The sequence below is a fragment of the Mesorhizobium kowhaii genome, from assembly GCF_042431665.1.
GTDB lineage: Bacteria > Pseudomonadota > Alphaproteobacteria > Rhizobiales > Rhizobiaceae > Mesorhizobium > Mesorhizobium kowhaii.
Genome location: NZ_JBHLYT010000176.1, coordinates 167880 through 224201 on the forward strand (window position 1 = coordinate 167880; position 56322 = coordinate 224201).

Annotated in this window: 52 protein-coding genes and 1 pseudogene (2 of these 53 running past the window's edge); 32 read left to right on the top strand and 21 right to left on the bottom strand. The window is 63.8% G+C overall.

Annotated elements, in window-relative coordinates:
• Positions 1–179: the final stretch of an NAD(P)/FAD-dependent oxidoreductase gene (locus tag ACFFNA_RS37815; RefSeq protein ID WP_378925229.1), read on the top strand. The gene continues 1072 nt to the left of window position 1, outside the view; 179 of the gene's 1251 nt are visible here — the last part of the coding sequence; its start codon lies beyond the left edge, outside the window; the stop codon is at positions 177–179.
• Positions 180–191: 12 nt separating this feature from the next.
• Here ACFFNA_RS37815 and ACFFNA_RS37820 read toward each other — a convergent pair.
• Positions 192–428 (bottom strand): annotated as a pseudogene (locus ACFFNA_RS37820) (VOC family protein); the annotation flags it as partial.
• Between the two features lie 76 nt (positions 429–504).
• Here ACFFNA_RS37820 and ACFFNA_RS37825 point away from each other — a divergent pair.
• The 6 genes from ACFFNA_RS37825 to lpxK all read left to right on the top strand — a co-directional run bounded on the left by ACFFNA_RS37825 (position 505) and on the right by lpxK (position 6109).
• A complete protein-coding gene (locus ACFFNA_RS37825; protein WP_111545862.1) occupies positions 505–1848 on the top strand; it encodes a TldD/PmbA family protein in 1344 nt (447 codons plus the stop codon).
• Entirely contained in the window at positions 1835–2650 is an 816-nt protein-coding gene (locus tag ACFFNA_RS37830) for a 3'(2'),5'-bisphosphate nucleotidase CysQ (protein ID WP_378925232.1), read from the top strand. The genes ACFFNA_RS37825 and ACFFNA_RS37830 overlap by 14 nt, the downstream gene beginning before the upstream one ends.
• A 76-nt stretch (positions 2651–2726) precedes the next feature.
• On the top strand, positions 2727–2972 hold the full coding sequence (locus tag ACFFNA_RS37835; RefSeq protein ID WP_378925234.1) for a DUF4170 domain-containing protein: 246 nt from the start codon (positions 2727–2729) through the stop codon (positions 2970–2972).
• Positions 2973–2977: 5 nt separating this feature from the next.
• On the top strand, positions 2978–3769 hold the full coding sequence (locus ACFFNA_RS37840; protein ID WP_378925236.1) for a lysophospholipid acyltransferase family protein: 792 nt from the start codon (positions 2978–2980) through the stop codon (positions 3767–3769).
• Complete coding sequence (waaA, locus tag ACFFNA_RS37845) at positions 3766–5082, top strand: lipid IV(A) 3-deoxy-D-manno-octulosonic acid transferase (RefSeq protein WP_378925238.1); 1317 nt, start codon at positions 3766–3768, stop codon at positions 5080–5082. The genes ACFFNA_RS37840 and waaA overlap by 4 nt, the downstream gene beginning before the upstream one ends.
• Before the next feature lies 1 nt (position 5083).
• Positions 5084–6109 (top strand): tetraacyldisaccharide 4'-kinase, encoded by a 1026-nt coding sequence (gene lpxK, locus ACFFNA_RS37850; RefSeq protein WP_378925239.1) that lies wholly within the window; start codon positions 5084–5086, stop codon positions 6107–6109.
• A 58-nt stretch (positions 6110–6167) separates the two neighbouring features.
• Here lpxK and ACFFNA_RS37855 read toward each other — a convergent pair whose 3' ends face one another.
• The gene (locus ACFFNA_RS37855; protein ID WP_111545857.1) at positions 6168–6401 is read right to left on the bottom strand and encodes a DUF2093 domain-containing protein; all 234 of its coding nucleotides are present in this window, start codon (positions 6399–6401) and stop codon (positions 6168–6170) included.
• Between the two features lie 125 nt (positions 6402–6526).
• On the opposite strand from ACFFNA_RS37855, the gene ACFFNA_RS37860 reads away from it, so the two are divergent.
• The gene (locus ACFFNA_RS37860) at positions 6527–7126 is read left to right on the top strand and encodes a hypothetical protein (protein ID WP_378925242.1); all 600 of its coding nucleotides are present in this window, start codon (positions 6527–6529) and stop codon (positions 7124–7126) included.
• On the opposite strand, the gene ACFFNA_RS37865 is transcribed toward ACFFNA_RS37860, so the two are convergent.
• Entirely contained in the window at positions 7123–8049 is a 927-nt protein-coding gene (locus ACFFNA_RS37865; protein WP_111545854.1) for a LysR family transcriptional regulator, read from the bottom strand. The genes ACFFNA_RS37860 and ACFFNA_RS37865 overlap by 4 nt on opposite strands.
• A gap of 91 nt (positions 8050–8140) precedes the next feature.
• Between ACFFNA_RS37865 and ACFFNA_RS37870 the strand changes: the two genes are divergently transcribed.
• A complete protein-coding gene (locus tag ACFFNA_RS37870; RefSeq protein ID WP_378925244.1) occupies positions 8141–9034 on the top strand; it encodes a DMT family transporter in 894 nt (297 codons plus the stop codon).
• A 185-nt stretch (positions 9035–9219) separates the two neighbouring features.
• On the opposite strand, the gene mutL is transcribed toward ACFFNA_RS37870, so the two are convergent.
• Positions 9220–11088 (bottom strand): DNA mismatch repair endonuclease MutL, encoded by a 1869-nt coding sequence (gene mutL / locus ACFFNA_RS37875; RefSeq protein ID WP_378925246.1) that lies wholly within the window; start codon positions 11086–11088, stop codon positions 9220–9222.
• A 65-nt stretch (positions 11089–11153) separates the two neighbouring features.
• Positions 11154–12056, bottom strand: coding sequence for a LysR substrate-binding domain-containing protein (locus ACFFNA_RS37880; protein ID WP_111545851.1), 903 nt, complete (start codon positions 12054–12056; stop codon positions 11154–11156).
• A 92-nt stretch (positions 12057–12148) separates the two neighbouring features.
• On the opposite strand from ACFFNA_RS37880, the gene ACFFNA_RS37885 reads away from it, so the two are divergent.
• Genes ACFFNA_RS37885 through ACFFNA_RS37900 form a run of 4 tightly spaced genes read left to right on the top strand, consistent with a single transcriptional unit; the run spans position 12149 to position 16035 of the window.
• Positions 12149–13717: a trimethylamine methyltransferase family protein gene (locus tag ACFFNA_RS37885; RefSeq protein ID WP_378925248.1), complete on the top strand. Its 1569-nt coding sequence runs from the start codon at positions 12149–12151 to the stop codon at positions 13715–13717.
• Positions 13718–13750: 33 nt separating this feature from the next.
• Positions 13751–14230, top strand: a complete 480-nt coding sequence (locus tag ACFFNA_RS37890) for a DUF3828 domain-containing protein (RefSeq protein ID WP_378925250.1) — start codon at positions 13751–13753, stop codon at positions 14228–14230.
• Between the two features lie 4 nt (positions 14231–14234).
• Positions 14235–14843 (top strand): hypothetical protein, encoded by a 609-nt coding sequence (locus tag ACFFNA_RS37895; protein ID WP_378925252.1) that lies wholly within the window; start codon positions 14235–14237, stop codon positions 14841–14843.
• 7 nt (positions 14844–14850) lie between these two features.
• Positions 14851–16035, top strand: coding sequence for a mandelate racemase/muconate lactonizing enzyme family protein (locus tag ACFFNA_RS37900; protein WP_378925253.1), 1185 nt, complete (start codon positions 14851–14853; stop codon positions 16033–16035).
• 29 nt (positions 16036–16064) lie between these two features.
• Here ACFFNA_RS37900 and queF read toward each other — a convergent pair whose 3' ends face one another.
• Positions 16065–16526, bottom strand: coding sequence for a preQ(1) synthase (queF, locus tag ACFFNA_RS37905; RefSeq protein WP_095086672.1), 462 nt, complete (start codon positions 16524–16526; stop codon positions 16065–16067).
• Between the two features lie 194 nt (positions 16527–16720).
• Here queF and ACFFNA_RS37910 point away from each other — a divergent pair, with 194 nt between their 5' ends.
• On the top strand, positions 16721–18766 hold the full coding sequence (locus tag ACFFNA_RS37910; protein ID WP_111545846.1) for an oxidoreductase: 2046 nt from the start codon (positions 16721–16723) through the stop codon (positions 18764–18766).
• A 132-nt stretch (positions 18767–18898) separates the two neighbouring features.
• Here ACFFNA_RS37910 and ACFFNA_RS37915 read toward each other — a convergent pair whose 3' ends face one another.
• Positions 18899–19306, bottom strand: coding sequence for a hypothetical protein (locus tag ACFFNA_RS37915; protein ID WP_378925255.1), 408 nt, complete (start codon positions 19304–19306; stop codon positions 18899–18901).
• A gap of 116 nt (positions 19307–19422) precedes the next feature.
• On the opposite strand from ACFFNA_RS37915, the gene ACFFNA_RS37920 reads away from it, so the two are divergent.
• Entirely contained in the window at positions 19423–19851 is a 429-nt protein-coding gene (locus tag ACFFNA_RS37920) for a MarR family winged helix-turn-helix transcriptional regulator (RefSeq protein ID WP_378925257.1), read from the top strand.
• A 67-nt stretch (positions 19852–19918) separates the two neighbouring features.
• Here ACFFNA_RS37920 and ACFFNA_RS37925 read toward each other — a convergent pair whose 3' ends face one another.
• Together ACFFNA_RS37925 and ACFFNA_RS37930 are read right to left on the bottom strand one after the other, a co-directional pair.
• Positions 19919–20662: a polysaccharide deacetylase family protein gene (locus ACFFNA_RS37925; RefSeq protein ID WP_378925258.1), complete on the bottom strand. Its 744-nt coding sequence runs from the start codon at positions 20660–20662 to the stop codon at positions 19919–19921.
• 62 nt (positions 20663–20724) lie between these two features.
• The gene (locus tag ACFFNA_RS37930) at positions 20725–22794 is read right to left on the bottom strand and encodes a putative bifunctional diguanylate cyclase/phosphodiesterase (protein WP_378925260.1); all 2070 of its coding nucleotides are present in this window, start codon (positions 22792–22794) and stop codon (positions 20725–20727) included.
• Positions 22795–23103: 309 nt separating this feature from the next.
• Here ACFFNA_RS37930 and ACFFNA_RS37935 point away from each other — a divergent pair, with 309 nt between their 5' ends.
• The 3 genes from ACFFNA_RS37935 to ACFFNA_RS37945 are packed head-to-tail and all read left to right on the top strand — an operon-like array spanning position 23104 to position 26029.
• Positions 23104–24291: a glycine C-acetyltransferase gene (locus ACFFNA_RS37935; protein WP_378925262.1), complete on the top strand. Its 1188-nt coding sequence runs from the start codon at positions 23104–23106 to the stop codon at positions 24289–24291.
• Positions 24292–24343: 52 nt separating this feature from the next.
• Positions 24344–25378, top strand: coding sequence for an L-threonine 3-dehydrogenase (gene tdh / locus ACFFNA_RS37940; protein WP_111545843.1), 1035 nt, complete (start codon positions 24344–24346; stop codon positions 25376–25378).
• 33 nt (positions 25379–25411) lie between these two features.
• Positions 25412–26029, top strand: a complete 618-nt coding sequence (locus ACFFNA_RS37945) for a DUF4304 domain-containing protein (protein ID WP_111545842.1) — start codon at positions 25412–25414, stop codon at positions 26027–26029.
• 8 nt (positions 26030–26037) lie between these two features.
• Here the strand turns inward: ACFFNA_RS37945 and ACFFNA_RS37950 are convergent, their stop codons facing one another.
• Entirely contained in the window at positions 26038–26475 is a 438-nt protein-coding gene (locus ACFFNA_RS37950) for a MarR family winged helix-turn-helix transcriptional regulator (RefSeq protein ID WP_378925264.1), read from the bottom strand.
• 100 nt (positions 26476–26575) lie between these two features.
• On the opposite strand from ACFFNA_RS37950, the gene hmgA reads away from it, so the two are divergent.
• From hmgA to ACFFNA_RS37975, 5 genes are all read left to right on the top strand, one after another.
• The gene (gene hmgA, locus ACFFNA_RS37955; protein ID WP_378925266.1) at positions 26576–27889 is read left to right on the top strand and encodes a homogentisate 1,2-dioxygenase; all 1314 of its coding nucleotides are present in this window, start codon (positions 26576–26578) and stop codon (positions 27887–27889) included.
• Positions 27890–27900: 11 nt separating this feature from the next.
• Complete coding sequence (locus ACFFNA_RS37960; RefSeq protein WP_378925570.1) at positions 27901–28755, top strand: MBL fold metallo-hydrolase; 855 nt, start codon at positions 27901–27903, stop codon at positions 28753–28755.
• 91 nt (positions 28756–28846) lie between these two features.
• Positions 28847–29857 carry a fumarylacetoacetate hydrolase family protein gene (locus ACFFNA_RS37965; RefSeq protein ID WP_378925268.1) on the top strand — a complete coding sequence of 337 codons (1011 nt, stop codon included), beginning with the start codon at positions 28847–28849 and terminating at the stop codon, positions 29855–29857.
• A gap of 4 nt (positions 29858–29861) precedes the next feature.
• The gene (locus tag ACFFNA_RS37970) at positions 29862–30155 is read left to right on the top strand and encodes a hypothetical protein (protein ID WP_378925269.1); all 294 of its coding nucleotides are present in this window, start codon (positions 29862–29864) and stop codon (positions 30153–30155) included.
• Positions 30156–30159: 4 nt separating this feature from the next.
• Positions 30160–30696, top strand: coding sequence for a DinB family protein (locus ACFFNA_RS37975; RefSeq protein ID WP_378925271.1), 537 nt, complete (start codon positions 30160–30162; stop codon positions 30694–30696).
• Between the two features lie 19 nt (positions 30697–30715).
• On the opposite strand, the gene ACFFNA_RS37980 is transcribed toward ACFFNA_RS37975, so the two are convergent.
• The 3 genes from ACFFNA_RS37980 to hppD form a co-directional block, all read right to left on the bottom strand.
• Positions 30716–31093 (bottom strand): type II toxin-antitoxin system VapC family toxin, encoded by a 378-nt coding sequence (locus ACFFNA_RS37980; protein ID WP_378925273.1) that lies wholly within the window; start codon positions 31091–31093, stop codon positions 30716–30718.
• Positions 31090–31314, bottom strand: a complete 225-nt coding sequence (locus ACFFNA_RS37985; RefSeq protein ID WP_023780515.1) for a type II toxin-antitoxin system Phd/YefM family antitoxin — start codon at positions 31312–31314, stop codon at positions 31090–31092. The genes ACFFNA_RS37980 and ACFFNA_RS37985 overlap by 4 nt, the downstream gene beginning before the upstream one ends.
• Positions 31315–31384: 70 nt before the next feature.
• Positions 31385–32497, bottom strand: a complete 1113-nt coding sequence (gene hppD, locus ACFFNA_RS37990) for a 4-hydroxyphenylpyruvate dioxygenase (protein WP_378925275.1) — start codon at positions 32495–32497, stop codon at positions 31385–31387.
• Positions 32498–32634: 137 nt separating this feature from the next.
• Between hppD and ACFFNA_RS37995 the strand changes: the two genes are divergently transcribed.
• Positions 32635–33102: an Lrp/AsnC family transcriptional regulator gene (locus ACFFNA_RS37995; protein ID WP_095085868.1), complete on the top strand. Its 468-nt coding sequence runs from the start codon at positions 32635–32637 to the stop codon at positions 33100–33102.
• A 238-nt stretch (positions 33103–33340) separates the two neighbouring features.
• Here the strand turns inward: ACFFNA_RS37995 and ACFFNA_RS38000 are convergent, their stop codons facing one another.
• From ACFFNA_RS38000 to aztA, 6 genes are all read right to left on the bottom strand, one after another.
• The gene (locus ACFFNA_RS38000) at positions 33341–33679 is read right to left on the bottom strand and encodes a protein tyrosine phosphatase family protein (protein WP_111545834.1); all 339 of its coding nucleotides are present in this window, start codon (positions 33677–33679) and stop codon (positions 33341–33343) included.
• A gap of 67 nt (positions 33680–33746) precedes the next feature.
• Positions 33747–34184: a DUF6691 family protein gene (locus ACFFNA_RS38005; protein ID WP_378925278.1), complete on the bottom strand. Its 438-nt coding sequence runs from the start codon at positions 34182–34184 to the stop codon at positions 33747–33749.
• Between the two features lie 4 nt (positions 34185–34188).
• Positions 34189–34611 carry a YeeE/YedE family protein gene (locus tag ACFFNA_RS38010; protein WP_111545832.1) on the bottom strand — a complete coding sequence of 141 codons (423 nt, stop codon included), beginning with the start codon at positions 34609–34611 and terminating at the stop codon, positions 34189–34191.
• Positions 34612–34764: 153 nt separating this feature from the next.
• Positions 34765–35706: a zinc ABC transporter substrate-binding protein AztC gene (gene aztC, locus ACFFNA_RS38015; RefSeq protein WP_378925280.1), complete on the bottom strand. Its 942-nt coding sequence runs from the start codon at positions 35704–35706 to the stop codon at positions 34765–34767.
• 42 nt (positions 35707–35748) lie between these two features.
• Positions 35749–36624: a zinc ABC transporter permease AztB gene (gene aztB, locus ACFFNA_RS38020; RefSeq protein ID WP_111545830.1), complete on the bottom strand. Its 876-nt coding sequence runs from the start codon at positions 36622–36624 to the stop codon at positions 35749–35751.
• Positions 36624–37436: a zinc ABC transporter ATP-binding protein AztA gene (aztA, locus tag ACFFNA_RS38025; RefSeq protein ID WP_378925283.1), complete on the bottom strand. Its 813-nt coding sequence runs from the start codon at positions 37434–37436 to the stop codon at positions 36624–36626. The genes aztB and aztA overlap by 1 nt, the downstream gene beginning before the upstream one ends.
• A 226-nt stretch (positions 37437–37662) precedes the next feature.
• Between aztA and ACFFNA_RS38030 the strand changes: the two genes are divergently transcribed.
• A complete protein-coding gene (locus ACFFNA_RS38030; protein ID WP_111545828.1) occupies positions 37663–38007 on the top strand; it encodes a RidA family protein in 345 nt (114 codons plus the stop codon).
• Positions 38008–38215: 208 nt separating this feature from the next.
• Here the strand turns inward: ACFFNA_RS38030 and hutC are convergent, their stop codons facing one another.
• Together hutC and ACFFNA_RS38040 are read right to left on the bottom strand one after the other, a co-directional pair.
• Positions 38216–38956 carry a histidine utilization transcriptional repressor HutC gene (gene hutC, locus ACFFNA_RS38035; RefSeq protein ID WP_378925285.1) on the bottom strand — a complete coding sequence of 247 codons (741 nt, stop codon included), beginning with the start codon at positions 38954–38956 and terminating at the stop codon, positions 38216–38218.
• A complete protein-coding gene (locus tag ACFFNA_RS38040) occupies positions 38953–40305 on the bottom strand; it encodes a formimidoylglutamate deiminase (RefSeq protein ID WP_378925287.1) in 1353 nt (450 codons plus the stop codon). Before ACFFNA_RS38040 ends, hutC begins: the two co-directional genes overlap by 4 nt.
• A 98-nt stretch (positions 40306–40403) precedes the next feature.
• Between ACFFNA_RS38040 and hutI the strand changes: the two genes are divergently transcribed.
• The 7 genes from hutI to ACFFNA_RS38075 form a co-directional block, all read left to right on the top strand.
• Entirely contained in the window at positions 40404–41639 is a 1236-nt protein-coding gene (gene hutI / locus ACFFNA_RS38045) for an imidazolonepropionase (protein ID WP_378925289.1), read from the top strand.
• Positions 41636–43177 (top strand): histidine ammonia-lyase, encoded by a 1542-nt coding sequence (hutH, locus tag ACFFNA_RS38050; protein ID WP_378925291.1) that lies wholly within the window; start codon positions 41636–41638, stop codon positions 43175–43177. Before hutI ends, hutH begins: the two co-directional genes overlap by 4 nt.
• The gene (gene hutG / locus ACFFNA_RS38055) at positions 43177–43995 is read left to right on the top strand and encodes an N-formylglutamate deformylase (RefSeq protein WP_378925293.1); all 819 of its coding nucleotides are present in this window, start codon (positions 43177–43179) and stop codon (positions 43993–43995) included. Before hutH ends, hutG begins: the two co-directional genes overlap by 1 nt.
• 27 nt (positions 43996–44022) lie before the next feature.
• A complete protein-coding gene (hutU, locus tag ACFFNA_RS38060) occupies positions 44023–45693 on the top strand; it encodes a urocanate hydratase (protein WP_378925295.1) in 1671 nt (556 codons plus the stop codon).
• An 11-nt stretch (positions 45694–45704) separates the two neighbouring features.
• Positions 45705–46292, top strand: coding sequence for a HutD/Ves family protein (locus ACFFNA_RS38065; protein WP_378925297.1), 588 nt, complete (start codon positions 45705–45707; stop codon positions 46290–46292).
• A gap of 266 nt (positions 46293–46558) precedes the next feature.
• Complete coding sequence (locus tag ACFFNA_RS38070; protein WP_378925299.1) at positions 46559–55147, top strand: glycoside hydrolase family 94 protein; 8589 nt, start codon at positions 46559–46561, stop codon at positions 55145–55147.
• A gap of 515 nt (positions 55148–55662) precedes the next feature.
• Positions 55663–56322: the beginning of a glucan ABC transporter ATP-binding protein/ permease gene (locus tag ACFFNA_RS38075; RefSeq protein WP_378925301.1), read on the top strand. It continues 1122 nt past the right edge of the window; the window shows 660 of its 1782 coding nt (coding positions 1–660); it begins with the start codon at positions 55663–55665; its stop codon lies off the right edge, out of view.

Here is a 56322-nt window from a genome sequence, read left to right on the forward strand (position 1 = left end):
ATTCCCGGCCGGTCATCGGCCCTTCGCACGGCAGCCCACGCGTGATCCATGCTTTCGGCCATGGCCATCTCGGCCTGACGCTCGCCCCGATCACGGCGCGTCTGGTCGCCGAGTTGATCGGCGGACGCGGCGACCCGGCGCGCCTCGCACCCTTTGCGGCGGGTCGTTTCGGTCGTTGATCGACCGGATCAGAAATGCGGGATCGGCACGAAAATGCCGTCGCCCCTGACGTCGCTGGCGGCTGGCGCGGCCTGTGGCCGCAGATGAGCCGACATCTGATGGCCGAACAGGTCGAAATCGACCCCGGTCGCCGATGAGCGGCCGATCGCGCAGCCCAGCACCTCGCCATAGAAAACGCGGGTTTCATCGAGATCACGGACCGGGAAGGCGAGATGGAAAGGCGCCGATGCATTTTGATTGAAGCCTATGCCATTGCACAAGCCGGACCGGAACAATAGATGGGTGGCAGCGGCCAAAGCTCGCCGCGCCAGCAGGATCACGCGCATGACCGATATATCAGATGCAGCAAAATTGACCGATCGCGTCGCGGCTTTGGTCGAAGCTGCCAAGAAGGCTGGCGCCGACGCCGCCGACGCGGTGGCCGTGCGCAGCCGCTCGACCGGTGTGTCGGTGCGGCTCGGCAAGGTCGAGGGCACCGAATCGGCCGAGAGCGAGGATGTCTCGCTTCGCGTTTTCGTCGATGGGCGGGTCGCCAGCGTCTCGGCAACCGCCGCGTCCGATCCGGCAGCCCTGGCCGAGCGTGCCGTGGCTATGGCGAAAGTGTCGCCGCAGGACCCCTATCAGGGGCTGGCCGACCCGGCATTGCTTGTGAAACAGACGCGCGATCTCGACCTGTTCGACGCCACCGAGGTGTCGGCTGATCAATTGAAGGAAGCAGCACTTGCGGCGGAAGCGGCGGCACTTGCGGTCAAGGGCGTGACCAATTCGGCCGGCGCCAGCGCCGGTGCCGGCCTCGGCGGCCTGGTGCTGGCCACCTCGCACGGCTTCCTCGGCCACTATGTCGGCTCGCGTTTCTCGCGCTCGGCCAGCGTCATTGCCGGCGAGGGCACCGGCATGGAGCGCGACTATGAATTCTCGTCACGCCAGCATTTTGCCGATCTCGATGCGCCTGAAGACATCGGCCGCAAGGCCGGCGAACGCGTCGTGCGCCGCATCGGCGCGCGCAAGGCGGCGACCGGGCCGATCGACGTGGTGTTCGACCCGCGCGTCGCGCGCGGCATCGCCGGCCATCTTGCCGGCGCCATCAATGGTGCCTCTGTCGCACGCAAGACGTCGTTCCTGCGCGACATGATGGGCAAGCAGGTGGCCGCATCCGCGATCACCGTCACCGACGAGCCGCTCAGGCAGCGCGGCCAGGCCTCGCGCCCGTTCGACGGCGAAGGCATCGAGGGCGAAAAGCTGTTGATGGTCGAAAAAGGCGTGCTCAACCACTGGTTCCTGTCGACATCGGCCGCGCGCGAGCTGGGCCTCGTCACCAATGGGCGCGGCGCGCGCGGCGGCTCCTCCGTCTCGCCATCCTCGACCAATCTCGCCATCGAACCGGGCGAACGGTCGCCCGAGGACCTGATCGCGTCGCTCAAGACCGGTTTCTACGTCACCGAAGTGTTCGGCCAGGGCGTTGACATGGTCACCGGCGAATACAGTCGTGGCGCTTCCGGCTTCTGGATCGAGAATGGGGCGCTTGCCTATCCGGTCGCCGAGGTCACCATCGCCTCGAACCTGAAGACCATGTTCCTCAACATGGTGCCGGCTGATGACCTCGACCGCAATTTCGGCACCGCCGCCCCCACGCTCCTGATCGAAGGCATGACCCTTGCCGGAGCATGACCTGATCTCTGCCGGTGCCCCTCCCGGAGCCACCGGGGATCTGCCACTGCTGCGCGATGCTGCCCGCGAGGCCGGGGTCATCGCCATGCGCTATTTCGGCAACAACCCGCAAGTCTGGATGAAGGGCGGCACATCGCCGGTCAGCGAAGCCGACCATGCCGCCGACGCCTATCTGCGCGAAACGCTGCTTGCGGCGCGGCCGGACTATGGCTGGCTGTCGGAAGAAACGGCCGACGATCCGGTGCGGCTTTCGGCGCGCCGCACCTTCGTCGTCGACCCGATCGACGGCACGCGCGGCTTCCTGGAAGGCCAGCGCACCTGGTGCGTCAGCGTTGCCGTCGTCGAGCATGGCCGCACGCTTGCCGGCGTGCTGGAATGCCCGGCGATGAACGAGACCTACTGGGCGCTGCCCGGGCAGGGCGCCTTCCGCAACGGCAAGCGCATCGCGGTGCGCAAGCTGGCGGACACGGCCGAGATTTCCGGGCTGAAGCAGTTGACCGACCTGATGCCGGCCGACTGGCAGGCGCGGCTGAAGCGGGCGCCCTACAGCCCTTCGCTCGCCTATCGGCTGGCCATGATCGCCAATGGCGCGCTCGATGCCACTTTCGTCAAGCCGAACGCGCATGACTGGGACATAGCCGCCGCCGATCTCATTTTGCGCGAGGCCGGCGGCCAGTTGCTCGACCAGCATGGCCGCGCGCCGCTCTATGCCGGCGAGGTGACCCGCCATGGCGCGCTCGCCGCCGGAAGCGGTGAACTGCTGGCCGTGCTCGCCGGCGTCATTGCCGGGCTGGATGCGTGAAAGCGTTTTCGAAGGTTCCAAAGTCGACGGCTTTGGTCTAGACCTGTCACAAACTCACGATATGTGAAGGACCGACATGGCCGCGGAAGACGGAAAAAAACAGCTGTTGCACCTGGTGTTCGGTGGCGAACTGAAGAAGCTTGGCGGCACCGAATTCCGCGATCTCGACGGGCTCGACATTGTCGGCATCTATCCGGACTATCAATCCGCGCACACGGCGTGGAAAGCCAAGGCGCAAGCCAGCGTGGACAATGCCCACATGCGTTATTTCGTCGTTCATCTGCACCGGCTGCTGGACCCCGATAACAAGGCTGTCGGTTGACTTCGATGGAGCATGATCTGGCGAAAGAGCCAGCCACCGAGGCTACGCCCACAGGCAGGGGCCGCAGCCGCACGACCAAGGCCTTCTGGCGCAAGGTTCGCGAACCGCTGGCGCAGTCACGATTCGTCAAGAACGCCATCGCCGGCCTGTTCGCCCAGTTCGTGCGGCTGGTGCGCCTGACCAATCGCGTCGTCGAGGGATCGGCGCGGTTTTCGGGCGGCGCCTACACCGAGTTCGAGCCCGGCATCATCGCTCTGTGGCACGGCCAGCATCTGCTGACGCCAGCCTACTATCCCAAGCGCAAGCCGCTGGTTGCCATGGTCTCGCGCAGCGCCGATGCCGAGCTCAACGCGCTGATGCTGCAGAAATTCGGCATCGAGGCGGTGCGCGGTTCGGGCGGGCGTGAGAATGCCAGGCATCTCGACAAGGGCGGGGCAAAAGCGCTCATCGCCCTGAAAAAGTCGCTCGCCGCCGGCAAGAACGTCGCCATGATCGCCGACATTCCCCACGGCACGCCGCGTGACGCGGGGCTTGGTATCGTTCTGCTGGCACGCCTCTCCGGTCGGCCACTCCTGCCCGTCGCCATCACCACCAGCCGCCGCAAGGTGCTCGAGAAAAGCTGGGACAAGACCACCATCAATCTGCCGTTCGGCCGCTCGTCGATCGTCATCGGCACGCCGATCTTCGTGCCGGCCGGCGCCGATGAAGCCGAAATGGAGCGCAAGCGCCAGGAAATCACGGTCGCGCTCAATGCCGCGACCGCCGAGGCCTACCGTCTCGTGGATGGTCGGCGATGAGCGGTCGCTGGGCGCGAGCCATGTTGTCGGCATACCGTTTCGCCGGTGCCGCGGCCTATCCGCTGGTCGGGCCCTATGTCGCCTGGCGCACCTCGCGCGGCAAGGAAGACCGCAGCCGCCGCCGCGAGCGCTACGGCGTCGCCGGCCGCCCGCGCCCCGAGGGGCCGGTGATCTGGATCCATGCGGCGAGCGTCGGTGAGACCTTGGCCGTCGTGCCGCTGGTCGAAAGCATTCTCGATTACGGCGTCAACATCGTGCTGACGACCGGCACGGTGACCTCCGCGCAGGTCGTCGACGAGCGGCTCGGCGATCGCATCATCCACCAATATGTGCCGCTCGACCTCAAGCCGGCGGTCAGCCGGTTCCTCGATCACTGGCAGCCGGATCTGGCGATCATCGCCGAATCCGAGATCTGGCCGATGACCATTCTCGAGCTTGGTGCGCGCCGCGTGCCGCAGGTGCTGGTCAATGGCAGGCTGTCCGACCGCTCGTTCACCTCGTGGAAGAAACGGGCCAACATCGCCGAGGCGCTGTTCGAGAATCTCGCCCATGTCGTTGCCCAGTCGGATGTCGACGGCGAGCGCTTCCGTTCGCTCGGCGCCCGCCCGGTCACCGTGTCGGGCAACCTCAAGTCCGATACCGCGCCGCCGCCTGTCGACGAACGGGTACTGGCGACGCTGCGGCGGCAGATCGGCGCGCGCCCGACCTGGGCGGCGATCTCGACCCATGACGGCGAGGAGGTGGTCGCCGCCGAGGTTCATGCGATGCTGCACAAACGCCACCATGGTCTTCTGACGATCGTCGTTCCGCGCCATCCCGATCGCGCCGAGGCGCTCGCGGCACAGATTTCCGGCATGGGCCTGAACGTCGCGCGGCGCAGCAAGGGCGACAGGATCGCCGCCGACACCGACATCTTGCTTGGCGATACGATCGGCGAGATGGGGCTCTATCTCAGGCTGACCGAAATCGCCTTTGTCGGCCGCTCGCTGACCTCGGAAGGTGGCCAGAACCCGCTCGAGCCGGCCATGCTCGACACGGCGGTTCTCGCCGGGCGCAATGTGCAGAATTTTCGCGAGGCCTACCAGCGCCTGCTCGACAGCGGCGGCGCCAAGCTGGTGCGCGATCGCGACATGCTGGCCGGCGCCGTCAATTTCCTTCTGACCAACGAAGTGGCGCGTCACGAGATGATGGCGGCGGGTGTGGCGACCGTCGACGAGATGCGCGGCGCGCTGGCGCGCACGCTGAAATCGCTTGAGCCCTACATCCAGCCGCTGGTCGTCAAGTCGCGCCTGAAGGGCGCAAACGGGCGCTAACGTGGCTTCCGAAGCACCACCATTCTGGTGGGAAGAGCCGGACTGGCGGGTCCTGGCGCTGTCACCGCTGTCGGCCATCTATGCCCTCGCCGCCGGCCGCGGTATGCGGCGCGCCCGGCGCGAGAAGATCGAGGCGCCGGTTCTGTGCATCGGCAATTTCACCGTTGGCGGCACCGGCAAGACGCCGGTGGCGATCGCCTTGGCCGAACAGGCCAAGCGCATGCAGCTCAAACCCGGTTTCCTGTCGCGCGGCCATGGCGGCTCCTTCGCCGAGCCGCATGTCGTCGACGCGCATCACGACAGCGCCAGGCATGTCGGCGACGAACCGCTGCTCCTGGCCGAACACGCGCCAGTGGCGGTGACGCCGAACCGCGCCGCCGGCGCCCGGCTGCTGCTGGAAAGGCACGGCTGCGATTTCCTGATCATGGACGATGGCTTTCAGAGCGCGCGCATCCACATCGACTATGCGCTGGTCGTCGTCGATGCGCGCTACGGCATCGGCAATGGCCACGTCATTCCGGGCGGCCCGCTTAGGGCCAAGATCGTCGACCAACTGGTCTTCACCAGCGGGCTGTTGAAGATGGGTGAGGGCACCGCCGCCGACGCCGTGGTCCGCCAGGCGGCACGCGCCGCCCGCCCGATCTTCGAGGCCCATACCGAATCGAACGGCAAGCAGGGGCTTGCCGGCAAGCGGTTCCTCGCCTTCGCCGGCATAGGCCATCCCGAAAAATTCTTCGACACGGTGCGCGAGGCCGGCGGCGAGCTGGCGTTGACGCGGCCGTTTCCGGACCATCATTTCTATGGAGAGGACGAACTCGCCGAACTGGCGGCGACGGCGCGTGCCGAAGGGCTCGGCCTCATCACCACCGCCAAGGACGCCGCGCGGCTGCGGCACGGCGCCCCACAGGACTTTCTCGACCGGCTCGAGGTCTTGGACATCAACACGGTTTTCGAGCTTGATCGCGTGCCCGAACGCATCATCGAGGAGACGCTGGATGCCTGGCGCCAACGCAAGCTGAAGGGCTGATCCACCGTCTGTCGTTCTGAAGTGCGTTGCTGTTTTGCGACAACGACTTGCGCAAACGTCAACCCCGGCTGCGCAACTCCGGATGCACCTCGATTTCGCGGCGCAGCGAAGCGGCGGCGTTGATGTAGGGCTCTTGCCTGGCGACGCTCCAGTATTTCAACTCATCGAGCGGGATGCTTTCGCCGGTCACCGCGCAGCGCACGAAAGCGCCCGGGCTGGTAACCTGGAAGTCGCCATCGAGATAGCGGATACGGGCTTCCTTGCCGCCAGGGCCTTCGAAACGGTTCATCATGCAGCGGCGCCAAGGTTCATGAGGATTTCATCGCCATAAATTGGCGGCAAGGTCAAGCGTATGACAAGCCTGAGACAACATTGAACCTGTATTCTTGGGTGGAAAATTGCTGTTGTCGGGGCACTATGGACATTTCCTCCGCCCGTCTTGCCGCCCTGCTTAGGGAAGCCATGACGCCGCAGGCCGTGCCGTCGGCAAAGGCCGATCCGGCTAAAACGGCACTGGTGAAGGCGCTGGTGGCGTCGCCGGCGCCCTCCGGCGCAGCCGTGCGACCCGTGGCGACACCGACTTTGCCGATGCTGTTGCAGGCGACAGCCGCAAGAGCGCAGCAGACGGTCTCGGCCGAAGTAATGCAGGCCTATCTGGCGCTCGCCGAACCGGACGGCGACACAGCCGGCGACGCCGCATCGGTGGCCACTGCGGCGAGGAGACCAGCGGATGGCGACACTGCGCAACGTGGCTTGGCGCTGCCTCCGGCAAGGGGCGATGAGGGTGCCACCCCAAGGCCGGCAACCTTGCCATGGCTACCGCTTTTCGCATCCGAGCTGTTGCCGTTGCGCCGTACCCCGGCCGGCGATGCTGAGGCCAGGCGAGGGCGTGCAACCGCCCGGCCGAGCGAAGCGGCCCAGCCCGAAAACAGGCAGACGAGTGTTGGGTTGATGTCGCTGACTGCCGGGCTGTTGGCCGCGGCGGTCGTCGGGTTCGTTCTGCTGGCGCTGCTCTAGCCTTCAGCCTCGATAAAGGCTTCCATCTTTTCCATGCCAAGTCCTGCCTGCACCGCGATACGGCGCGCCAGTTCTGCCGCTGCGGCACGTGGCCGTCCCATCGGCCGGTCGAGCCAGTAGGACACCGGATTGAGCGCTGTGCGCTCGTCGACAGCGGTGATGCGGCCCGACTTCAGTTGATGCCCTGTCAGGGGTGGGCGCGCCAGCGCGATGCCGAGCCCATAGGCGGCGGCGTCGAGCACAAGATTATAGTCCTCGAAGCGCCGGTCCTGCGGGCGCGGGCGGTAATCCATGCCTTGCGCGGCAAACCAGGCGCGCCAGGCCGAAGCGTCGGAATCGTTGATCAGTGGAAATTTGAGCAGCCGGGCAGGGTCGCCGCGGCCGATCTCGCGGGCAAGCTCGGGCGAGGCGACGGGAAAAACATGTTCCTCGAAAAGCTGCACCGAGACGCGGCCCGGAATGCCGCCGCGTCCACAGCGGATCGACAGGTCGATGCCTTCGTCGGCAAGGTCGGCCTGACGGATATCGACATCGAGCACGATGCGCAGCTTGGAAGGATTGTTCTCCAGTGCGGCCATGCGCGGCATCAGCCACAGCCCGCTGACCGAGGGGATCGAGGTCAGCCGCACCACGGCGGTACCACGCGGCTCGACCCAGCGATCGGAATGGGTCGATATCAGCGCGAAAGCTTCCGCCGTGCGCAGATGCAGCCTGTTGCCTTCGATCGTCAGCGAGACACCGCGCGCGCCGCGATCGAACACTTTCAAACCCAGCCAGTCCTCGAGCTTGGCGATCTGCCGGCTGACGGCGCCATGGGTAATGTTGAGCTTTTCGGCCGCGGCCGAAAAGCTGCCCGTTCGCGCCGCCGCGTCGAAGGCGCGCAGCGTTTCGAGTGGCACCATTGTGTCGGAGCTGTGATCCATAGTCACAGCTGATCCTCGATTTGGTCGTTTGTCAACCCGCCCGAAAAGGCGTTTTCTGCATTTCAGGGCACGAGAACACGAGGACAGTGAGATGAGCGCAATGACCAGCACGTTGAATCCGACACAACGGATGGACACCACGGCAGCCGTGGCCGTGGCGCTGACGGTGGTTGGCTGGGCCTCTGCCTTTCCGGCCATCCGCGCTGGCCTTGCCGCCTTCGGGCCGCTGGAACTCGGTGCGTTGCGCTTTGCCATCGCCGCGGTGCCGGCGGCGATCTTCCTCGCCGTCAAGCGTCCGGCACTGCCCAGGCTCGACGAATTGTGGCGCCTGGTCTTTGGCGGTGCCATTTTCGTGGCGCTGTACACGGCAATGCTCAATTTTGGTGAACTGACCGTTTCGGCCGGCGCCGCCGGCTTCATCATCAATGTCAGCCCGATCTTCACCGCCATCATGGCGATGGCGCTGCTCGGTGAGCGCTTCTCCAGCATGGCATGGGTTGGCACCGCCATTTCCTTCGCCGGCATCGGCATCATCGCCGTCGGCGATGGGCATGGCCTGCATTTCAACGCCGGGGCGCTGCTGGTGCTGGGTTCGGCGCTCTGCTCGGCCGTCAACACCATCGTCCAGAAGCCGCTCTTCGCCCGCCACCATCCGCTGACCATTTCGGCTTCGAACATGGTGCTCGGCGCGCTTTGCCTGGCACCCTTCCTGCCGAGCGGCTTTGCCCAGGCAGCGGTCGCCAACACAGCCGGCCTCGGCGCCGTGATCTTTCTCGGCATCGTGCCAAGCCTGATCGCCTATGCCGCCTGGGCAACCGCGCTATCGCGCCTGCCGGCCGCACGTGCCTCGAACTTTCTCTATCTGGTTTCACCGATGTCGGCCCTGATCGGCTTCTTCTGGCTGGGCGAAGTGCCGATGCTGCTCGGCATGCTCGGCGGTGCATTGGCGCTCGGCGGTGTCATCGTGGTGAATTTGAAGAGGTGAAACAGAGAGTTGGAGTCGTTCTTTGACCCGAAAAGAGCCGCTAAAAAGCGGCTCTTTTCGGACCCCCACCCCGCTGCTTCGCAGCGACCCCCCCACAAGGGGAGGGTAAGGCTAGCTCACTACCTCCCCCTTGTGGGGAGGTCGGACCGAAGGTCCGGGTGGGGTCTGCGCCGTGCGGTCCTCTACTACCTTCGCCCGAACAGCCTTTCGATGTCGGCGAGCTTGAGCTCGATGTAAGTCGGCCGCCCGTGGTTGCAGGTGCCGGAGCCGGGCGTCGCCTCCATCTGCCGCAGCAGCGCGTTCATCTCCTCGGCTTTCAGCAGTCGGCCGGAGCGCACAGAGCCGTGGCAGGCCATGGTTGCCGCGATCTTGTCCAGCCGTCCTTTGATCGTCTCGACCGTATCATTGTCGGCGATCTCGTCGGCGAGGTCGCGCACCAGTTGCTGGACATTGGTCTCGCCAAGCATTGAGGGCGTTTCGCGCACCGCGACCGCACCCGGGCCAAAACGCTCGATGCCGAGGCCGAAGCGGGCCAGCGTCTCGGAATGCATCGCCAGCCGTTCGGCATCTTCTTCCGGCAGGTCGACGATTTCCGGCAGCAACAGCATCTGTGATGGCACGGCGCGCGAATGCAGCGCATTCTTCAGCGCCTCATAGACCAGCCGCTCATGCGCCGCATGCTGGTCGACGATGATGAGCGAATCCCTGGTCTGCGCCACGATGTAGTTCTCGTGCACCTGCGCGCGCGCCGCACCCAGCACCGCGCCAAGCAGCGTCTCCGCCGCTTCGCTCTGCCCGGCACGCGCATCGGCGCTGGCAAGCGGGCCGGCATCGAACGCCGCCTGCTCGTTTTCATGCAAGCCGCGCTGATCGAAGCCCTCAAAACCCATGTCGAGCGGCCGCTGCGGCGAGCGCGCCGGATCGAAACCGGCTGGGCTGGAGGCATGGTATGAAGCCTCGTAGCTGCGATGGCCATTTGCGGGCCCGCCGTGGCCGTAGGATGCGGCACCAGGCCGGAACGCCGCCATCATGCCGGCGGCCCCCGTGGTGGCGGCGCGGATACCGGAATCGGCGAGTGCTTGCCGGACAGCGCCGACGATCAATCCGCGCACCAGTCCGGGATCGCGGAACCGCACATCGGCCTTGGCCGGATGGACATTGACGTCGACAATGGCCGGATCGAGCGTCAGGAACAGCACCGTCACCGCATGCCGGTCGCGCGGCAAGACGTCGGCGAAGGCGCCGCGAATGGCGCCGGCAATCAGCTTGTCGCGCACCGGGCGGCCATTGACATAGGCATATTGCTGCAGGGCGTTGGCGCGGGTGAAGGACGGGATAGACACGTGACCGGTCAGATGCACGCCTTCGCGCATCGCGTCGATGGCAATGGAATTGTCTGGAAAGTCGGCGCCCATCACCTGGGCGACGCGGCGCAGGCTGCCTTCTGCGCTGTCGTCGGTCGCCGGCAGTTCCAATGTCGAGCGGTCGGAACCGGCCAGCGTGAAACGCACGGCGGGAAAGGCGATGGCGATGCGCTTGACCACGTCGCTGGTGGCAGAGCTTTCGGCGCGCTCGCCCTTCATGAATTTGAGCCTGGCCGGCGTGGCGAAGAACAGGTCGCGCACCTCGACCGTGGTGCCACGATTGGCGGCCGCCGGCCTGACGGGCAAGACGCGGCCGCCCTCGATGCCGATCTCGGCGGCGCTGTCACTTGTTGCCGTGCGCGAACGGATCGACAGCCGCGACACCGAGCCGATCGACGGCAGCGCCTCGCCGCGGAAACCGAGCGAGCGGATGTCGTGAATGTCCTCGGCGAGCTTGGAGGTGCAGTGACGCGCGATCGCCAGCGCCAGCTCCGGCTCGGGAATGCCGGAACCGTCATCGGTGACCCGGATCAGGTTCAGCCCGCCGCCGGCGGTGACGATCTCTACCCTGACAGCACCGGCATCGAGCGCATTCTCGACCAGTTCCTTGACCACGCTTGCCGGACGCTCGATGACTTCGCCGGCGGCGATCTGGTTGATCATCGTTTCGGAGAGCTGGCGAATGGGCATGGGAGCACTATAGGCGGATTCGGAGCAGATGCGGAAGCTTTCGATGCCGGCGGGACAGCACCTCCTCACGCCTGCGCGGCCAGCCAGTCGCGCACCTTGCGGGCATTGTCGCTGAGTTCGCGGTTCTTCGGCCAGACGACATAGAATGCCTTGCCGGTCTTCATCACATGATCCGTCACCGGCACCAGCAGGCCCGATGCCAGCAGCCGCGAGGCGAGATGCCGCCAGCCGAGCGCGATGCCTTGCCCTTCCATCACGGCCTGGATCACCAGGGCATAGTCGTTGATGCGCAGGCCCCGCGCGGCATCGCTGAGGCTAGCGCCGGCCGACTCGAACCATTCGTCCCAACTGGCTGCCTCTCGATAGGGCTCCTCCAGATGGATGAGACGGTGCGTGGCCAGTTGCTCGACGGTCTGCGGCAGGCCGAACTTCGCCAGATAGCTTGCGCCGGCCACCGGGAAGATTTCCTCGTCGGCGAGCGCCAGCGAATGATAGTCCGCCCAGTCTCGGGGTTCGCCGCCGCGCACGCCGAGCGGGATGCCTTCGGCGATGATGTCGAGGTCGCGGTCGGCGGTCTGGATGCGCAGGTCGATGCCCGGCAATTCGTCGCGGAACTGCTGCAGGCGCGGCATCATCCAGAAGGAACCGAACGCCGTCGACGCGGCCAGCGTCACATGACCGCCGGTCGCCTGCAGGCGCAGGTCCTCCGCCGACTTGCGGATGTGCGAAAGGCCGAGCGACACGTCGGCATGGAAGCGCTCGCCGGCCTCGGTCAGGACGACCTGGCGGTGGCGGCGCTGGAACAGCTGGGCGCCGAGCTGTTCTTCCAGCCCGCGCACCGCATAGGAGACGGCGGCCTGCGTCATGCCGAGCTCGCGCCCGGCGGCGGTGAAACTCGACAGCCGTCCGGCCGCCTCGAAGACGATCAGGCTGCCGGCGGAGGGCAAGAGGTGGCGCAGGCTTCGCATAAGCTCAGCTTATACAAGAGATCAGGATTTTCCAGCGTCACATCAGCATTTTGTCCAATTAGTCTGGTCTCAATGAGTGGAATGGAGTTGCCATGAACGCACCGGCCGCCGAGACGACGATCGAACCCGCCAAACGCCGCGAACGCGGCGGTGGCCGCGTCGCCCGACGTGAGCTGCGTTCGCATGGCTCCGAGGGGCTCAGCCGGCCTTACATCGTTCGCAACATCCCGACCTACGACATCCTGTCGGAAGAAAACCTGCTGCGCATCGAGGCGACCGCCGACCGGATCCTGGCCGAGATCGGCATCGAATTCCGTGACGACCCGGTGGCCCTGGCGCACTGGAAGCGGGCAGGGGCCTCGATCGATGGCGTGCTGGTCAAATTCGAACCCGGCATGCTGCGCGAAATCCTCAAGACCGCGCCGGCGAGCTTCACCCAGCATGCGCGCAATCCGGCCAATTCGGTCGAGATCGGCGGCAAGAGCGTTGTCTTCTCGCCGGCCTATGGCTCGCCCTTCGTCATGGATATCGACAAGGGCCGCCGCTACGGCACGATCGAGGATTTCCGCAACTTCGTGAAGCTGGCGCAGTCCTCGCCCTGGCTGCACCATTCCGGCGGCACCATTTGCGAGCCGGTCGACGTGCCGGTCAACAAGCGCCATCTCGACATGGTCTACAGCCACATCAAATATTCCGATCGCGGCTTCATGGGCTCGGTGACGGCAGAGAGCCGCGCCGAGGATTCGATCGACATGGCGCGCATCGTCTTCGGCCGCGACTTCGTCGACCGCAATTGCGTCATACTCGGCAATGTCAACGTCAACTCGCCGCTGGTCTGGGACGCGACGATGACGACGGCGCTGCGCGCCTATGCGCGCGCCAACCAGGCGGCGGTCATCGTGCCCTTCATCCTGGGCGGCGCCATGGGGCCGGTGACCAATGCCGGCGCCATTGCCCAGTCTCTCGCCGAAACCATGGCCGGCTGCGCGCTGACCCAGCTCGAACGGCCGGGCGCGCCGGTCATTTTCGGCAATTTCCTGTCGTCGATGTCGCTGCGTTCGGGGTCGCCGACCTTCGGCACGCCCGAGCCAGCGATCGGCTCGATGGTCATCGGGCAACTGGCGCGGCGGCTGAACCTGCCGCTCAGATGCTCCGGCAATTTCACCACCTCGAAGCTGCCCGACGCACACGCCATGAACGAAGGCACCATGTCGATGCTGGCGGCCGTGCATTGCGGCGCCAACTTCATCCTGCATTCGGCCGGCTTCCTCGATGGGCTGTTGTCGATGTCCTACGAAAAATTCGTCATGGACGCCGACTTCTGCGGCGCGTTGCACACCTACCTCGATGGCGTGAAGATCGACGACAACCAGCTGGCGCTCGACGCTTTCAGGGAAGTCGGGCCAGGCAGCCATTTCTTCGGCTCGGCCCACACCTTGGCCAATTACGAGACGGCATTCTGGGATTCGGAGATCGCCGACAACGAGCCCTATGAGAAGTGGGAGGCGGCCGGATCGGAAGATGCCGCCATCCGCGCCAACCGGCGCTGGAAAAAGGCCCTGGCCGAATATCAGGCGCCGCCGCTCGATCCGGGGATAGACGAGGCGTTGCAGGACTTCATGAGTCGCAAAAAAGCCGATATGCAGGATGCGTGGTATTGATAGCTTCAAGCCATCAAAAGCCGGAGATTCTGCATGAGACGGACAGTGCTCGTTGCCGCCCTTTCGATAGCCTTGCCCTCAGCCACCTTCGCCGGACCAGCGTCCGACGCGGTGAAGTTCTTCTATGTGCCGGCGGTCAAATTCGAGGCCGACGAGCAATACCGGGATCGGTTCACCGAGCCGGTGACGAACCTGTTCAACCTGAACGACCAGGCAACGAAAAAGAACCCGGACGAGGTCGCCTGCATCGATTTCGATCCTGGCCTGGACGCCCAGGATTTCGATCAGAAGACTGTCTCGAAGACGCTGAAACTGGCCGAGAAGCTGGATGGTGACAACGCCGAGGTTACAGCATCATTCAGCCTTTTTTCGGAAGGCGATGGTTCCAAACGCGACATGGTCTGGTCGCTCAAGAAGATCGACGGCAAGTGGAAGATATCCGACATCGCCTCCAAGACCAGCGACTGGAAGCTCAGCGCGCTGGAATGCATGGCCGGCCAGACGGCGGAGTGATGCGATGGCCCGCCGCCCGTTCCTGGCACTGTCGACTGTGTGCCTGCTGGCGGCGGGCCTGAGCGCCGCCGCGGCGCAAGGGCTGTTCGGTGCGCCGCCGGCAAATGCCCCGACCGACAATGCGACAGGCGACAGCGGTGTGCCGCCTGCAAATGCGCCCGGTGGTGCGGTGGAACCCGCAACGCCACCAGTTGCAGGGCCGCCCAGCGAGCCCGCCGCGCCCATCCAGCCGGGATCGCCGACAGCGGTGGTGCGGCCGTTTTACGATCAGGTCGGGCTCGAACTCGATCCCGCACAGCGTAGCCATTTCACCGATCCGGCGAAAACCGTTCTCGACAAGAGCGACGCCTTGCTCAAATCCGGACAGGGCGAATGCCTCGACCCCAACATGGCGCTCGACAATGCGGACTATGACAAGGCCGAGATCGACAAGAGCCTGAAGACGCTTGAAGCGATCAATGGCGACCAGGCCAAGGTCATTGTCGCCTTCGTCGTCGCCGGCAATCCGCACCGGCTGGAATGGAAGTTCAGGAAGGTCGACGGCGACTGGAAGATATCGGACCTGTTGTCGGTGACCGGCGAATGGGCGCTCAGCCAATATCAGTGCGAGTAGGGAACCGATGAAGATCACCAATATCCGTGTCACCCACGTCAACGTTCCGCTCGACGCGCCGTTCTGGTGGACGGCCGGTCTCTATGGCGGCGCCTCGAAGTCGATCATCGAGGTCGAGACCGACGAAGGCGTGGTCGGACTGGGCGAGGCCCCGTGGTGGCACTTCGGCGAGGTGATCAAAGCCGAGATCGCGCCGGCGCTGATTGGTGCCGATCCGCTCGACATTGCCGATTGCGAGGCGCGCTGCGTGCCGCCGTGGCAGATCACCGCCAATACTGGCGAGAACGCCGCCTCGGTGGCGTTTGGCGCCGTCGAACTGGCGCTGTGGGATATCAGGGGCAAGGTCTTCGGCATGCCGCTCTACAAGGTGCTTGGCGGCGCGGTGCGCAAGGACATTCCGTTTTCGGAATATTTCTCCTTTCGCGCACCACAGAATGGCGCGGGCGGCGAGATGACGCCCGAAGCGATCGTCGATTACTGCCTGAAGATGCGGGAAGAGCATGGTTCGACGATCTTCGAGGGCAAGCTGATCATGGGCGATCCACAGCTTGAAATCAGGACCGTGCGGATGCTGCGCGAAGCGCTGGGTGAAAAGGCGCAGATCAAGCTCGATTCCAACATGCAATGGTCGCTGACCACGGCGCGCTGGGTGCTGCGCGAGATCGAGCCGTTCAACATCCGCAACTACGAGGATCCGGTCGCCACCTTCGAGGAGATGGCGGCGCTGCGCCAGCACTCGCGCATTCCGTTCTCCACGCACACTCCGGATCTCAGGCGGGCGGTTGCGCTCGGCGCTCCAGATTACTTCGTCTGCAATTTCGCCGCCCTCGGTGGTCTGTCGAAAACCTTGAAATTCATCGCCGCCTGCGAAGCGATGGGCAAGGGCTTCTGGTGCTACTCGAACGATCTCGGCATCATGACATCGGCCTATTTGCATGTCGTGGCGGCAACGCAGTGGATCACCGAAGCGTCGCAGTCGCTGTTTGCCTGGCAGATCGGCGACGTGATCAAGGACGGTCCGTTCCGCCAGACCGGCAACACGGTGCGTGTGCCGGAAGGCCACGGGTTGGGGGTCGAGCTCGACCCCGCCGCAATGAAACGCTGGTCCCAGCACTTCGCCGAGCATGGCCCGATGCACCATTTCAGTGACCCGGCCATGCCCGGTCGCTACCGGCGTCTGCCCCTCAACTGATGCAGTCCCGATCGTCCAGACGTGCTTGCTCAGCCGCGCCCGCGATAGGGCGCCACCCCGGTGTCGGGCAGCCAGGCGCCTTCCGGCGGCGCGCCGGTCTGCCAGAACACGTCGATCGGAATGCCGCCGCGCGGAAACCAGTAGCCGCCGATGCGCAGCCACAGCGGCTTGGTCGCCGCCACGATGCGGCGGCCGATCATGACGGTGCATTCTTCATGGAAGGCGCCGTGGTTGCGAAACGAGGTCATGAACAGCTTCAGCGACTTCGATTCCACCAGCAACGCATCGGGTGCGTAGTCGATGACGATATGGGCGAAATCCGGCTGGCCGGTGACCGGACACAGCGAGGTGAATTCCGGGCAGGTAAAGCGCACGATGGCCGGCGGACCGTCGCCGCGCGTAAACGGCACGGTCTCCAGGACCGCCTGATCGGGGCTCTGTGGCGTCTCGACGTGTGCGCCGAGCTGGGTGAGGTTCTTGGTGACGGTCATGGGCAGCATTCCTTCGATTTTGCCGCTCATTAGCATCGGACTGAAAAGTGCGCAGCGGTTTTCAGATGAATCCGATGATTAAATAGGAGCATCGGACCGAAAAGTGCGCAGCGGTTTTCGGATGAATCCGATGATTAAATAAGATCTGAAGCAGCCCATGCTGCTTCAGCACAATTTGAAACAGCAGGAAGACGATGACCAGCAACGATCCGCTTCTCCAGCCCTATCAGCTCAAGCATCTGACGCTGAAGAACCGGGTCATGTCGACCAGCCATGAGCCGGCCTATTCGGAAGACGGCATGCCGAAAGAACGCTACCGCCTCTACCATGCCGAAAAGGCCAAGGGCGGCATGGCACTGACCATGACCGCCGGTTCGGCCATCGTCTCGCGCGACAGTCCGGCCGCCTTCGGCAATCTGCATGTCTATGACGACAGGATCGTGCCGTGGCTGGCTGAGCTTGCGGACGCCTGCCACGAGCATGACTGCAAGGTGATGATCCAGATCACCCATCTCGGCCGCCGCACCGGCTGGAACAAGGCAGACTGGCTGCCGGTGCTCTCGGCCTCGCCGGTGCGCGAGCCGGCGCATCGCGCTTTCCCCAAGACCATCGAAGACTGGGACATGGAGCGCATCGTCGCCGACTATGCCTCGGCCGCCCAGCGCTGCCAGGCCGCAGGCCTCGACGGCATCGAATTCGAGGCTTACGGCCATCTGATCGACGGCTTCTGGTCACCGGCCACCAACCAGCGCGACGATGAGTTCGGCGGCTCGCTCGACAACCGCTTGCGCTTCACCAACATGGTGCTCGATGCCGTGCGCGCCGCGGTCGGCGAGAAATTCGTCGTCGGCATCCGCATGGTCGCCGACGAGGATTTCGAGAAAGGCCTGTCGAAAGAGGAGGGCGTCGAGATCGCCAGACGGCTGGCCGGTTCCGGCAAGGTCGATTTCCTCAACATCATCCGCGGCTCGATCGAGACCGATGCGGCGCTGACCAGGGTCATCCCGGTGACCGGCATGCGCTCTTCGCCGCATCTCGATTTCGCCGGCGAGGTGAGGGCGGCGACAAAATTCCCGACCTTCCATGCGGCGCGTATTTCCGACGTCGCCACCGCGCGCCACGCCATCGCCACAGGCAAGCTCGACATGGTCGGCATGACCCGTGCCCACATCGCCGATCCGCACATCATCCGCAAGGTGATGGAGGGCCGCGAGCATGAGATACGCCCTTGCGTCGGCGCCACCTATTGTCTCGACCGCATCTACGAAGGCGGCGAAGCGCTGTGCATCCATAATGCGGCGACCGGCCGCGAGGCCAACATTCCGCACATTATCGCTAGGACCGAAGGACCGAAGCGCAACGTCGTCGTCGTCGGCGCCGGCGCCGGCGGGCTGGAGGTTGCACGGGTCGCAGCCGAGAGAGGCCACAAGGTGACGGTGCTCGAAGCGTCGAGCCAGGCCGGCGGCCAAATTCGGCTGGCGACACAGAACCCGCGCCGCAAGGAATTGATCGGCATCGTCGACTGGCGCCTGGCCGAACTCGACCGGCTCGGCGTCGAGATCCGCTATGACACCTGGGCGGAGAAGGATGACGTTCTGGCCCTGTCGCCAGACGTGGTGGTGGTCGCCACAGGCGGCCTGCCGCAGAACCCGCCGCTGACGGCGGGCGACAATCTCGTCACTTCGAGCTGGGACATCATGGCCGGCAGCGTCAAGCCGGCGGAAAATGTGCTGCTTTTTGACGACAATGGCGGCCATCAGGGCATGGGCGCGGCCGAACTGATCGCCAATGCCGGCTCGAAACTCGAACTTGTCTCGCCCGAGCGCTTCTTTGCCCCGGAAATGGGCGGCATGAACCACGTGCCCTACATGCGCGCCTTCCAGGAAAAGGGCGTCACCATCACCATCAACACGCGGCTGCGCTCGGTGCGGCGCGAAGGCAATCAGCTGGTCGCGGAACTGGCTTCAGATTTCGCCGACGGCTGGCGCGGCGAGCGCAGGGTCGACCAGGTGGTGGTCGAGCACGGCACGCTGCCGCTCGACGATCTCTATTTGTCCTTGAAACCGCTGTCGAAGAATGGCGGCGCGGTGGACTACGAGCGTCTGGTGAGCGGCGGCGACATCTTTCCGGCGCGCAATCCAGAAGCGCGCTTCGTGCTGTTCCGCATCGGCGACGCGGTCGCCTCGCGCAACATCCATGCCGCCATCTATGATGGCATCAGGTTCGGCCTGCGGATCTGAAAATCATCATCGCGAAATTGGTGGCGCGCGGTCGGACCTGCGTACGAGAGCCCGTGTACGTCGGTCTGACCGCGCGCCCGCACGTCATCGGCTTGTCGCCAGACAACGTACGATTCTGCGAGTTGCTGCGCCTTAGACCATCCTGGCGACGGCCATGCAGAGCACGGTGACGACCAGCAGCCACGCGGCAATGCGTTCGCCCGTCGCCATTCTGGCGCGCAGTTGCGTTTCGGTTTCCGCATTCGCGCCGGCAAGCCGCCTGCTGGGCGCCCGGACCATGGCGCCGAGCACACCCGCGGCGGCGAAAGCGGCCATGATGCCAAGCGCCAGCACCATTTCCATCGAGCCGAAATAGGCGCCGTGGAAGAAATACCAGAGCAGCGCTCCGGTCAGGAAAACCATGCCGGCCGCGCCCATCTGCGGCTGGATGAAGCGCTCGGCCCGGATATCGGGATCGCGCGCCAGTGTGATCGTTGTGCCTGCCCAGAAAACACCGGCCATGACGTGAAGGCCGATAACGACGATGTAGACATACTGCACGACCGGATCTCCTCTTTCGTCCGCCATTGCCATATAGTTAGATATCTAACGATTAGGTGTCAATGTATAAACCGGAGCCAGTTCCATCGGCCTTTCCCTTGTTCTAGTGTCTTGTGATGACGCCTTTCGAACGCCCGCCAGTCGGCATGAATCTCGGCCGCACCGCCAAGCTTGTTGCCCAGGCCTTCGATGCCGCTTTGGTCGAAGCCGGCGGCACGCTGCCGGTCTGGCTTACTCTGCTGTCGGTCAAGTCGAGCAAGCTTGCCAACCAGCGTGAACTCGCCGGCATGATCGGCATCCAGGGCGCGACGTTGACCCATCATCTCAACGCGATGGAGGCGCAGGGCCTGCTGACGCGCCGCCGAGATCCCGTCAACCGCCGGGTCCACCTGGTCGAACTGACCGAGGCGGGGGAAGCGATGTTCGAGACATTGCGCAAGGCCGCGCTTGTCTTCGACAAGCGGCTGCGGGTGGGGTTGTCCGACGAGCGGCTGGCGGAGTTTGCACAGGTGCTGGCGGCGCTGCGGGCCAATGTGGAAAGCTAATGCATGTCGCCCAAAAGTGGTCCCGGTTTTGGGGCAATGACATGCATAGAAACAAAAAGGACGAGGCTCAGTCGTCGTAGCTCTTGATTGCCCCAAAGGTGTAGTGGCGCAGCTTCAGCGCGATAATCAGGTTGGTCAGCTTCGTCTTGCCGTCGAAACTGTCCTGGAACATCTCGTCATGCATCAGCAGGACCAGCTTGCGCGGTTTGACGAAGCGGCCGTAGCCGAACAGGTGATCGATCTCGCTGACCAGATGGTCGACGCTTTGCACCGGTTCGCCGCTGTCCTTGTGCACCCATTCGTGGTCCCAGCCGTAGAGATAGAAGCCTGAGGCCGCGACAAACTCATAGTCGGGCTCCTCGCGGCCCTCTTGGGCCAGGCCGAGCGAGGTGTCGTTCTTCGACATCGAGGGCAGCCTGAACACGTCGCGCCCCGGCAGCCGGGCGTGCACCACCGGCTTCAGGCCGAGCACCGCGTTTGCCCGCATCATGTCGGCGACGACGCCTTCGGTGTCGGCGTAGTAATGCTGGTAGCGGTTGTTGGCGTGGCTGTAGCTGTGGTTGCCGAGCGTAACCAGCGGAAGCTGTTTGGCGCGCTGGACGAGCGCCTCGTTGGTGGGGCTCGCTTGCGCATGCATGCCGACCATGAACATGGTCGCCGGAACCTGCTCGGCTTCCAGCACGTCGAGGATGTTGCTGGTGCCGTTCAGCGGGCCATCGTCAAAGGTGAGATAAATGGTGCGATCCGCCCCATATGCGGGGAACGCAAAAATCAACAGTGCCGCCAGGACAAACCGAAACGGTGTCATCATCCGCACTATCCGGTTGCGATCACGACAGGCCGCCATGTCGATGACGGTTGTCAAGGCAAGGCCTACGCCAGGCTTCCCTGCAGCACCGTCAGCTTGGCCTTCTTCGGCATCCGGGCCGTCAGCCATTCCAGCGCCTTGTCGTGCGGCATCGGGAAGGCGATGGAATAGCCCTGCACCTGGTCGCAGCCGATCGCCATCAGCGAATCGAGCTCGGCCTCGGTTTCAGCACCTTCGGCAACGATCGAGATGCCAAGGCCACGCGCCAGCTCGGTGATGGCGCGCACGATCTTCGAGTTGTCGCCATTCTCATGGATGTTCTGGACGAAGCGGCGGTCGATTTTCAGCCGGTCGATCTCGTTCGGGTTGACATGGCTGAGCGAGGCGTAGCCGGTGCCGAAATCATCGAGTTCAAGATGGACGCCGGCCGCCCTGATGTGGCGCAGCTTGGCGGCGATACCGGTCTTCTCGTCATCAAGAATGACGGATTCGACGATTTCCAGCGACAGTTTCTGCGGTGGCAGCCCGGCCTTTTCCAGCGTCCCGAACAGAAACGCATCGAAATCATGCTCGCGCAGTTCGGTGCCTGAAACGTTGACGGCAAGCCGCCCGAAGGCAATACCGGCGCGGTTCCATTCGGCGGCTTCGTTGATCGCCTTGGTGATGACGATGCGGCCGATCTCCGGCATGAAGCCGCATTTTTCGGCGACCGGAATGAATTCGCCGGGTGCGATCATACCGCGCTCGGCATGGTTCCAGCGCACCAGCGCCTCGATGCCGCTGATCGTGCCGTCGGTCAGCGAGACCTGCGGCTGGAAATAGACCTGGAACGCCCGCTCGGAAATGGCGACCTTGATGTCGTGCTCGAGCTGCTTGCGATAGTCGAGCTCGCGGCGCAACTCCTCGGAGAAGAACGAGAAATTGCCGCCTCCCAGCTTCTTGGCGGAGTAGAGCGCCAGATCGGCGTGGACCAGCAGATCTTGCGCATTGTCGGCATCGATCGGGTAGACGGCGATGCCGGCGCTGGCGCCCGGAAGAATGGTCGTGCCCTGGAAGATGATCGGCTCGTTGATGTGAGTCAGGATGCGCCGCGCGAGCATGTTGATGTCTTCGGTGCCGCCGGCGCCGCCGAGGATCATGACGAACTCGTCGCCGCCCAGCCGTACGCACAGGTCCGATGCCCGGCAGGAATCGCGCATGCGCTGCGCCGTGACGACCAGCACATAGTCGCCAGCGGCGTGGCCGAGCGTATCGTTGATCTGCTTGAACCGGTCGAGGTCGAGCTGGACGACGGCGAGGCGCTCGCGACGCCGTTGCGTGCCCTTGATCAGCGTATCGAAATGGTCGGTTAGGAACGTGCGGTTGTGCAGGCCGGTGAGGCCGTCATGCACCGCGATGAAGGCCATGGAATTGCGCGCGTCGATCAGCTCATGCGTCTTGCGCAAGATGGCGTTCGACATCGGCCTGAAGATGAAGAGCGCGACCAGCACGATGACGCCGAGAGTGGCGTAGAACAGCGTACGATGAAGCGCGAGCAGCTTCTCGGAGCGCTCGTAGGCATCGGCGCTGATGCGCTGGCCAAGTGCTGCGTAGCCCGACAAGGTCGCATTGGCGACAGAGGCATCAAGATTGACGCGCTCGCCGCTGCCCTTGTAGCCGTCACTGGTGCCCGTCAGCTGGGATTCAAAGGATGAAATCAGCCGCTTGCCATTGGCGACAAGGCCTACCGAGAAATAATCGAGATGGAACGGCTTGGCGAACAGCACGCTCTCGATCGATTTCGGGTCCAAACGGGCCGGCGACATCGGGTCGGCATTCGTCCGTTCGAGCAGCAGATCGTAGTTCGTCTCGAACTCCGCCGTCGCCTGCTTGAGCGCACTGACCAGCGCCGGCTGCTTGTCGCGCGATGAAGCGCCCGTTGCACCGGCAAGGAAGACGATGCGCTGCGACAGCGTCTTTTGCGTGCCGACGATGTCGAGCAAGGTGTGGTTGTGCTGTTGGGTGGCCATCATCTGCTGCAGCAGGATGAAGGACGCTATCACCATGGCGGCAATGATCAGCAGGGCCAGCCAGTAGCCAGCCTTGATCAGCAATGTGAGCTTGCCTGAAATGGTTTGCACCGGCTGCTGCGACATGTTCGGGGGCGGCCCTCTCGCCAACGGATTCCTGCTGCGGGGACCATTGGCTTGCAAACGTTAACAGGTGTGGAAATCGACAGCCGGCCGGCAAGGGGGAGACGCGGAAAGATCGTGAAATGGTTATCGGCTCGTTTAGCGCTGTGTCGGCATTTGAGCGGTCGTCGGTCAGCACCATTGTCGTGGCGTCGCTTCTGCGGCCGCATGACGATCCACATCAGGACCGCTTGCCACCGATCCGGTCGTTTTTACGATGGATTTTTCGCGCGGGCCGGACGACAGTCGGCCCACATCGAACGAGGCCCGATCATGACCGCAGCATTTCTCTCTCACATCGACAGCGAACTCGCGGGGCTTAAATCGGCCGGCCTGTATAAATCCGAGCGGGTGATCTCTTCGACCCAGTCGGCGCAGATCGAGGTCGGCGGCCAGAAGGTGCTTAATTTCTGCGCCAACAACTATCTCGGCCTCGCCGACAGCGCCGACCTGCGCGCGGCGGCCAGCCAGGCGCTGGACCGCTACGGCTACGGCATGGCCTCGGTGCGCTTCATCTGCGGCACGCAGGAGGAGCACAAGCAGCTCGAGGCGACGATTTCATCCTTCCTCGGCCTGGAGGACACCATCCTCTACGGCTCCTGTTTCGACGCCAATGGCGGCCTGTTCGAGACACTGCTCGGCGAGGACGATGCGATCATTTCCGATGCGCTGAACCACGCCTCGATCATCGACGGCGTGCGGCTGTCGAAGGCAAAACGCTTCCGCTACGCCAACAACGACATGGCCGACCTCGAAGCGCGGCTGAAGGAGGCGAAGGACTGCCGCTTCCGGCTGATCGCCACCGACGGCGTGTTTTCCATGGATGGCATTATCGCCAATCTCAGGGGCGTCTGCGACCTTGCCGACAAATACGATGCCATGGTGATGGTCGACGACAGCCATGCGGTCGGCTTCGTCGGCCAGAACGGCCGTGGCTCGGCCGAGCATTGCGGCGTCGAGGGCAGGGTCGACATCATCACCGGCACGCTCGGCAAGGCGCTCGGCGGCGCATCCGGCGGCTACACCTCAGGCAAAAAACAGGTGGTCGACTGGCTGCGCCAGCGCTCGCGGCCCTATCTCTTTTCCAACACGCTGATGCCGGCGATCGCCGGCGCTTCGATCAAGGTGTTCGACCTGATCCGCAATGGCGACGCCTTGCGCGAGGGCCTATATGCCAATGCGGCGCGGTTCAGGTCACAAATGGGCAAGCTCGGCTTCACGCTGGCCGGGGCCGATCATCCGATCATTCCGGTAATGCTGGGCGACGCGACGCTGGCGCAGGAGATGGCGGCGCGCATGCTGAAGCGCGGCATCTACGTCATCGGCTTTTCCTTCCCGGTGGTGCCGAAGGGCCAGGCGCGCATTCGCACGCAGATGTCGGCGGCGCATTCCAGTGCCGACATCGACCGGGCGGTCGAGGCGTTCGGCGCCGTTGGGCGCGAACTCGGGGTGATTTCCTGAAAGGCCGGAATCGCAAAGCGATTCCGGAACAAGAGATTCAAGGGACAAAAGCATGTCGAACATGATGAAGGCGCTGGTGAAGGCCAAGGCCGAACCGGGCATCTGGATGGAAGAGGTGCCGGTGCCGGAGATCGGCCCCAACGATGTGCTGATCAAGGTGAAGAAGACCGCGATCTGCGGCACCGACGTTCATATCTACAATTGGGACCAGTGGGCTCAAAAGACGGTGCCGGTACCGATGGTCACTGGCCATGAATTCGTCGGCACCGTCGCCGATTTCGGCGCCGCGGTCACCGAATACAAGGTTGGCCAGCGCGTGTCGGGCGAAGGCCACATCGTCTGCGGCCATTGCCGCAACTGCCGCGCGGGCAGGGGGCATCTGTGCCGCAACACGCTCGGCGTCGGCGTCAACCGTCCCGGCGCCTTCGGCGAGTATCTGGCGATCCCGCAGCACAATGTCGTGCCGATCCCCGACGACGTGCCGGACGAGATAGCCGCGATCTTCGATCCCCTCGGCAATGCGGTTCACACCGCTCTGTCCTTCGATCTGGTCGGTGAGGACGTGCTGGTCACCGGCGCCGGGCCGATCGGCATCATGGGCGCGCTGGTGGCGCAATGCGTCGGTGCGCGAAAGGTGGTGATCACCGACATCAACCCGGTGCGGCTGGCGCTGGCCAAAAAGCTTGGCGTGCAGCATGTCGTCGATGCCTCGAAGGAAAAGCTGCGCGACGTCATGCCGATGCTCGGCATGACCGAGGGTTTCGACGTCGGCCTCGAAATGTCGGGCGCCGCCCCCGCCTTCCGCGACATGATCGACACCATGAACAATGGCGGCAAGATCGCCATTCTCGGCATTGCGCCGACCGGCTTCGAGATCGACTGGAACAAGGTCATCTTCAAGATGCTGCATCTCAAGGGCATCTACGGCCGCGAGATGTTCGAGACCTGGTACAAGATGATCGCGCTGGTGCAGGGCCCGCTCGATGTTTCGGGTCTGATCACGCACCGCATCGGCATCGACGACTTTCAGACCGGCTTCGATGCGATGCGCAGCGGCAGTTCCGGCAAGGTGGTGATGGACTGGTAGGTTGCCAGCCCATTGCTTTGTGTGGGGTGCAAGATGGCGGACAACGAGCACGGACGTATCATTGCCTCGCAGGCAAAGATCGCATTGCAACCCTCCGGATTTCGGCGGAAGGGTCAATCGCGAACCTGGATTGCTGATCGTGGTTTCTGGCTAAGTGTCGTCGAGTTTCAACCCAGCTCTTGGTCGAAAGGCTCTTACCTGAACGTAGCGGTTCACTGGCTTTGGGGTTCGTTAAGGCACACATTGACCTTCGATCGCTGTGAGCGCGTCGGCTCGTTCGTTGAGTTCGAGACCCCTGAGCAGTTTCTTCCGTTGGCCGGTCAAATGGCCAGGAAGGCGGCTGAAGTTGACCAGATTCATCAATCGATGTTCGCCTCTTTACCCACAGCAGCTACGACCTTGGTAGACGAATTGAAATCGGGTGAACATGGCGTCTGGGCTGCTTTCCACGCTGGTGTGGCGGCAGGCTTGGCCGGTGATCTCAGCACGGCTAGATTTATGCTTCAGAGCGTACGGGAGCCCGTAGCATCGCGAGCGAAGTCGCTCTTGGCTCACGTCGATGACGCAGTAGCGTTTCGGAGCCAAGTGATGGAGATGATCGAAGCCGAGCGCACTTACTTCAAGTTAGGTGCACCACCAACTGCTATTTAATTTTTGGTCTAGGCCAGGTTTCTTTCGAGCGCAGCCAATCCTTCCGCGATCGCCGCGCGCTCGCCGGCGTTCAGCTTCGCCAGCAACCCCCGCTCGAACGCTTTCGCTAGCGGCACCATCTCGGCATAGGCGGCAAGGCCGGCTTTGGTCAGCGTCAGATGCTCGACGCGGCGGTCGTTTTCATCAGGAGTTCGGGTCAGCCAGCGCCGCCGTTCGAGTTCGGCGACGGCGCGCGACACCTTGGTCTTGTGCATCGCCGATTGCTCGCCGAGTGCTGTCGCGGTCATCGTGCCGTGCTGGCCGAGCCCCGAAAGGGTGCGCCATTCAGGCCGGGTCAGGCCATGACTGTCCTTGTAAATCCTCGCGAATTCCCGGCTGACGGCGTCAGCAAGCCGGTAGAGCCGGTAGGGAAGGAAGTTTTCCAGGTCGAGGATATCCGGTTCCATGTTGCATATCCCGGCGGAAGCATTGGCATTGATAGTTACATTTTCGATGGTTACAAATGAAACCAGTTTGGTCAATTGAGATCCATTCCGGGAGGAAGCAATGGCCTTTTCCTATATGCCGGGCTTCGGCAACGACTTCGAAACCGAAACCTTGCCCGGCTCGCTGCCGCAGGGGCGGAACTCGCCGCAGCGGCCGGCCTATGGCCTCTATGCCGAGCAGCTTTCGGGCTCGCCCTTCACTGCCCCGCGCGGCACCAATGAGCGCTCCTGGCTCTATCGGATCCGGCCGAGCGTGAAGCACACCGGCCGCTTCAAGCCGGCGAACTATCCGCTGTGGAAGAGCGCTCCGAATGTCGGCGACCACAAGCTGGCGCTCGGCCAGTATCGTTGGAACCCGGTGCCGATGCCGAAAGAGCCGACCGATTTCATCGCCGGCATGCGCAGCATCACCACGGCCGGTGACGTGCTCGGGCAGACCGGCATGGCGGCCCACGTTTATGTCGCCAACAGCTCGATGGTCGACGATCATTTCTTCAACGCCGATGGCGAGTTGCTCATCGTGCCGCAGGTTGGCGCCCTGCGCTTCGTCACCGAGATGGGCGTCATCGAACTGCGGCCCGGCGAGATCGCCGTGCTGCCGCGCGGACTTGTCTTCAAGGTCGAGCTGGTCGATGCCGAAGTGCGCGGCTATGTCTGCGAAAACTACGGTGCCAAGCTGACCCTGCCGGATCGTGGTCCGATCGGCGCCAATTGCCTCGCCAACCCGCGCGATTTCAAGACGCCTTGCGCCTGGTTCGAGGAGAAGGAAACGCCGTGCCGACTGATCGTGAAATGGTGCGGAAATTTCCATGTCACCGAAATCGGCCATTCGCCGCTCGATGTCATTGCCTGGCACGGCAACTACGCGCCCTACAAATATGATCTGTCGACGTTTTCGCCGGTCGGCGCGCTGCTGTTCGACCACCCCGATCCGTCGATCTTCACCGTGCTCACAGCCCCAAGTGGTGAAGAAGGCACTGCCAACATCGACTTCGTCATCTTCCCACCGCGCTGGCTGGTGGCCGAGGACACGTTCCGGCCGCCCTGGTACCACCGCAACATCATGAGCGAGTTCATGGGGCTGATCCACGGCCAGTATGACGCCAAGGAGGAAGGCTTCGTCCCCGGCGGCATCAGCCTGCACAATCTGATGCTGGCCCATGGGCCGGATGCGCCTGGCTTCGAAAAGGCCTCGCGCGCGGACCTGAAACCGGTCAAGCTCGACAACACCATGGCCTTCATGTTCGAGACCCGTTTTCCGCAGATGCTGACCCGCTACGGCGCCGAACTCGAAACCCGTCAGGACAATTACATCGACTGCTGGGCCGATCTGAAGAAGCGCTTCAACGGCACGCCCGAGGGCGACTGGTCTTGAGCAACGAGTCCATGCCGGACCGGCTGGTGCTTTTGGGCTCGAAGGGCGGCCCGGCGCTGCGGCCCGGTGGCCCATGGCCGAGTTCGTCGCTGCTGCGGATCGGCGGTCGGACCATTGTCGTCGACTGCGGGCTTGGCGTCACGCGCGCTTTGGTCGATGCCGGCATCGGCCTGAAGGCGCTCGACCTGATCTTCATCACGCATCTGCATTCGGACCACGTGCTGGAACTCGGGCCGTTGGTCCACACCGCCTGGACGGCCGGTCTGGCCTCGCCGGTCAGTGTGTTCGGCCCGCCCGGCACCGGCCATTACTGGCGGCGCTTTTGTCAGGCGATGGAATTCGACATCGAGATCCGCATTGCTGATGAGGGCAGGCCGGATATTCGCGAGATGGTTTCGATCAACGAATTCACCGAAGGCTTGGTTGTCGAGCAACGCGGCTTGAAGATTTCGGCGCTACGCGTCGACCATCCGCCGGTGACCAACTGTTTTGCCCTGCGCTTCGAGCATGGTCGGAAAAGCGTGGTGTTTTCCGCCGATACGGCTTTCTTTCCACCGCTCGCCGATTTCGCCGAAGGCGCGGATATCCTCGTCCATGAAGCCATGCTGGAGGAAGGCATCGAGCGGCTGGTGGCCAAGACCGGCAATGGCGCGCGTCTGCGGGAACACCTGCTCGCCAGCCACAGCTTTGCCGAGGAGGCCGGGCGCATCGCCAGCGATGCTGGCGTGAAGAGGCTGGTGCTCAACCACCTCATCCCGGCCGATGATCCCGGGATCGTCGAGGCCGACTGGCTTGCCGCTGTCAGGAAAACATGGGCCGGCGACTTGACGATCGCCCGCGACGGCCTTGTTGTAGAGCTCGCATGATCCCGAAAAGTGGAAACCGGTTTTCGGACAAGATCATGCGTAAAACAAAAATCCAAAGCGGCGAGAAAGCTGCACAAGGAGAGGAAACCGCATGAAGCTTGCCACACTGAAGGACGGGACGCGCGACGGAAAACTCGTCGTCGTCTCGCGCGACCTGACACGCTTCACAGACGCCTCGTTCCTGGTGCGCACACTGCAGGCAGCGCTCGACGACTGGCGCCGCATCGCGCCGCACCTCGCGACAATAGCGGAATCGCTGGAAAACAATGCGATGCCGTCGGAGCGCTTCCATGAGCATGATGCCCATTCGCCGCTGCCGCGCGCCTATCAATGGGCCGATGGCTCGGCCTATGTGAACCATGTCGAACTGGTGCGGAAAGCGCGCGGCGTCGAGATGCCGGCAAGTTTCTGGACCGAGCCGCTGATCTACCAGGGCGGGTCTGATTCCTTCATTGCGCCGCGCGACCCGATCCGCATGGCCGACGAGGCCTTCGGCATCGACATGGAAGGGGAAGTCGCCGTTGTCGTCGACGACGTGCCGATGGGCGCCAGCCTCGATGAGGCGGGCGCCGCGATCCGGCTGGTGATGCTGGTCAACGACGTGACGCTGCGCGCACTCACCGGGCCGGAGCTGGCCAAGGGTTTCGGCTTCTTTCAATCAAAACCGTCCTCGGCGTTTTCGCCAGTCGCGGTGACGCCGGACGAACTGGGCGACGCCTGGGATGGCGGCAAGGTCGGCCTACCGCTGCTTGCCGATCTCAATGGCAAGCCGTTCGGACGCGCCAATGCCGGCGTCGACATGACCTTCGATTTTCCGGCCCTGATCGCTCACGCTGCGAAAACGCGGCCACTGGCCGCCGGCACGATCATCGGCTCAGGCACCGTCTCCAACAAGCTCGACGGCGGACCGGGCAAGCCTGTCTCGGCCGGCGGCGCCGGCTATTCCTGCATCGCCGAGCTGCGCATGATCGAAACCATCGAGACCGGCGCACCCAAAACACCATTCCTGCGTTTCGGGGACACGGTGCGCATAGAGATGAAGGACAGGACGGGTTCGATCTTCGGCGCCATTGAGCAGAAGGTCGAGAAATACGAGAGGTGAGGGAATGACGGGGGAAGCATTCCATCTGCTGGCTTGTGTCTGGGCGCTTGCCATGCTGGCGGTGTTCATCCTGGCGATCCGGCTGAGCTACCGCATCGAGGCCCGCTCACCGGATCTGACCAACCGCAGCGGCTTTCCGCGCAAGGCGATGATGTTCCACACCATCACCAATATGAAAGTCGCGCGGGACGCCGAAACGCAAGGCATGCGGCGGCGCATGAACCGGCTGTTGCTGGTCGTTCTCGCCGGATTTGTGCTTCTGTGGGCAGGTTTGTATCTGGTACGGTCGGCCGGATGACGTCATGAACCTGCTGGATCATCTGCGCCGCATGGCCGGCAACAATCTCTGGTCGAACGATCGGCTCTACCGCACCGTATTGTCGCTCAAGCCCGGCGAATTCGCAGCCGAGCGAACCAGCTTCTTTCCGTCGATCAAGGCGACGCTCAACCACATACTGGCGGTCGATTATCTCTATCTCGATTTTCTCGAAGAGGGCGGCGTCGGCGCTGCCGCCCATGACGACTTCGTGCCGATCGAGGAGCCACAGGCATTGTTTGTAGCCCAGGTCGCAGCCGACCGGCGCCTGATCGCTTTTTGCGACCGGCTCTCGACAACCGATCTCGATCGTCAGGTTATCACCGACCGCCGCGAGGACGGCATGATCCCGGAGCGCATCGGCGACATCCTCGCCCACGTCTTCCTGCACGACATCCATCATCGCGGTCAGGTGCACGCGATGCTGTCTGGTACCTCAGTCAAGCCGCCGCAACTCGACGAGTTCCTGCTCGATTATGATATGAAGCTGAGGAAGGAAGAGGTCGAGCGGCTGGGATTGTGAGGCCAGGTGTTTTCGCCAATCATGCCAGAGCGACATCGTAACGGGCGAAATGCGGGTCCGAAGTAAGGATAGTCAGGTTCTCCGCCTGCGCCTGCGCAATCAGCAGTCTGTCGAACGGATCACCATGGTGGTGGGGTAGTCCGACTACGGCGTTCGCATGCTGGAAGGTTACAGCGAGCGGCTGAAATTGCATTCTTGGAAGCAGCCTTGGCAGATCGTCCGGCGCGTTGAGTTTTCCGATCGAACGTTTGATGGCAATTTCCCAGACGCTTGCCGCGCTCGCAAACACCACCGCTTCCGAAGCCAGAATAGCGCGGTGGTGCTCGCTGAGACGTCGATCGTCCGAAATCGACCAGAGGATGATGTGTGTGTCGGCGAGAAAAGGGCCGACCGTCATTTCACGTACTCGTCCCATTCGGGACCGAGTTCGTCAAAATCGTCCGCAATCCAGATCTTGCCCTTCAAGGCACCGATACGCGGCAGTGGTTCGGCCACTGCCGGCGGTACGATGCGCGCGGCCACCTTGCCGTGGCGTGTGAGCACGATCTCCTCGCCGGCTTCCGCGCGGCTGACGAGTTCCGACAATTTGGCCTTGGCCTCTGCGATGGAAACATTCATCGTCGCACCTCTTATGACCATAATTTAGGTCATAATTGATCGCGGCACAAGAGAATCAATTCGGGTCGGCTTACTCCGCCGCCTGCACCTTGATCACGCCGCGCTTGATCTGGTCCTGCTCGATCGATTCGAACAGCGCGCGGAAATTGCCCTCGCCAAAGCCTTCGTCGCCCTTGCGCTGGATGAACTCGAAGAAGATCGGCCCGATTACGGTTTTCGAAAAAATCTGCAGCAGGATCTTGGTCATGCCGCCGTCGACGACACCTTCGCCGTCAATCAGGATGCCGTGCTTCTTCATGCGTTCGATCGGCTCGTCATGGCCGTTCACGCGGTCATAGGACATGTCGTAGTAGGTTTCCGGCGGGCCGGGCATGAACTTCAGCCCGTTTTCGGCCAGCCTGTCGGTGGCGTCGTAGATTTCGTCGGTGCCCACCGCAATGTGCTGGATGCCTTCGCCATTGTACTTCTTCAGATATTCGGCGATCTGGCTGGTCTCGTCCTTGGACTCGTTGAGCGGAATGCGGATCTTGCCGCAGGGCGAGGTGATGGCGCGGCTGACCAGCCCGGTGATCTTGCCGTCAATGTCGAAGAAATGGATCTGCTTGAAGCCGAACAGATTGCGGTAGAAATCCCACCACTTGTCCATCTGGCCGCGATAGACATTGTGGGTAAGGTGGTCGAGATAATAGAAGCCGACGCCTTGCGGCCGCGGGTCGCGCGCACCCAGCCACTCGAACTCGGCATCATAGGCCGAGCCCTTCTTGCCATAGGTCTCGACGAAATAGAGCAGCGAGCCGCCGATGCCGACGATGGCCGGCACGTCGAGCGCCTTGTCGTCGCCTTCGTAAGGGGTAGCGCCCTCGGAGACGGCGTGGTGGAAAGCGTGCTTGGCATCGACCACCCGCCAGGCCATCGAGGCGGCACACGGGCCGTGCTTGTCGGCGAATTTCATCGCGTGCGAGCCGGGCTCGGCATTGACGACATAGTTGATGTCGCCCTGGCGCCAGACGGTGATGTTCTTCGTGCGGTGCCTGGCCACTGCCACATAGCCCATGCGGGTGAACAGTTCGGCGAGCTTTTCCGGTTCCGCATGCGCGAACTCGACGAATTCGAATCCGTCTGTGCCGGCGGGGTTGTCCTTGCTGATCTTGGCGGGCGGGGCGTCGTGCGGAAAGGGACCCATGATATTCCTCCGGATCTGGCTTGGCCTGAAAGGCTCATCTGGCGCCATCATAGCGCGGAGCCGACGCATGGTGCTTGCATTCAAACGCTTGAAATGATCAATTGATGCGTGAAACATGCATGATTGTGGACAAATCCATGGATGAGACGCGCATTGATCAATTCGACCGCAAGATAATGGCGCTCTTGCAGGGCGATGCGGGGTTGACCAACAACGATCTTTCGGAGCGGGTGAACCTGTCGGCGTCGCAGTGCTCGCGCCGCCGCCAGCGGCTCGAGGAGGACGGCTATATCAAGGGCTATCACGCCGTGCTCGACCGCGACAAACTCGGGTTTTCCTTGGTCAACGTCATCTCGGTGACATTGGCCACCCACAACCGCGACAATGCCAGGCGCTTCGGCGAACTGGTGGCGCGGCTGCCCGAGGTGCAGGAGGCGCACGCGCTGACCGGCGAGATGGACTATATCCTGAAAGTGGTGACGCCCGACCTGAAGTCGCTATCGGAGTTCGTCAACGGCGTGCTCTTGCCGCACGAATCCGTTCAGCATGTGAAGACGGCGATCGTGCTCGAAACGCTCAAGGAAACCGGCGCGCTGCCGATTTGATTGAGCGGATTTCAGTTGATACGTCGGAGGGACAGCCCCCCCTCTGGCCTGCCGGCCATCTCCACCGCAAGGGGGGAGATCGGATGTCACAGTCGCCTAGCCAATCGCCCACATTGCAGGGTGAGTGGAACGCTGAAGCTGCCAATCTCCTCCTTGCGGGGGAGATGGCCGGCAGGCCAGAGGGGTGGGAAGGATCGCCAGCCTGCGGAATTGGCCATCTTCGCACGCCGAGACTGGATTACCCCTTCGACTGCTGGATCAACCCGTAAAGATTGGTGCAGCGGGCGCCGGAGCGGCAGTAGGCGAAAACCGGGCCGTCGAGCTCGTCCAGCGCCTCGGCCTGGTCCTCGACATTCTCGGCCGTGATCTGGCCGCTGATGACGGGGATGTAGCGGAAGGCCAGGCCAGCGGCCTCGACCGCGGCTTTGAGTGTGTCGGCCGAAGGCTGGCCAGGCTGTTCGTCGTCGGGCCGGTTGCAGATGACGCTCTTGAAGCCGGCTTCCTTGATGGCGGCGACGTCTTCGGGCTGGATCTGGCCCGAGACCGAATAGTCCTCGCTGATCTCACGATATTCCATGACGATGTCCTCGCAATCTGGTTTGGCGGCAGTCTTGCCACTCCCTGATGTGGTCGGCAACTGAATCCTATGCCGCAGCCGGCTGAGCAAGCCGCGCCCGGGCGAAACGCGCCACGACGATGCCGGCGATCACCGCCGCGACAAAGATCGCCGTTTGTGAATAGCCAAGGCCAAGGGCAGGGACGGCACCGCCCGGGCAGAAGCCGGCAATGCCCCAGCCGATGCCGAAGACAGCGGCGCCGCCGACCAGCTCGGTGTCGATGGCACGCTTCGTCGGCAGCGCGAACGCGGTTTCGAACAGCGGCGCCTTGCGGCGGCTGAATATCAGGCGGTAGCCGGCGAAGGCGACCGCCAGTCCGCCACCCATGACGAAGATCAAGCTTGGATCCCAGGTGCCGGCGATATCGAAGAAGTTCAGCACCTTGGCTGGATTGATCATCCCGGACACGGCGATGCCAAGGCCGAAAACCCCACCGATCAGGAATGCCGAGACGAGCTTGTTCACGGGCTCAGCCTCCGATCGCGTGGCGGATGATGAAGACGGTGGCGAAGGCGGCGATCATGAAGGTCGCGACAGCGACGATCGAGCGTGGCGACAGCCTTGCTATGCCGCAAATGCCGTGTCCACTCGGGCAGCCGCCACCGAAATGCACGCCGATGCCGACCAGGAAGCCGCCGACGACAAGTGCCAGCGTCGGCACAGGCACGCTGAAAGCGATGTGTCCGCCGACAATCTGATAGAGAAGCGGCGCTGCCACGGCGCCGGCGAGAAAGGCGGCCCGCCAGCGCCATTCAGGAGAAAGCGGCGGGATGACACCGGTCAGGATGCCGGTCATCCCGGCAATCCGACCGTGCAGCGCCATCAAAAGCACTGCCGACAGGCCAATGAGGGCGCCGCCAAGCAGCGACTGGAAAGGCGTGAAGTCTGTCATGGCAATGCGGCTTTCGATCTGCGGTCGATCCGCATCTTCGCGCGGATGGACATCATAGCGCAGATAGACATTGCCGGCGAAGAATCCAGCTCAAGCTGGCCAGAGCGGAAAAGAAAGGCGGAGAACGGCTCCGCCTTCCGGGGAGGAACCGCGTCAGCTACCGAGGATGGCGCCTTTGATCTGACGGATGTTGTTGTGCATCATGTCGATATAGGTCGAGGCCGGGCCGTCGGGCTGCGACAGCGCGTCCGAATAGAGCGTGCCGCCCACCTTGATGCGGGTCTCGCTGGCGATCTGCTCTATCAGGCGCGGGTTGGTGATGTTCTCGACGAAGATTGCCGCGGCCTTGTCCTGCTTCACCTGGGTGACCAGCTTGGCGACATCGGCGGCGGACGGCTCGGAGTCCGTCGAGATGCCTTGCGGGGCGAGGAAGGTCAGGCCGTATTCGTGCTCGAAATAGCCGAAGGCGTCATGTGAAGTGATGACCACGCGCTTCGCTTCGGGGATCGAGGCGATCGCGGCCTTCACTTCGCCTTCGACCGCGTCGAGCTTCTTGGTGTAGGCGGCGGCATTGGTCTGGTAGCTGACGCAGCCATCGGCATCAGCCGCGCAGAAGGCTTCGGCGATGTTCTTGACGTAGATCTTGGCATTGGCGATCGACTGGAAGGCGTGCGGATCGGTGACCGTCTTGCCGCCGCCGGTGCCCGCACCTTCGGCCGCGTCGGCGTCGGCGAATTCAGGTTTGAAATCGATCGATGTCACGCCCTTGGTCAAGGTGACGATCGAGGCCTTGGTGGCGCTGGCATCGACCAGCCGCTGCAGAAAACCTTCGAAATGCAGGCCGTTGACCAGCACGATGTCGGCCTTGGCCATCGCCACCGCGTCGGCCGGGCTTGGCTCGTAGACATGGGCGTCGCCATCCGGCCCGACGATGGTGGTGACATCGATGCGGTCGCCACCGACATTTTTGGCAAAATCGGCAATGATGGTGAAGCTGGCGACCACTTTCAGCGGTGCCGCAAAGGCCGGCGATGCGCCCATGGCAGTTAATGTTATAACACTCATCGCCAGTGCGGCGCGGATCGATTTCAGCATGGGCGGGTCTCCTTTTCGGGGCTTTTAGGGGCGGGTTGGGGATCAGGCCGTTCTGTGACGGTGATGGATGATGCGGGCGCGTAGAATGCCGCGCGTGCCAAACAGGATCGAGGCGAAATAGACGACGCCGGCCGACAGGATGATGGCCGGGCCGGACGGCAGCGACGCGTGATAGGACATAAGCAGCCCGGCGATGCAGGAGGCAAAGCCGATCAGCACCGCCAGCACGCACATCGGCTCGACGCGCACGGTCCAGAAACGGGCGGCGGCGGCCGGCAGCATCATCAGCCCGACCGATAGAAGTGTGCCGAGTGCCTGGAAGCCGCCGACGAGATTGAGCACGACGAGGCCGAGGAAGATGAAATGCACCGGGCTGCCGAGCCGGCTGACCGAGCGCAGGAACAGCGGATCGAGGCATTCGGCGACCAGCGCCCGCCAGAAGATGGCGAGGCTGACCAAAGTCACGGCCACGATGCCGCCGATCAGCGTCAGCGCTTCGTCGTTGAGCGCCAGCACCGTGCCGAACAGCACATGCATGAGATCGACGCTGGAGCCGCGGATCGACACCATCAGCACGCCGATGGCGAGCGAAATCAGATAGAAGGCCGCCATCGAGGCGTCTTCGCGCTGGATGGTGAAGCGGGAGACGGCGCCGGCACCGAGCGCCACGATGACGCCGGCGATCAGGCCGCCGATGGTCATCGGCAAAATCTCCAGCCCGTAGAACAAGAAACCGGCGGCGGCACCTGGCAGGATGGCATGCGCCATGGCGTCGCCGGACAGGCTCATGCGCCGCAGCATCAGGAAGACGCCAACCGGGCAGGCGCCGAGCGACAGCATCAGCGAACCGATCAGCGCTCGCTGCATGAAACCGAAATCGGCAAAGGGCGCGATGAAGAGACCGTAAAGCGTGTCCATCAGGCGGCCCTCGGTCCGGCGCCGTGGTGATGCTCATGATCATGAGCATGGCCATGATGGTCGTGGTCATGAGTATGCTCGTCTGGCTCGCACCAGGGCGCATTCTCTTCCCAGGCTTCGTGGAAGCGGCGGGCGCGCAACAGGTTCTCCGGCTTCAGCGTTTCCCTGGTCTCGCCCCAGGCAATCGGCTGGCGGGCAAGCAGCAGCGTTTCGGGGAAATTCTGGCGCACCAGATCCAGATCGTGGACGACGACCATGATGGTGCGCTCCTCGCCATGCCAATGCTTGATCAGTGCGATCAGGTCGCCAACCGTCTTGGCGTCGACCGCGTTGAACGGCTCGTCGAGCAGGATGAGGTCGGCATCCTGCAGCAAGACACGGGCAAACAGCGTGCGCTGCAACTGGCCGCCTGACAGCGTGTCGATCGGCCGCTTTTCGAAGCCGCCGAGGCCGACGGCCATCAGCGCCTGGCTGACGGAATCGCGATCTTCCCTGGTATGGCGGCCGAGCAGCCCGCGCCGTGGCCACAGGCCAAGCGAGACCAGGTCAACCACCCGCGCCGGAAAGGAGCGGTCGAGTTCCGATTGCTGCGGCAGATAGGCCGCACGCACGCCAGGCGCGCGGATCACCTCGCCGGCCATCGGCTTCAGGACGCCGACAATGCCTTTCATCAGCGTCGATTTGCCGGAGCCGTTGGCGCCGACCACGGCAGTCAGCGAGCCTTTGCGAATCGTGCCGTCAAGATGATGGATCGCCGGGTGGCTGCCGTAGCCAAGCGTCAGGTCGCGGAAGGTCAGGCAGGTATTTGTCATTCTGCGATCCGTGGGGGCAGCGAAATCCGGCTGTTGGCAGCGGCCGATTGGATATGTGATGTTATTACATTAGTCAACAAGCCAATCGGGCGGAATTGCGGCTGCCGGGTCAACTTGCCGTGTCTGGACATCATACGCGGTTGGCCCAAGGGGATTCGACCGGGCGACCTTGCCCGGAGCCGGCCGCAACTCTAAAGAAGCGCGACCACAAAGGAAGGAACCTCCCATGAGCATTCGTCGCATCGATGTTGGCCCGCGCATGAGCCAGATCGTCATCCACGGCAACACCGTCTATCTGGCCGGCCAGGTTGGTCAGCCGAGCGGCAACGTCGCCTCGCAGACCAGGGATATCCTGGCGGCTATCGACGAACTGCTGGCCAAGGCTGGTTCGGACAAGACCAAGATCCTGCAGGCGATCATCTGGCTGGCCGACATGGGCACCTTTGCCGAGATGAACGCGGAATGGGACAAGTGGGTGCCGCAAGGCAACACGCCAGCCCGCGCCACCGGCGAGGCAAAGCTCGCCGGACCGGAATATCTGGTCGAGATTATTGTTACAGCGGCGATTTGAGGCGCGGCGCTTTACCTTCTCCCCTTGTGGGAGAAGGTGGCCGAGCGAAGCTCGGCCGGATGAGGGGTGTTGGAAGGATCGCTACGTCGAAGTATTAAACATCTAAAATCGTTCGATATTTTAATGTTTCATTCCTTCCAGCACCCCTCATCCGTCTCGGCGCTAAACCGCCGATCCACCTTCTCCCACAAGGGGAGAAGGTGTGGTGCTACCCCTGCGACGGCCTGAATCGCGCCACCAGCGTGTGGCTGTCGGCCGCGTAGGTGAAGCGCACATGGGTGACCGGATGCTCGGCGCTCCATGTCCGACGCTCGACCACCAGACAAGGCGCGCCGGCCGCGATGTCGAGCGCCGCGGCGATCTGCTTGTCGGCGCCAACCGCACGGATGCGGTGCTCGGCCTCGCTCCACGGCACGCGGCCGATCAGCCACGGGCTGGGTGCGATGGCCAGGAATTCCTCGTCGGCCGCTTCAGGCACGGCGGCTAGGTTGATCAGCCGCTGCTCATGCGCGAACGGCCGCTTGCCGGCGAAATGCCGGCATTCCAGTGCCAGCACCGGGCCGGCGGCACCGAGTTCCAGCAAGGCGCGATCCTCGGCGTCGCTGCGCCTTTTGTGCCGCGCCATGCGCTCGTAGCGATAAGGCAGGCCGAGTTCTTCGACCTCGACCCGGATGTCATGGATCTCCAGCACCGCCGCTTGCGACTGCGGTTGGCGGACAAAGCTGCCGGAGCGGCGGCGGCGCTCGATCAGCCCCGCCTTGGCCAGTTGCGACAGCGCCTTGTTCACCGTCATGCGCGAGCAATTGTATTGCGTGCTCAGTTCGTGCTCGAACGGGATGCGATGGCCGGGCGCCCAGGCACCGGACAGGATTTTTTCGCTGATGTCGGACAGGATGCGCTGGTGCAGCGAAACGCCGCCTTCCGCATCCGCTGTCTCGATCATGCTCATGCCGAAAGCGCCGTCATCACGCTGCGAAACCGCTCGGTGATGGCCTCGCGCCTTGCATGCCGGCCGCCGCTGACCTGTTTGTTGCCATGCACCCAGACGCAGTCGACCTTGCTGCCATTGGCGAAGATCCAGGCATCGAGGATCGCGTCACCGGTCTTGCCGGCCAGCGAGGGATTGCCGGCGTCGAGGGAGACGAGATCGGCGGATGCGCCGGCGGCGATTTGCGAGGCGCTTGCCCCAAGGGCGACACTGCCGCCGTCGAGCGCGGCATCGAACAGCGCACGGCCGGTCGAGCCGCCGGCCACAGCCAGCACATTGCGGGCGCGATGGGCGAGGCGTTGCGAATATTCGAGCTGGCGCAACTCGTCGGGCAGGCCGATCAGCACGTTGGAATCGGAGCCGACGCCGAAGCGGCCGCCATGCTCTCTGAACAGCGGCGCTGCAAAAGTGCCGTCACCGAGATTGGCCTCGGTGATCGGACAAAGGCCGGCGATCGCTCCACTCCTGGCCATCCCGACCGTTTCCGCGTCGGTCATGTGGGTGGCGTGGATCAGACACCAGCGTTGGTCTACTTTCGCGTTGGCCAGCAGGAATTCCACCGGCCGCGCGCCCGACCAGGCAAGGCAATCCTCGACTTCCTTCACCTGCTCGGCGACGTGGATATGGATTGGCCCATCCGGCGCCATGGCGGCCACCTCGGTCAATTCCTCAGGTGTCGCAGCGCGCAAACTGTGCGGAGCAACGCCGACGACAGCCTGATTCAACGCACGAACCGATTCGCGGCATTTCTCAACAAGCCTGGAGAACCGATTCACATCGTTGATGAAACGCCGTTGACCTTCGTTTGGCGCAGCGCCTCCGAAAGACGAGTGCGCGTAGAACACCGGCAGCAGCGTCAGGCCGATGCCCGTTTTGCCGGCCGCGGCCGCGATGCGTTCGGCCATCTCGGCAAGGTTGGCATAGGGTTTTCCGTCGCGGTCGTGATGCAGATAGTGAAATTCGCCAACGCGCGAAAAACCGGCCTCCAGCATCTCGACATAGAGCTGCGCGGCAACCGCCTCGACCTGGTCGGGCGTCATCGACAGGGCGAAGCGGTACATCACCTCGCGCCAGCTCCAGAAACTGTCGGCGGAAGGGCCGCGAAGCTCGGCCAATCCGGCCATGCCGCGCTGGAAGGCATGGCTGTGCAAATTGGGCATGCCGGGCAGCAGGATCGCGTGGCGTTCGTCGCCGGCCACGGCGGTGGCTGCCGGCTCGACGGTCGTTATGCGCCCATTGGCCAAGGTGATCCGCACGTCGCTGTGCCAGCCATTGGGAAGGAGCGCCTGTTCCGCGAAGATATCAGTCACTTTTCTCTCCGGTTCCCTGTCTCGTATGCGATGATGGCACTTGCAGTGCGTTTCAATATGTATATACATAATCGCCACCGATTGAAACGGAAAAGATGATGGCTGCAGAGAGCAAAAGCTGGGCAGGGGGTCTTCGTCTATGGCGCAATGCGCGTCTGGCGACCATGGCCGAGGGTTCTGCCGGACTTGGCGTCGTCGCACACGGCGCCGTCGCCGCGCATGTCGGCCGCATTGTCTACGCCGGTCCCGAATCGGGGATGCCCGCAACGCTTGCCCAAGGCGCCGAGACGATCGATTGCGAGGGGCGCTGGATCACGCCCGGCCTGATCGACTGCCATACCCATCTGGTCCATGCCGGCAACCGCGCCAACGAGTTCGAGATGCGGCTGGCCGGCGCCACCTATGAAGAGGTCGCCAGGGCCGGCGGCGGCATTGTCTCCTCGGTCAAATCCTTGCGTGCCGCCAGCGAAGACGATCTGGTCGCGCAATCGCTGCCGCGTCTCGATGCACTGATCGCCGAGGGCGTCACCACCGTCGAGATCAAGTCGGGTTATGGGCTCGATCTGGAAAACGAAAAGAAGTCGCTGCGTGCCGCACGGCGGCTGGGCGGTGAGCGGCCGGTGACGATCCGCACAAGCTTCCTCGGCGCCCACGCACTGCCGCCGGAAGCCAAGGGCGACAAGGACGCCTTTATCGATCTGGTCGCAAAAGAAATTCTTCCGGCGGTTGCCGCCGAGGGGCTGGCCGATGCCGTCGACGGGTTTTGCGAGGGCATCGCCTTTTCGCCGGAGCAGATGACGCGCGTCTTCGATGCCGCCAAGGCGGCAGGCTTGCCGGTCAAGCTCCATGCCGACCAGCTGTCCAATTTGCATGGCGCCGAACTTGCCGCGCGCTATGGTGCGCTGTCGGCCGATCATCTCGAATACACCGATGAGGCGGGCGCTGCGGCAATGGCGAAGGCCGGAACCGTGGCGACGATCCTGCCCGGCGCCTACTACTTCATTCGTGAAACCAAGAAGCCACCGGTCGGCCTGTTTCGCCAGCACGGCGTCAAAATGGCTGTCGCCACCGACAACAATCCCGGCACCTCGCCGCTGACCTCGCTGCTTTTAACCATGAATATGGCCGCGACCTTGTTCGGCCTGACTGTCGACGAATGCCTGGCCGGCGTTACCCGCGAAGCCGCTCGCGCGCTCGGCCTGCTGGCAGAGACCGGCACGTTGGAAACCGGCAAATCCGCCGATCTGGCGATCTGGAACATCGAGCGCCCCGCCGAACTCGTCTACCGCATGGGCTTCAACCCGCTGCATGCCCGCATCTGGAGAGGACAATGACCGAACTGACCCTGAAGCCCGGCAATGCGACGCTGGCCGACTGGCGCGCCATCTACCGTGGCGCCGTGCCCAAGCTTGACGACGCCTGCCGGCCAAAAATCAAGGCGAGCGCCGAGGCCGTCGCAAGGATCGTCGCCAAGGGCGAGCCGGTCTATGGCATCAACACCGGCTTCGGCAAACTCGCCAGCGTCCGCATCCCCGCCGGGGACCTCGAGACCTTGCAGCGCAACATCGTGCTGTCGCATGCCGCCGGCGTCGGCGAGCCGATGCCGGTCGCTGTTTGCAGGCTGATGATGGCGCTGAAGCTGGCCAGCCTGGCGCAGGGCGCCTCCGGCGTGCGGCCGCAGACCATCGAGTTGCTCGAAGCGATGCTGGCCAACGACGTCATCCCGGTGGTGCCGGCGCAAGGCTCGGTCGGCGCCTCCGGCGACCTTGCCCCGCTGTCGCATATGACGGCGGTGATGATCGGCGTCGGCGAATGCTTCACCCCGCACGGCCGCTTCCCGGCCAAGGTCGCCTTTGTCTCGCACGGGCTGGAGCCAGTGACGCTCGGCGCCAAGGAAGGTCTGGCACTGCTCAATGGCACGCAGTTTTCGACGGCCTATGCGCTCGCAGCCTTGTTCGAGGCAGAAGTGCTCTACCAGTCGGCGCTGGTCGCCGGCGCCTTGTCGACCGACGCGGCAAAGGGCTCCGACGCTCCCTTCGATCCGCGCATCCATGCGCTGAGAAAGCATCGCGGCCAGATCGAGACGGCGGACGCGCTGCGCAATCTGATGGCCGGCAGCGCCATTCGCGAATCGCATCGGGTTGGCGACGAGCGCGTGCAGGATCCCTATTGCCTGCGCTGTCAGCCGCAGGTCATGGGCGCGGCACTCACCGTTCTGCGCCAGGCGGCGGACACGCTCGGCACCGAGGCCAATGGCGTCACCGACAATCCGCTGATTTTCGCCGAGGACGATACCGCACTTTCCGGCGGCAATTTTCACGCCGAGCCGGTCGCCTTCGCCGCCGACATGATTGCGCTCGCGGTCTGCGAGATCGGCTCGCTGTCTGAACGCCGCATCGCCATGCTGGTCGATCCCGCGCTGTCCGGCATGCCGGCATTTCTCACGCCGAAGCCCGGCTTGAATTCCGGTTTCATGATCCCGCAGGTGACGGCGGCGGCCCTCGTTTCCGAGAACAAGCAGAAAGCCTATCCGGCCAGCGTCGATTCCATCCCGACCTCGGCCAACCAGGAAGACCATGTTTCGATGGCGGCGCATGGCGCGCGCCGGCTGATCGGCATGGTCGAGAATGCGACGGCGGTGATCGGCATCGAATTGCTGGCCGCCGCGCAAGGCTGCGATTTCCATACGCCGCTGGCGTCGAGCGCTGCCCTGGAAGCGGTGCGTAAGCTGGTCCGGGCCGAGGTGCCGCATCTCGACAATGACCGCCATTTCCATCCTGATATGGAAAAAGCCATCGCCATGGTGCGCAGTGGTGCGACCATCAAGGCAGCGAGCGCAGTGGCGCTGCCGTCGATTTCGGGAACTGCATGATGACCGCACCCTCCTGGCTCACCGTCACGCCCGGCACAGCTCCGCTGCTGGTGTCGATCCCGCATACCGGCATCGACCTCGCCGGCCTCGACAACCGGCTGGTGTCGCCCTGGCTCGGTCGCCGCGACTGCGACTGGTGGATCGACAAGCTGTATGACTTCGCTGGCGATCTTGGCGCGACCGTCGTTCATACGGCGATTTCGCGCACCGTCATCGACGTCAACCGTGATCCGTCCGGAGCGTCGCTTTATCCCGGCCAGGCAACCACTGGCCTGTGCCCGACCGAAACCTTCGATGGCGATCCGCTCTACCGCGAAGGCGAAGAGCCAGGACCGTCGGAGATCGACGAACGCCGTGAGAAATTCTTCACGCCGTATCATGCCGCCTTGCAGGCCGAGATCGGCCGCTTGCGTGGGCTGCACGAAAAGATCGTCATCTATGATTGCCACTCGATCCGCTCGGTCCTGCCGCGTCTGTTCGAAGGCACGCTGCCGGTGTTCAATCTCGGCACCAACGACGGCAAGAGCGCCGATCCGGCCTTGCAGGCGATGGTCGGCCAGATCATGGCCGAAACCAGCGAGACCTTTGTCGTCAACGGCCGCTTCAAGGGTGGCTGGATCACGCGTCATTTCGGCCAGCCGCAACAGGGTGTCCATGCGCTGCAGATGGAACTCTCCAACCGCGGCTACATGCGTGAACCCGAGGGAAAGGGCACGCCCGATAATTGGCCGGTTCCCTACGATGCTGAGTTTGCAGCACCGATCCGCGCCACGCTGCGGAAAATCCTTGAGAGCGCAACATCTTGGGCGCGCGTCTGACATTCGATCCTTTTCTGGAGTGACGACATGAACAATCCCCGCCACAACATCCGCGAAGTCCGCAGCCCGCGCGGCACGGAAATCAGCGCCCGCTCCTGGTTGACGGAAGCGCCGCTGCGCATGCTGATGAACAATCTCGACCCGGACGTCGCCGAAAACCCCAACGAGCTGGTTGTTTATGGCGGCATCGGCCGGGCGGCGCGCACCTGGAACGACTTTGACCGCATCGTCGCCTCGTTGAGGACGCTCGCCGATGACGAGACTTTGCTGGTGCAGTCGGGCAAGCCGGTCGGCGTCTTCCGCACCCATTCTGACGCGCCCCGCGTGCTGATCGCCAACTCCAACCTGGTGCCGCACTGGGCGACGTGGGAAAAGTTCAATGAGCTCGATAAGAAGGGCCTGATGATGTACGGCCAGATGACGGCCGGCTCGTGGATCTACATCGGCACGCAAGGCATCGTGCAGGGCACCTACGAGACCTTCGTCGAGGCCGGCCGCCAGCATTATGGCGGCAATCTCAAGGGCAAGTGGATCCTGACCGGAGGTCTCGGCGGCATGGGCGGCGCCCAGCCTCTGGCCGCTGTCATGGCCGGCGCCTGCTGCCTGGCCATCGAGTGCGACCCCGACCGCATCGATTTTAGGCTGCGCACCCGTTATGTCGACGAGCGCGCCGACACGCTCGACGAGGCGCTGGAGAAGATCGAGCGCTGGACCAAGGCAGGCGAGGCGAAGTCGGTAGGCCTGCTCGGCAATACGGCCGAGATCGTTCCGGAAATGTTCAGGCGCGGTATTCGCCCCGATATGGTCACCGACCAGACCTCGGCCCACGACCCCATCAACGGCTATCTGCCCAAGGGCTGGACGATGGCCGAGTGGCGTGAGAAGCGCGTCAGCGACCCGAAGGCAGTTGAAAAAGCCGCCCGCGCCTCGATGCGCGAACATGTCGAGGCGATGGTGGCGTTCTGGAACGCTGGCGTGCCGACGCTCGACTACGGCAACAACATCCGCCAGGTGGCCAAGGAGGAGGGGTTCGAGAACGCCTTTGCCTTCCCCGGCTTCGTGCCGGCCTATATCCGCCCGCTGTTTTGCCGCGGCATCGGCCCGTTCCGCTGGGCAGCCCTGTCGGGCGATCCCGAGGATATCTACAAGACCGACGCCAAGGTGCGCGAACTGACGCCCGGCAACACCCATCTGCACAACTGGCTCGACATGGCGCGTGAGCGCATCGCCTTCCAGGGCCTGCCGGCGCGCATCTGCTGGGTCGGCCTCGGCGATCGGCACAGGCTTGGCCTCGCCTTCAACGAAATGGTGGCCAAGGGCGAGCTCAAGGCGCCTGTCGTCATCGGCCGCGATCACCTCGATTCCGGCTCGGTCGCCTCGCCGAACCGCGAGACGGAATCGATGAAGGACGGCTCGGACGCCGTGTCCGACTGGCCGCTGCTCAACGCACTGCTCAACACGGCTTCGGGCGCCACCTGGGTGTCGCTGCACCATGGCGGCGGTGTCGGCATGGGATTCTCGCAGCATGCCGGCATGGTCATCGTCGCCGACGGCACACGCGAAGCGGCCAGGCGCCTCGAGCGGGTCTTGTGGAACGACCCGGCGACCGGCGTCATGCGCCACGCCGATGCCGGCTACGACATCGCCATCGAGTGCGCAAAGGAGCATCAGCTCAACCTGCCCGGCATTCTCGGGTGATGGACTGACCGATGCGCGTCCTGCGGGCAGCCGAATACAAGTCCATGCCGTGGAAGAACGGCAGCGGGGTGACGACCGAGGTCGCCGTCTCGCCTGCCGACGCCGGGCTCGATGACTTCGACTGGCGCGTCTCGATGGCGCGCGTCGAAGGCGGCGGGCCGTTCTCGCAATTTGCCGGGATCGACCGCACGCTTGCGGTGCTCGAAGGCGAGGGCGTCGTCCTCGATATTGCCGGCCGGCGGCAGGCCACTATAACGCCGGCGACCGTCCCTTTTTCATTCCCGGCGGACGTGGCGACAGCGGCCGCGCTGATTGGCGGGCCGATCACCGATCTCAATGTCATGACCCGCCGCGGCCGGATGATGCATTCGGTCGAACAGCTCGTGATTTCCGCTCCGGTGGCGATCCGGGCCGAGATGGGAACCACTCTCGTCCTGTGCCTGAGCGGTGAGGTTCTTGTGTTTGCTGCCGAGCCGGTTCGCCTCGGGCCGCTGGACGCGTTGCTGGACGGTCCGAACATCGCTGACATTCGTGTCGAGCCCACCCAGGAGACGACGCTGTTCGTCATCCGGATCCGGAATGCCTCCGGCAACGATTAACGCTTGTTTCCAAACATGATCGCGGTGCCGGCGAAATATAGCGTAAGCTGCTGGTAGCATCACGAAAAAGCCTGAATCCTCCCCGTCGATCGGACCTGGCGGGAAGAGGGGCGCTCGTCTTGGAATTTTGCTGAGAGATGACGCCCTGTCGTGGTGCGGAAATAAACTTTCAGCAAGTGGGATTATGCAACCAATTGCATTTGAATCGGTTTTAGGGCCATTGCCGTGGCGGTGACGCCGCTCAGTGTCCGCATACGGAATTTTCAATGAATATTCAGACGACCCCTGCCCAAATAGAGAAGTCGAGCGCGAGCTTCCCGGCCATCACGGAAGAGCCGATCCGTTCCAATTTCCTGCCCGAAGAGCGTCTTCGCCTGCTTGGCGAAAGCCTTGCAAAAGGCGACCTCACCGATCTGTTCGGCCTGACGCCCTTCGACTTTCAGGCCCGTATCCGCGATAGCGCCAAGAAGATTTTGGAAGTCTACCGCTCGACCAATGCCGCGCAGGCGCGGGGCGAGACGATCACGCCGGCGGCGCAGTGGCTGCTCGACAACAATTATCTGGTCGAAGAAACCATTTTCCAGGTCAAGCGCGATCTGCCGCGCCGCTTCTACCGCCAACTGCCCAGCCTGAAACTGCCCGATGGCGGCAGCGTGCCGCGCGCGCTAGCGCTGGCATGGACCTATGTGGCGCATTCGGACAGTTCCGTCTCGGCGACGATGTTCAAGTCCATCGTCCAGGGCTTCCAGTCGCTCGAGCCGCTGAAGATCGGCGAACTCTGGGCGCTGCCGTCGCTGTTGCGCTTCGTTCTGATCGAAAATCTCCGCCGGCTGGCGGTCAGGGTCAACCGTACCCGGCAGATGCGCCAGATCGCCAACGATGTCGCCGACAAGGTTCTGGCGACCGACGACAGCCCTGACCGGCAGGCGATCCTGTCCAAATTCAGCGCTCATGCGCAGGACACCACCTTCGCCACCCAGCTGCTCTACCGCTTGCGCGATGGATCGCAGAATGCCGGCAAGGCCTTGGAATGGCTCGAAGGCGAGCTCGAAAAGACCGGCTCCGACGCCGAGGAAATCATCATTTCCGAACATCACACGCTGTCCAGCGGCAATGTGACGACCGGAAACATCATCCGCGGGCTGCGCCTCATCAACGACGTCGACTGGACGGTCTGGTTCGAAGGCGTCAGCCGCATCGACACCGTGCTGCGCGAACGCACCGATTTCGCCGCGCTCGACTTCTTCTCGCGTGACCAGTACCGGACCGCGATCGAGGAACTGGCGCGCCGCTCCGACCTTTCGGAATATCGCGTCGCCGAGAAGGCCATCGAACTGGCCGGTCACGCCGCCAGCGAGACCATGCCAGGCGACGGTGAAGTCGATGCCGCGCCAGTTGCATCCGCCCACACCGATGTCGGTTTCTTTCTCGTCGGTCCGCGCCGGCTGGAACTGGAGAAGGCGATCGGCTACCGGCCGACCATCAGCCAGACGGCCAAACGCACCTTCCGAAAGACCGGATGGCTTGGCATCGTCGTACCGGTGTTTGCGCTGACGGCTCTGCTTCTCGTCCTCTCCGGCAACGCGCTCGCCAATCTCGGCCTGTCAGTGCCGTCGATCGTCTTGATGCTGGCGCTGTTTGCCGTACCGGCCAGCGAGGGCGCGCTCGCCTTCTTCAACACCGTCGTATCGCTGTTCCTGAAACCGACGCGCCTCGTCGGCTATGATTACAGGCACGGTGTACCGCCCGAGGCGCGCACGCTGGTGGTGGTGCCGTCGCTGATCGGCTCACGCGACGACGTCGAGGAAAACATCCGCAATATCGAGGTGCATCATCTCGCCAACACGGCGGATGAAATCCATTTCGCGCTGCTGTCGGACTGGCCCGACAGCAAGACCGAGATCGATGCGGCGGATACCGAAATCCTCGAATTCGCCCGCGCCGAGATCGCTCGTCTCAACGCCCGCTATCCCTCTGAAGGCGCGCCGCGTTTCTACATCCTGCACAGGCGCCGGCTCTTCAATGCGGCGCAAGGATCCTGGATGGGCTGGGAGCGCAAGCGCGGCAAGCTGCACGAGCTCGACCTTCTGCTGCGCGGCGACAGCGACACCACATTCCTGCCGCTCGACGTGCCGCTGCCGGAAAACGTCGTCCATGTGATGACGCTCGATGCCGATACACGCACCACCCGCGACGCGGTCGCGACCCTGGTCGGCAAGCTCTGCCATCCCCTCAACCGCCCGCATTTCGATGCCGCCAAACGCGTTGTCACGGCCGGCTACGCGATCCTGCAGCCGCGCATCACCGCGTCGCTGACCAGCGGCGACGATGCGTCGTTTTTCCAGCGGGTCTTCTCGGCCAATCGCGGCCTCGACCCCTATGTCTTTGCCGTGTCCGATCTCTATCAGGACGTCTTCGGCGACGGGTCCTTCACCGGCAAGGGCCTTTATCACGTCGACGCTTTCGAGGCCGCGCTGCAGGGCCGCATCGAGGAAAACACCATCCTCAGCCACGACCTGCTGGAAGGCGCGCTGGCGCGCTCGGCGCTGGTCACCGACGTCGAACTGGTCGAGGACTATCCGACCCGCTACTCGGTCGACGCCTCGCGCCACCATCGCTGGGCGCGGGGCGACTGGCAGCTTCTCGGCTTCATGCTCGATCCGCGCTCCGGCGTGCCGGCCCTGTCGCGCTGGAAGATGGTCGACAATCTGCGCCGTTCGCTGACGCCGATCTTCTGGGTGATGGCGGCGATCGCCGGCTGGACACTGCTGCCCTTCACGCAGGCCGCGCAATGGCAGGCCTTGCTGATCCTCAGCCTGTTCATGGCGCCGACATTCGACGTCGTCAACGCCATCCTGCCCAAGAGCGGCGACCAGACGCCGCGCGGCCATTTCTCGGCCCTGGCGCGCGACGCCGCCTTTGGCACCGCCATGGTGGCGCTCAAGATCGTGCTGATGGCGCATAACGCCTGGATGATGGGCGATGCCATCATCCGCACGCTCTACCGGCTGTTCGTCAGCCGCCAGAACCTGCTGGAATGGCGCACCGCCTCGCAGGCGCACAAGAGCGGCGACAACGATCTCGGCTCCTATTACGGCATGATGTATGGCGCCGTGATCATCGGCTTCGTCGGCCTCGCCATACCGGTGCTGGCCGATTCCACCGGCGCTTTCGTCGCCTTCTTCTTCGCCCTGTTCTGGATCGCTTCTCCAGCCATCGCCGCCTGGATCAGCCGTTCGGCTGAAACCGAGGATCGGCTGCACATCTCGGCCGCCGACATTCATGCGCTGCGCACGGTGGCGCGGCGCACATGGCATTATTTCGAAAGCTTCGTGACGACCGAGCATCATAATCTGCCGCCGGACAATTTCCAGGAAAGCCCGGCGCCCGTGGTGGCGCCGCGCACCTCGCCAACCAATATCGGCGTCTATCTGCTGTCTGTCGTCTCTGCCCGTGACTTCGGCTGGATCAGCCTGTCCGACGCCATCACCCGCATCGACGCCACCATGACGACGATCGAAGGCATGCCGCGCGACCGCGGCCACCTCTTCAACTGGTATGACACGACGACGCTGAAGCCGCTCTATCCGCTTTACATCTCGGCTGTCGACAGCGGCAATCTTGCCGGCCATCTGGTGGCGGTGGCGGCGGCTTGCGCCGAATGGGCGGAAGCGCCCTCCGTCCATCTCCAGGGCGATTTCGAAGGCATTCTCGACACGGTGACCATCCTCAGCGAGAGCCTTGATGAACTGCCCGACGACCGTCGCCAGCTGCGGCCGTTGCGCCAGCGCCTCGCCGATCGTCTCGACGGCATGCGGCGCGCGGTCGACACCATCAAGGCGCAGCCGGAAATGGCCTCGATCCGCACCATCAATCTGGCCGTGCTGGCCGGCGAGATCCGCAAGCTCGCCACCGCCATCCACACCGAGGCGGCGTCGGCCCAGAGCGACGTCATCGTCGACTGGGCGGCCAGGCTCGAGGCCACCTGCGAGGCGCATGTCCACGACGCGCACAGCGACGACAATGCCGTCGAGGCGCTGCGCGCCAAGCTGCTCACCTTGCGCGAGCGCACGCGCCGTTTCGCCTTCGAGATGGATTTCTCCTTCCTGATGCGGCCCGAACGCAAGCTGTTGTCGATCGGCTACCGGGTCGAGGAACATCAGCTCGACGAAAGCTGCTACGACCTTATGGCTTCCGAGGCGCGGCTGACCAGCCTGTTCGCCATCGCCAAGGGCGACCTGCCCACCGAGCACTGGTTCCGGCTTGGCCGGCCGATCGTCGAGATCGGTTTCAAGGGCGCGCTGATGTCCTGGTCCGGCTCGATGTTCGAATATCTGATGCCGCCGCTGGTGATGAAGGAGCCGCAAGGCAGCATTCTCAACCAGACCAGCAAGCTGATCATCAAGCGCCAGATCCAGTATGGCCGCCAGAAGAACGTGCCGTGGGGCATTTCGGAAGCGGCCTACAACGCCCGCGACCGTGAACTGACCTACCAGTACACCAATTTCGGCGTGCCTGGGCTCGGCCTGAAGCGCGGCCTTGGCCAGAACACGGTGATCGCGCCCTACGCCACAGTGCTCGCGGCACAGTTCAACCCGCGCGAAGCCGTGCAGAATCTCGCCCGGCTGCGGGAGATCGGCGCACTTGGCCGCCACGGTTACTACGACGCAGTCGACTTCACGCCGCAGCGCGTACCGGAAGGTACCGATCATGTGGTCGTGCAGAACTACATGGCCCACCATTCAGGCATGTCGATCGTGGCGGTCGCCGACGCCATCTTCGAAGGCCGCATGCGCGACCGCTTCCACAGTGATCCGGTCATCGAATCGGCCGAATTGCTGCTGCAGGAGAGGGCGCCACGCGACATCCCGACCGCGACAGTCAGGACCGAGGCCGACGAACGCTCCAAGGACGAGACCGAAGTCGAGAGCCCCGACACCCGCATCGTCCTCGATCCGTTGCGGTCGCTGCGTTCGACCAGTGTGATGTCGAATGGCCGCTATTCGGTGATGGTCACCGCGACCGGCTCGGGCTACAGCCGCTGGGGCGATCTCTCCGTCACCCGCTGGCAGCCGGATCCGACCGAGGACCGGCTCGGCTCCTACATCTTCCTGCGCGACGCCGGCACCGGCGACTGGTGGTCGGCGACGGCTGAGCCGAAGCGCGCGACCGAGGAAAAGGCGCAGACCTTGTTCTCCGACGACAAGGCGAGCTTCGTCAAATCGGTGGGCACGTTGCGCTCCGAGGTCGAATGCATCGTCATCTCGGAAGGCAACGGCGAGGGTCGTCGGGTCACGCTCTACAATGACGGGCCGTCCGACCGTTACATCGAAGTGACCTCCTTTGCCGAACTGGTGCTCGGCCTGGAGGCGTCGGACAACGCCCATCCGGCCTTCTCGAAGATGTTCGTCGAAACCGAAATCGCATCGAACAACGCGCAGATCTTCGCCACGCGGCGCAAGCGGGAGACCAGCGAGCCCGATATCGCCATGGTGCATTTCGTCACCGATCCGTCCGGATCGGCGCGCGATGCCGAAGCCGAGACCGACCGGCGCGCCTTCATCGGCCGTGGCCGCACCATCGTCGACGCGGGCGCCTTCGATCCCGGCGCCAGGCTCGGCGGCCATTCGGGCTTCACGCTCGATCCCGTCGCCGCGCTGCGCCGCCAGGTGCGCGTGCCCGCCAACAAGAAGATATCGCTGACCTTCTGGACCGTCGTCGGCGCCAGCCGCGCCGAGCTGGAAGAGGCCATTGCCCGGCTCGACCATCCGGAGAGTTTTGCCCGCCAGGCCATGCTCGCCTGGACGCGCAGCCAGGTGCAGACCCGCCATATGGGCCTCAGCCTGACCGATGCCGCCAATGTGCAGAAGCTGGCGCGCTATCTGATCTATCCGGATCCGTTTCTGCGGCTTCCGGCCGAATCCATCGCCTCGGGGCTGGGCAAGCAGTCGAGCCTGTGGCCGACCAGCATTTCGGGCGATTTCCCGATCTTCCTGGTCAGGATCGGCGACGTCGCCGATCTCGAAATCGTCGCCCAGGCGCTGCGTTTCCAGGAATACATGCGCACCCGCGGCATGATGATCGACTTCGTCGTCGTCAACGAGCAGGCGTCCTCCTATGTCCAGGACCTGCAGCGGGCGGTCGAGACGCTGTGCGAAAACAGCCGCCTGCGCGGCAAGGAACTCGGACCTCGCCAGCACATTTTCGCGGTGCGCCGCGACCTGATGGACGAGACCACCTACAAGACGCTGCTCGCTGTCGCCCGCGTCGTCCTGCACACGCGCAACGGCACCATCTTCGACCAGATCGAGCGGGCCGAGGCGGCCGCCCTGCAGGCGCGCGACGCCCTGCAGCCGGCAGCCTTGCCGGGTGCGCGCGAATTGCCGTCGCTGGCGCCCATGGCGCATGCATTTGCCTCGCAGGCCGTGGCGGATGTCAGCGCCGATGGAAGCGGGCTCAGCCAATGGAATGGCTTTGGCGGTTTCGACGGCGACGGGCGGCACTATGTGGTGCGCCTGGCTGGCCGGCGCACCACGCCGCAGCCATGGATCAACGTCGTCTCCAACGCTTCGTTCGGCTTCCACACCTCTGCCGAGGGTGCCGCCTTCACCTGGAGCCGCAACAGCCGCGATTACCAGCTGACGCCATGGTCGAACGATCCGGTCTCGAACCGGCCGGGCGAGGGCCTCTACATCTACGATCAGGCCAGCGGCAAGGCGTTCTCGCCGCTCGCCGCCATGGTGCGCGATCCCTCGATGACCTACGAGGCCTGGCACGGCCAGGGTTTCTCGACCTTCCGCTCGAAGCGCGGGTCGTTGTCGATGGACCTCACCCATGTCGTCGACCCGATCGACCCGGTGAAGATCTCGCGGCTGCGCATCCAGAATTCCGGCTCGGTGCCGGCGCGGCTGCGGGTCTACGCCTATGCCGAATGGGTGCTCGGCGGGCATCGGTCGCGCACGGCGGCAACCATCGTCCCGTCCCGCGACGCTGCCACCGGGGCGTTGCTGGCGCAAAACCCCTATGGGCTCGATTTCAGCGAGCGGGTGGCTTTTCTCGCGGCTGACGGCGGCGTCCATTCGGTGACCACCGACCGCTCGGAGTTCCTCGGCCGGCACGGCTCCAGCGAGCTTCCACAGGCAGTGCTGAGCGGCGCGGCGTTGTCGGGTCGCGTCGAGGCCGGAGACGATCCTTGCGCCGCGCTCGCCCGCGACATCGAGATCCCGGCCGGCGGCGACGTGACGCTGCTCTGGCTGCTCGGCGATGCCGAGTCCGTCGAGGAGGCCAGCGCCCTGGTGCAGGAGCATCGGGCTAGGGATTTCGACCAGCGGCTTGCCGACAATGAGCGCGAATGGCGCGGCTTCCTCGACACCATCCAGGTCGACACGCCGGACAAGGCGCTCGACGCCATGGTCAACCACTGGCTGCCATATCAGAGCCTGGCCTGCCGCATTCGCGCCCGCTCCGCCTTCTACCAGGCAAGCGGTGCGTTCGGCTTCCGCGACCAGTTGCAGGACACGCTGGCATTGCTGGCGCATGACCCGCAACTGGCACGCGACCAGATCCTCAACGCGGCGCGGCGGCAGTTCCCCGAAGGCGACGTGCAGCACTGGTGGCTGCCGCGCACCGGGGCCGGCGTGCGCACCACGATCTCCGACGACGTGGTCTGGTTGGCCCACGCCACGGCGCGCTATTTGCTGGTCACCGGCGATGCCACCATCCTGAAAGAGCAACTGCCCTTCATCGATGGGCAGGCGCTGGGCGAGGGCGAGCACGATGCCTTCTTCACCCCGGAAGTTTCGAAGAGGACGGCGTCGCTCTACGACCATTGCGCGCGGGCGCTTGATCTTGCCATCAAACGCAGCAGTCCCGCCGGGCTGCCGCTGATCCTCGGCGGCGACTGGAACGACGGCATGAACCGCGTCGGCGAGCACGGCAAGGGCGAGAGCGTCTGGCTCGGCTGGTTCCTGCTGAAGACGCTGGGCGACTTCGCCGCAATTGCCAAGACCGAAGGCGATGCCAAGCGCGCGCAAGCCTGGGCAAAGCATGCCGATGCGCTGAAGCGTGCGCTTGAAAGCACGGCATGGGACGGCGAATGGTACCGGCGCGGCAGCTTCGACGACGGCACGCCATTGGGATCGCGGTCCTCGCAGGAGTGCAAGATCGACTCGATCGCCCAGTCCTGGAGCGTGCTTTCGGGAGAAGGCGATCCGGCACGGTCGACGACGGCGATGGAGCAGGCGACCAAACTGCTCGTCGACGACAAGCTCAAGATCGTCAAGCTGTTCACGCCGCCTTTCTCGAAGACGGACAAGGAGCCGGGTTACATCAAGAGCTATCCGCCCGGTGTTCGCGAAAATGGCGGCCAGTACACCCACGCCGCCACGTGGTTCGTCATCGCGCTTGCCGAGATGGGGCGGACCGACGAGGCCTATCGCTGTTTCTCGATGCTGAACCCGGTCAACCATGCGACCGACGAGGCCTCGGCCGAGCACTATCGCGTCGAGCCCTATGTGGTGGCGGCCGACATCTATTCAGGAGACGACAAGGGCGGCCGTGGCGGCTGGACCTGGTACACCGGCTCGGCCGGCTGGCTCTACAGGGCGGCGGTCGAAGGGATTCTCGGCATCGAACGGCGCGGCAAGCGTGTTCAGTTCAAGCCAAAACTCCCCGGTCATTGGGACGGATACTCGGCGACCCTCAAGATGCTGGGGGCGGAACTCAGGGTTCGCGTCATCCGCGACAAAAAAGCCAAGGCGGTTTCGCTGGAGCTGAATGGGGCAAAGACCAAGGTTTCGGCAGTCGAACTGAAGGATGGCGAAGTCACCGACGTCGTCATCAGGATCCCGGCTTGAGGCATGTTGCCCAAAACCATGCTCTCGGGCTCAAGCCCGGGAGGGCGCGGTTTTTCGGGACCACGACAGGATGAAAGGCGCCATGGCGCCCGGCATTTGCCCTCGGCTCGGCCGAAGGCATGCCGCTGAGAAGCACATAAAATCAAAGGCTTGATGCGCACTGCGTGCGCCGCCCCAGGCGGCGGGGCTTGGCATCTCGTTGCCCTTGGCGCGCGCGAGGCCGCTTGGTTTCGCGCTATACTGTGCAGAGGGCGATTTCGGCCCTGGTCATCCGCCCGGCATCGTTGCTGATTAAAATTGTGGCAGCACGTACGAACTGCCATGATTTCGCCGCATGCCTGACATTTTACCTGTCTTCTCAAACCGTTAGGTGATCACGGCAGATTTCGGAACGTCGCCATCTTTTGTTCGCTCAGAGGGAACTGAAGAGGTACACGGCCATTGTTTTGCGACGTATCAACCGATACGAGTCAAATGATGCAGTGCACAATAATCAGCATGGCGGAGTAACTGGGGTGACCCTTCTTCAAATCTACTGGCGAGCGCTTGGTTATCTGGCCGCGGACAGGAAACGCGTCGCGTTGATCTGTTCGGCCAACATCGCTCTCGCGATTATCGCCATTCTCGAGCCGATCATGTTCGGACGGGTGATCGATGCGATTTCCGAACGCGGCTCGGTGTTTGCCACGCTTGCCCTGTGGGCGGGCCTCGGCGCCTTCAACATCGTTGCCTTCGTTCTGGTGGCGCGCGGCGCCGATCGCTTTGCCCACAAGCGGCGCAGCGAGGTGCTTTGCCAGTCGTTCGAGCGTGTCATCACCATGCCGCTTGCCTGGCATCACCAGCGCGGCACCTCCAATGCCCTGCACACCCTGTTGCGCGCGGTCGAGACGCTGTTCAGCCTGTGGCTTGAATTCATGCGCCAGCATTTGTCGACGGCGGTCGCGCTGTTCCTGCTGATCCCGACGGCAATCAGCATGGACCTGCGCATGTCGCTGGTGCTGCTGGCGCTCGGCGCTCTCTATGTCGGCATCGGCCGGCTGGTGATGAAGCGCACCAAGGCAGGCCAGGCCGCCGTCGAGCGGCACTACCATCAGGTGTTCGCGCATGTGACCGACTCGGTCTCCAACGTCGCCGTGCTGCAGAGCTACAACCGCCTCGGCCACGAGGCGGACACG

Excerpts from the sequence above, each read along its gene's own strand:
- ACFFNA_RS37825 (WP_111545862.1), top strand. The coding sequence starts at position 505 with ATGACCGATATATCAGATGCAGCAAAATTGACCGATCGCGTCGCGGCT.
- ACFFNA_RS37835 (WP_378925234.1), top strand. The coding sequence starts at position 2,727 with ATGGCCGCGGAAGACGGAAAAAAACAGCTGTTGCACCTGGTGTTCGGT.
- ACFFNA_RS37840 (WP_378925236.1), top strand. The coding sequence starts at position 2,978 with ATGGAGCATGATCTGGCGAAAGAGCCAGCCACCGAGGCTACGCCCACA.
- waaA (WP_378925238.1), top strand. The coding sequence starts at position 3,766 with ATGAGCGGTCGCTGGGCGCGAGCCATGTTGTCGGCATACCGTTTCGCC.
- ACFFNA_RS37855 (WP_111545857.1), bottom strand. The coding sequence starts at position 6,401 with ATGATGAACCGTTTCGAAGGCCCTGGCGGCAAGGAAGCCCGTATCCGC.
- ACFFNA_RS37860 (WP_378925242.1), top strand. The coding sequence starts at position 6,527 with ATGGACATTTCCTCCGCCCGTCTTGCCGCCCTGCTTAGGGAAGCCATG.
- ACFFNA_RS37865 (WP_111545854.1), bottom strand. The coding sequence starts at position 8,049 with ATGGATCACAGCTCCGACACAATGGTGCCACTCGAAACGCTGCGCGCC.
- ACFFNA_RS37870 (WP_378925244.1), top strand. The coding sequence starts at position 8,141 with ATGAGCGCAATGACCAGCACGTTGAATCCGACACAACGGATGGACACC.
- mutL (WP_378925246.1), bottom strand. The coding sequence starts at position 11,088 with ATGCCCATTCGCCAGCTCTCCGAAACGATGATCAACCAGATCGCCGCC.
- ACFFNA_RS37880 (WP_111545851.1), bottom strand. The coding sequence starts at position 12,056 with ATGCGAAGCCTGCGCCACCTCTTGCCCTCCGCCGGCAGCCTGATCGTC.
- ACFFNA_RS37885 (WP_378925248.1), top strand. The coding sequence starts at position 12,149 with ATGAACGCACCGGCCGCCGAGACGACGATCGAACCCGCCAAACGCCGC.
- ACFFNA_RS37890 (WP_378925250.1), top strand. The coding sequence starts at position 13,751 with ATGAGACGGACAGTGCTCGTTGCCGCCCTTTCGATAGCCTTGCCCTCA.
- ACFFNA_RS37895 (WP_378925252.1), top strand. The coding sequence starts at position 14,235 with ATGGCCCGCCGCCCGTTCCTGGCACTGTCGACTGTGTGCCTGCTGGCG.
- ACFFNA_RS37900 (WP_378925253.1), top strand. The coding sequence starts at position 14,851 with ATGAAGATCACCAATATCCGTGTCACCCACGTCAACGTTCCGCTCGAC.
- queF (WP_095086672.1), bottom strand. The coding sequence starts at position 16,526 with ATGACCGTCACCAAGAACCTCACCCAGCTCGGCGCACACGTCGAGACG.
- ACFFNA_RS37910 (WP_111545846.1), top strand. The coding sequence starts at position 16,721 with ATGACCAGCAACGATCCGCTTCTCCAGCCCTATCAGCTCAAGCATCTG.
- ACFFNA_RS37920 (WP_378925257.1), top strand. The coding sequence starts at position 19,423 with ATGACGCCTTTCGAACGCCCGCCAGTCGGCATGAATCTCGGCCGCACC.
- ACFFNA_RS37925 (WP_378925258.1), bottom strand. The coding sequence starts at position 20,662 with ATGATGACACCGTTTCGGTTTGTCCTGGCGGCACTGTTGATTTTTGCG.
- ACFFNA_RS37930 (WP_378925260.1), bottom strand. The coding sequence starts at position 22,794 with ATGTCGCAGCAGCCGGTGCAAACCATTTCAGGCAAGCTCACATTGCTG.
- ACFFNA_RS37935 (WP_378925262.1), top strand. The coding sequence starts at position 23,104 with ATGACCGCAGCATTTCTCTCTCACATCGACAGCGAACTCGCGGGGCTT.
- tdh (WP_111545843.1), top strand. The coding sequence starts at position 24,344 with ATGTCGAACATGATGAAGGCGCTGGTGAAGGCCAAGGCCGAACCGGGC.
- ACFFNA_RS37945 (WP_111545842.1), top strand. The coding sequence starts at position 25,412 with ATGGCGGACAACGAGCACGGACGTATCATTGCCTCGCAGGCAAAGATC.
- ACFFNA_RS37950 (WP_378925264.1), bottom strand. The coding sequence starts at position 26,475 with ATGGAACCGGATATCCTCGACCTGGAAAACTTCCTTCCCTACCGGCTC.
- hmgA (WP_378925266.1), top strand. The coding sequence starts at position 26,576 with ATGGCCTTTTCCTATATGCCGGGCTTCGGCAACGACTTCGAAACCGAA.
- ACFFNA_RS37960 (WP_378925570.1), top strand. The coding sequence starts at position 27,901 with ATGCCGGACCGGCTGGTGCTTTTGGGCTCGAAGGGCGGCCCGGCGCTG.
- ACFFNA_RS37965 (WP_378925268.1), top strand. The coding sequence starts at position 28,847 with ATGAAGCTTGCCACACTGAAGGACGGGACGCGCGACGGAAAACTCGTC.
- ACFFNA_RS37970 (WP_378925269.1), top strand. The coding sequence starts at position 29,862 with ATGACGGGGGAAGCATTCCATCTGCTGGCTTGTGTCTGGGCGCTTGCC.
- ACFFNA_RS37975 (WP_378925271.1), top strand. The coding sequence starts at position 30,160 with ATGAACCTGCTGGATCATCTGCGCCGCATGGCCGGCAACAATCTCTGG.
- ACFFNA_RS37980 (WP_378925273.1), bottom strand. The coding sequence starts at position 31,093 with ATGACGGTCGGCCCTTTTCTCGCCGACACACACATCATCCTCTGGTCG.
- ACFFNA_RS37985 (WP_023780515.1), bottom strand. The coding sequence starts at position 31,314 with ATGAATGTTTCCATCGCAGAGGCCAAGGCCAAATTGTCGGAACTCGTC.
- hppD (WP_378925275.1), bottom strand. The coding sequence starts at position 32,497 with ATGGGTCCCTTTCCGCACGACGCCCCGCCCGCCAAGATCAGCAAGGAC.
- ACFFNA_RS37995 (WP_095085868.1), top strand. The coding sequence starts at position 32,635 with ATGGATGAGACGCGCATTGATCAATTCGACCGCAAGATAATGGCGCTC.
- ACFFNA_RS38000 (WP_111545834.1), bottom strand. The coding sequence starts at position 33,679 with ATGGAATATCGTGAGATCAGCGAGGACTATTCGGTCTCGGGCCAGATC.
- ACFFNA_RS38010 (WP_111545832.1), bottom strand. The coding sequence starts at position 34,611 with ATGACAGACTTCACGCCTTTCCAGTCGCTGCTTGGCGGCGCCCTCATT.
- aztC (WP_378925280.1), bottom strand. The coding sequence starts at position 35,706 with ATGCTGAAATCGATCCGCGCCGCACTGGCGATGAGTGTTATAACATTA.
- aztB (WP_111545830.1), bottom strand. The coding sequence starts at position 36,624 with ATGGACACGCTTTACGGTCTCTTCATCGCGCCCTTTGCCGATTTCGGT.
- aztA (WP_378925283.1), bottom strand. The coding sequence starts at position 37,436 with ATGACAAATACCTGCCTGACCTTCCGCGACCTGACGCTTGGCTACGGC.
- ACFFNA_RS38030 (WP_111545828.1), top strand. The coding sequence starts at position 37,663 with ATGAGCATTCGTCGCATCGATGTTGGCCCGCGCATGAGCCAGATCGTC.
- hutC (WP_378925285.1), bottom strand. The coding sequence starts at position 38,956 with ATGAGCATGATCGAGACAGCGGATGCGGAAGGCGGCGTTTCGCTGCAC.
- hutI (WP_378925289.1), top strand. The coding sequence starts at position 40,404 with ATGGCTGCAGAGAGCAAAAGCTGGGCAGGGGGTCTTCGTCTATGGCGC.
- hutH (WP_378925291.1), top strand. The coding sequence starts at position 41,636 with ATGACCGAACTGACCCTGAAGCCCGGCAATGCGACGCTGGCCGACTGG.
- hutG (WP_378925293.1), top strand. The coding sequence starts at position 43,177 with ATGACCGCACCCTCCTGGCTCACCGTCACGCCCGGCACAGCTCCGCTG.
- hutU (WP_378925295.1), top strand. The coding sequence starts at position 44,023 with ATGAACAATCCCCGCCACAACATCCGCGAAGTCCGCAGCCCGCGCGGC.
- ACFFNA_RS38065 (WP_378925297.1), top strand. The coding sequence starts at position 45,705 with ATGCGCGTCCTGCGGGCAGCCGAATACAAGTCCATGCCGTGGAAGAAC.
- ACFFNA_RS38070 (WP_378925299.1), top strand. The coding sequence starts at position 46,559 with ATGAATATTCAGACGACCCCTGCCCAAATAGAGAAGTCGAGCGCGAGC.